The sequence below is a fragment of the Acinetobacter sp. AS167 genome, from assembly GCF_037152175.1.
In the GTDB taxonomy this organism is placed as follows: domain Bacteria; phylum Pseudomonadota; class Gammaproteobacteria; order Pseudomonadales; family Moraxellaceae; genus Acinetobacter.
The window spans coordinates 1-57,671 of the sequence record NZ_JBBCMP010000014.1; the positions used below are offsets into that span (position 1 = coordinate 1).

The 57,671-nt window shown below is 38.3% G+C and carries 52 protein-coding genes (1 of these 52 running past the window's edge); 36 read left to right on the forward strand and 16 right to left on the reverse strand.

Annotation, left to right across the window (positions count from 1 at the left end; all coding sequences use genetic code 11):
* Window positions 1–238 precede the first annotated feature (238 nt).
* A complete protein-coding gene (locus WFN33_RS17460; protein ID WP_336954292.1) occupies window positions 239–742 on the forward strand; it encodes a DUF2004 domain-containing protein in 504 nt (167 codons plus the stop codon).
* Between the two features lie 152 nt (window positions 743–894).
* Here the strand turns inward: WFN33_RS17460 and WFN33_RS17465 are convergent, their stop codons facing one another.
* Window positions 895–4,251: a DEAD/DEAH box helicase gene (locus tag WFN33_RS17465; protein ID WP_336954294.1), complete on the reverse strand. Its 3,357-nt coding sequence runs from the start codon at window positions 4,249–4,251 to the stop codon at window positions 895–897.
* A gap of 194 nt (window positions 4,252–4,445) precedes the next feature.
* Between WFN33_RS17465 and WFN33_RS17470 the strand changes: the two genes are divergently transcribed.
* From WFN33_RS17470 to WFN33_RS17480, 3 genes are all read left to right on the forward strand, one after another.
* Window positions 4,446–5,609, forward strand: a complete 1,164-nt coding sequence (locus WFN33_RS17470) for an acyl-CoA dehydrogenase family protein (protein ID WP_336954295.1) — start codon at window positions 4,446–4,448, stop codon at window positions 5,607–5,609.
* Window positions 5,610–5,681: 72 nt separating this feature from the next.
* The gene (locus WFN33_RS17475; protein ID WP_336954296.1) at window positions 5,682–6,851 is read left to right on the forward strand and encodes an acyl-CoA dehydrogenase family protein; all 1,170 of its coding nucleotides are present in this window, start codon (window positions 5,682–5,684) and stop codon (window positions 6,849–6,851) included.
* A 103-nt stretch (window positions 6,852–6,954) separates the two neighbouring features.
* On the forward strand, window positions 6,955–7,164 hold the full coding sequence (locus tag WFN33_RS17480) for an antitoxin (RefSeq protein WP_336954297.1): 210 nt from the start codon (window positions 6,955–6,957) through the stop codon (window positions 7,162–7,164).
* 76 nt (window positions 7,165–7,240) lie between these two features.
* Here the strand turns inward: WFN33_RS17480 and WFN33_RS17485 are convergent, their stop codons facing one another.
* The 3 genes from WFN33_RS17485 to WFN33_RS17495 all read right to left on the reverse strand — a co-directional run bounded on the left by WFN33_RS17485 (window position 7,241) and on the right by WFN33_RS17495 (window position 8,819).
* Entirely contained in the window at window positions 7,241–7,561 is a 321-nt protein-coding gene (locus WFN33_RS17485) for a hypothetical protein (RefSeq protein WP_336954298.1), read from the reverse strand.
* Between the two features lie 167 nt (window positions 7,562–7,728).
* Entirely contained in the window at window positions 7,729–8,223 is a 495-nt protein-coding gene (locus tag WFN33_RS17490) for a GNAT family N-acetyltransferase (protein WP_336954299.1), read from the reverse strand.
* Entirely contained in the window at window positions 8,220–8,819 is a 600-nt protein-coding gene (locus tag WFN33_RS17495; RefSeq protein ID WP_336954300.1) for a TetR/AcrR family transcriptional regulator, read from the reverse strand. Before WFN33_RS17495 ends, WFN33_RS17490 begins: the two co-directional genes overlap by 4 nt.
* 166 nt (window positions 8,820–8,985) lie before the next feature.
* Here WFN33_RS17495 and WFN33_RS17500 point away from each other — a divergent pair, with 166 nt between their 5' ends.
* The 7 genes from WFN33_RS17500 to WFN33_RS17530 all read left to right on the forward strand — a co-directional run bounded on the left by WFN33_RS17500 (window position 8,986) and on the right by WFN33_RS17530 (window position 18,362).
* Window positions 8,986–10,776, forward strand: coding sequence for an acyclic terpene utilization AtuA family protein (locus WFN33_RS17500; RefSeq protein WP_336954301.1), 1,791 nt, complete (start codon window positions 8,986–8,988; stop codon window positions 10,774–10,776).
* A gap of 96 nt (window positions 10,777–10,872) precedes the next feature.
* Window positions 10,873–11,784, forward strand: a complete 912-nt coding sequence (locus WFN33_RS17505; protein ID WP_336954302.1) for an SDR family oxidoreductase — start codon at window positions 10,873–10,875, stop codon at window positions 11,782–11,784.
* Entirely contained in the window at window positions 11,781–13,394 is a 1,614-nt protein-coding gene (locus WFN33_RS17510) for an acyl-CoA carboxylase subunit beta (RefSeq protein ID WP_336954303.1), read from the forward strand. Before WFN33_RS17505 ends, WFN33_RS17510 begins: the two co-directional genes overlap by 4 nt.
* Before the next feature lie 105 nt (window positions 13,395–13,499).
* Window positions 13,500–14,657, forward strand: coding sequence for an acyl-CoA dehydrogenase family protein (locus WFN33_RS17515; RefSeq protein WP_336954305.1), 1,158 nt, complete (start codon window positions 13,500–13,502; stop codon window positions 14,655–14,657).
* Window positions 14,658–14,671: 14 nt separating this feature from the next.
* Window positions 14,672–15,505, forward strand: a complete 834-nt coding sequence (locus tag WFN33_RS17520) for an enoyl-CoA hydratase/isomerase family protein (RefSeq protein WP_336954307.1) — start codon at window positions 14,672–14,674, stop codon at window positions 15,503–15,505.
* Window positions 15,506–15,599: 94 nt separating this feature from the next.
* Window positions 15,600–17,540, forward strand: coding sequence for an acetyl/propionyl/methylcrotonyl-CoA carboxylase subunit alpha (locus WFN33_RS17525; protein WP_336954308.1), 1,941 nt, complete (start codon window positions 15,600–15,602; stop codon window positions 17,538–17,540).
* Between the two features lie 156 nt (window positions 17,541–17,696).
* Complete coding sequence (locus WFN33_RS17530) at window positions 17,697–18,362, forward strand: RluA family pseudouridine synthase (RefSeq protein WP_336954310.1); 666 nt, start codon at window positions 17,697–17,699, stop codon at window positions 18,360–18,362.
* Between the two features lie 58 nt (window positions 18,363–18,420).
* On the opposite strand, the gene WFN33_RS17535 is transcribed toward WFN33_RS17530, so the two are convergent.
* Together WFN33_RS17535 and trhA are read right to left on the reverse strand one after the other, a co-directional pair.
* Entirely contained in the window at window positions 18,421–19,731 is a 1,311-nt protein-coding gene (locus tag WFN33_RS17535) for an MFS transporter (RefSeq protein WP_004817867.1), read from the reverse strand.
* Between the two features lie 137 nt (window positions 19,732–19,868).
* Window positions 19,869–20,513 carry a PAQR family membrane homeostasis protein TrhA gene (gene trhA, locus WFN33_RS17540; protein ID WP_336954311.1) on the reverse strand — a complete coding sequence of 215 codons (645 nt, stop codon included), beginning with the start codon at window positions 20,511–20,513 and terminating at the stop codon, window positions 19,869–19,871.
* A 101-nt stretch (window positions 20,514–20,614) separates the two neighbouring features.
* On the opposite strand from trhA, the gene WFN33_RS17545 reads away from it, so the two are divergent.
* Complete coding sequence (locus tag WFN33_RS17545; protein ID WP_336954312.1) at window positions 20,615–21,865, forward strand: class I SAM-dependent methyltransferase; 1,251 nt, start codon at window positions 20,615–20,617, stop codon at window positions 21,863–21,865.
* A 65-nt stretch (window positions 21,866–21,930) separates the two neighbouring features.
* On the opposite strand, the gene WFN33_RS17550 is transcribed toward WFN33_RS17545, so the two are convergent.
* Window positions 21,931–22,617, reverse strand: coding sequence for a hypothetical protein (locus WFN33_RS17550; RefSeq protein ID WP_336954314.1), 687 nt, complete (start codon window positions 22,615–22,617; stop codon window positions 21,931–21,933).
* 114 nt (window positions 22,618–22,731) lie between these two features.
* Between WFN33_RS17550 and WFN33_RS17555 the strand changes: the two genes are divergently transcribed.
* The 5 genes from WFN33_RS17555 (at window position 22,732) to WFN33_RS17575 (ending at window position 25,929) form a co-directional block, all read left to right on the forward strand.
* Window positions 22,732–23,163 (forward strand): GNAT family N-acetyltransferase, encoded by a 432-nt coding sequence (locus WFN33_RS17555; RefSeq protein ID WP_336954315.1) that lies wholly within the window; start codon window positions 22,732–22,734, stop codon window positions 23,161–23,163.
* Window positions 23,164–23,226: 63 nt separating this feature from the next.
* Window positions 23,227–24,135, forward strand: a complete 909-nt coding sequence (locus WFN33_RS17560; protein ID WP_336954317.1) for a pyridoxal-phosphate dependent enzyme — start codon at window positions 23,227–23,229, stop codon at window positions 24,133–24,135.
* Between the two features lie 76 nt (window positions 24,136–24,211).
* Window positions 24,212–24,871, forward strand: coding sequence for an HAD family hydrolase (locus WFN33_RS17565; RefSeq protein ID WP_336954318.1), 660 nt, complete (start codon window positions 24,212–24,214; stop codon window positions 24,869–24,871).
* Window positions 24,868–25,551 (forward strand): hypothetical protein, encoded by a 684-nt coding sequence (locus WFN33_RS17570; RefSeq protein WP_336954319.1) that lies wholly within the window; start codon window positions 24,868–24,870, stop codon window positions 25,549–25,551. The genes WFN33_RS17565 and WFN33_RS17570 overlap by 4 nt, the downstream gene beginning before the upstream one ends.
* A complete protein-coding gene (locus WFN33_RS17575; protein WP_336954320.1) occupies window positions 25,552–25,929 on the forward strand; it encodes a hypothetical protein in 378 nt (125 codons plus the stop codon). It abuts the gene before it with no gap.
* Between the two features lie 19 nt (window positions 25,930–25,948).
* Here the strand turns inward: WFN33_RS17575 and WFN33_RS17580 are convergent, their stop codons facing one another.
* Both WFN33_RS17580 and WFN33_RS17585 read right to left on the reverse strand, forming a co-directional pair.
* The gene (locus WFN33_RS17580) at window positions 25,949–26,812 is read right to left on the reverse strand and encodes a patatin-like phospholipase family protein (RefSeq protein WP_336954396.1); all 864 of its coding nucleotides are present in this window, start codon (window positions 26,810–26,812) and stop codon (window positions 25,949–25,951) included.
* A gap of 7 nt (window positions 26,813–26,819) precedes the next feature.
* A complete protein-coding gene (locus WFN33_RS17585; RefSeq protein ID WP_336954321.1) occupies window positions 26,820–27,086 on the reverse strand; it encodes a hypothetical protein in 267 nt (88 codons plus the stop codon).
* Window positions 27,087–27,512: 426 nt separating this feature from the next.
* Between WFN33_RS17585 and WFN33_RS17590 the strand changes: the two genes are divergently transcribed.
* From WFN33_RS17590 to WFN33_RS17625, 8 genes are all read left to right on the forward strand, one after another.
* Entirely contained in the window at window positions 27,513–30,149 is a 2,637-nt protein-coding gene (locus tag WFN33_RS17590) for a type VI secretion system Vgr family protein (protein WP_336954322.1), read from the forward strand.
* 1 nt (window position 30,150) lies between these two features.
* The gene (locus WFN33_RS17595; RefSeq protein ID WP_336954323.1) at window positions 30,151–30,699 is read left to right on the forward strand and encodes a DUF4123 domain-containing protein; all 549 of its coding nucleotides are present in this window, start codon (window positions 30,151–30,153) and stop codon (window positions 30,697–30,699) included.
* The gene (locus tag WFN33_RS17600) at window positions 30,699–31,304 is read left to right on the forward strand and encodes a hypothetical protein (RefSeq protein ID WP_336954324.1); all 606 of its coding nucleotides are present in this window, start codon (window positions 30,699–30,701) and stop codon (window positions 31,302–31,304) included. Before WFN33_RS17595 ends, WFN33_RS17600 begins: the two co-directional genes overlap by 1 nt.
* A 1-nt stretch (window position 31,305) precedes the next feature.
* Window positions 31,306–32,748, forward strand: a complete 1,443-nt coding sequence (locus tag WFN33_RS17605; RefSeq protein ID WP_336954325.1) for a hypothetical protein — start codon at window positions 31,306–31,308, stop codon at window positions 32,746–32,748.
* A gap of 7 nt (window positions 32,749–32,755) precedes the next feature.
* Window positions 32,756–33,439 carry a hypothetical protein gene (locus WFN33_RS17610; protein ID WP_335954537.1) on the forward strand — a complete coding sequence of 228 codons (684 nt, stop codon included), beginning with the start codon at window positions 32,756–32,758 and terminating at the stop codon, window positions 33,437–33,439.
* Window positions 33,440–33,505: 66 nt separating this feature from the next.
* The gene (locus tag WFN33_RS17615) at window positions 33,506–34,213 is read left to right on the forward strand and encodes a hypothetical protein (RefSeq protein WP_336954326.1); all 708 of its coding nucleotides are present in this window, start codon (window positions 33,506–33,508) and stop codon (window positions 34,211–34,213) included.
* Window positions 34,191–34,898, forward strand: a complete 708-nt coding sequence (locus WFN33_RS17620) for a hypothetical protein (protein WP_336954327.1) — start codon at window positions 34,191–34,193, stop codon at window positions 34,896–34,898. Before WFN33_RS17615 ends, WFN33_RS17620 begins: the two co-directional genes overlap by 23 nt.
* A gap of 283 nt (window positions 34,899–35,181) precedes the next feature.
* On the forward strand, window positions 35,182–35,541 hold the full coding sequence (locus WFN33_RS17625; RefSeq protein WP_004817824.1) for an SseB family protein: 360 nt from the start codon (window positions 35,182–35,184) through the stop codon (window positions 35,539–35,541).
* On the opposite strand, the gene WFN33_RS17630 is transcribed toward WFN33_RS17625, so the two are convergent.
* Together WFN33_RS17630 and WFN33_RS17635 are read right to left on the reverse strand one after the other, a co-directional pair.
* The gene (locus tag WFN33_RS17630) at window positions 35,538–36,473 is read right to left on the reverse strand and encodes a tRNA dihydrouridine synthase (RefSeq protein WP_336954328.1); all 936 of its coding nucleotides are present in this window, start codon (window positions 36,471–36,473) and stop codon (window positions 35,538–35,540) included. The two genes, WFN33_RS17625 and WFN33_RS17630, sit on opposite strands and share 4 nt — an antisense overlap.
* A gap of 612 nt (window positions 36,474–37,085) precedes the next feature.
* Window positions 37,086–37,895: a cytochrome C assembly family protein gene (locus tag WFN33_RS17635; RefSeq protein WP_336954330.1), complete on the reverse strand. Its 810-nt coding sequence runs from the start codon at window positions 37,893–37,895 to the stop codon at window positions 37,086–37,088.
* 145 nt (window positions 37,896–38,040) lie between these two features.
* Here WFN33_RS17635 and ffh point away from each other — a divergent pair, with 145 nt between their 5' ends.
* On the forward strand, window positions 38,041–39,447 hold the full coding sequence (gene ffh, locus WFN33_RS17640) for a signal recognition particle protein (RefSeq protein WP_004817818.1): 1,407 nt from the start codon (window positions 38,041–38,043) through the stop codon (window positions 39,445–39,447).
* Window positions 39,448–39,583: 136 nt separating this feature from the next.
* Complete coding sequence (locus tag WFN33_RS17645; RefSeq protein WP_336954332.1) at window positions 39,584–40,177, forward strand: RBBP9/YdeN family alpha/beta hydrolase; 594 nt, start codon at window positions 39,584–39,586, stop codon at window positions 40,175–40,177.
* A 23-nt stretch (window positions 40,178–40,200) separates the two neighbouring features.
* On the opposite strand, the gene WFN33_RS17650 is transcribed toward WFN33_RS17645, so the two are convergent.
* From WFN33_RS17650 to WFN33_RS17660, 3 genes are all read right to left on the reverse strand, one after another.
* Window positions 40,201–40,872, reverse strand: a complete 672-nt coding sequence (locus tag WFN33_RS17650) for a toxin-antitoxin system YwqK family antitoxin (protein ID WP_336954333.1) — start codon at window positions 40,870–40,872, stop codon at window positions 40,201–40,203.
* Between the two features lie 82 nt (window positions 40,873–40,954).
* Complete coding sequence (locus tag WFN33_RS17655; protein ID WP_004724053.1) at window positions 40,955–41,686, reverse strand: type III pantothenate kinase; 732 nt, start codon at window positions 41,684–41,686, stop codon at window positions 40,955–40,957.
* 614 nt (window positions 41,687–42,300) lie between these two features.
* Window positions 42,301–43,056: a biotin--[acetyl-CoA-carboxylase] ligase gene (locus tag WFN33_RS17660; protein ID WP_336954334.1), complete on the reverse strand. Its 756-nt coding sequence runs from the start codon at window positions 43,054–43,056 to the stop codon at window positions 42,301–42,303.
* Between the two features lie 30 nt (window positions 43,057–43,086).
* Between WFN33_RS17660 and WFN33_RS17665 the strand changes: the two genes are divergently transcribed.
* From WFN33_RS17665 to WFN33_RS17690, 6 genes are all read left to right on the forward strand, one after another.
* Window positions 43,087–43,890 carry a sulfite exporter TauE/SafE family protein gene (locus WFN33_RS17665; RefSeq protein WP_336954335.1) on the forward strand — a complete coding sequence of 268 codons (804 nt, stop codon included), beginning with the start codon at window positions 43,087–43,089 and terminating at the stop codon, window positions 43,888–43,890.
* A gap of 160 nt (window positions 43,891–44,050) precedes the next feature.
* Window positions 44,051–44,746, forward strand: a complete 696-nt coding sequence (locus WFN33_RS17670) for a GntR family transcriptional regulator (RefSeq protein WP_004724049.1) — start codon at window positions 44,051–44,053, stop codon at window positions 44,744–44,746.
* 13 nt (window positions 44,747–44,759) lie between these two features.
* On the forward strand, window positions 44,760–48,212 hold the full coding sequence (gene smc, locus WFN33_RS17675) for a chromosome segregation protein SMC (protein WP_336954337.1): 3,453 nt from the start codon (window positions 44,760–44,762) through the stop codon (window positions 48,210–48,212).
* Window position 48,213: 1 nt separating this feature from the next.
* Entirely contained in the window at window positions 48,214–49,230 is a 1,017-nt protein-coding gene (locus WFN33_RS17680) for a cell division protein ZipA C-terminal FtsZ-binding domain-containing protein (RefSeq protein WP_336954338.1), read from the forward strand.
* A 79-nt stretch (window positions 49,231–49,309) separates the two neighbouring features.
* Window positions 49,310–51,340: an NAD-dependent DNA ligase LigA gene (gene ligA, locus WFN33_RS17685; RefSeq protein WP_336954340.1), complete on the forward strand. Its 2,031-nt coding sequence runs from the start codon at window positions 49,310–49,312 to the stop codon at window positions 51,338–51,340.
* 320 nt (window positions 51,341–51,660) lie between these two features.
* Complete coding sequence (locus tag WFN33_RS17690) at window positions 51,661–53,808, forward strand: TonB-dependent receptor (RefSeq protein WP_336954341.1); 2,148 nt, start codon at window positions 51,661–51,663, stop codon at window positions 53,806–53,808.
* A gap of 89 nt (window positions 53,809–53,897) precedes the next feature.
* On the opposite strand, the gene WFN33_RS17695 is transcribed toward WFN33_RS17690, so the two are convergent.
* Window positions 53,898–54,962: an SDR family oxidoreductase gene (locus tag WFN33_RS17695; RefSeq protein ID WP_336954343.1), complete on the reverse strand. Its 1,065-nt coding sequence runs from the start codon at window positions 54,960–54,962 to the stop codon at window positions 53,898–53,900.
* 388 nt (window positions 54,963–55,350) lie between these two features.
* Between WFN33_RS17695 and ftn the strand changes: the two genes are divergently transcribed.
* Window positions 55,351–55,815 carry a heteropolymeric bacterioferritin subunit Ftn gene (gene ftn / locus WFN33_RS17700; protein ID WP_336954344.1) on the forward strand — a complete coding sequence of 155 codons (465 nt, stop codon included), beginning with the start codon at window positions 55,351–55,353 and terminating at the stop codon, window positions 55,813–55,815.
* A gap of 90 nt (window positions 55,816–55,905) precedes the next feature.
* On the opposite strand, the gene WFN33_RS17705 is transcribed toward ftn, so the two are convergent.
* Complete coding sequence (locus WFN33_RS17705; protein ID WP_336954345.1) at window positions 55,906–56,478, reverse strand: peroxiredoxin; 573 nt, start codon at window positions 56,476–56,478, stop codon at window positions 55,906–55,908.
* 135 nt (window positions 56,479–56,613) lie between these two features.
* Here WFN33_RS17705 and WFN33_RS17710 point away from each other — a divergent pair, with 135 nt between their 5' ends.
* Both WFN33_RS17710 and WFN33_RS17715 read left to right on the forward strand, forming a co-directional pair.
* Window positions 56,614–56,937, forward strand: a complete 324-nt coding sequence (locus tag WFN33_RS17710) for a DUF6176 family protein (RefSeq protein ID WP_336954346.1) — start codon at window positions 56,614–56,616, stop codon at window positions 56,935–56,937.
* 73 nt (window positions 56,938–57,010) lie between these two features.
* On the forward strand, window positions 57,011–57,671 hold the 5' portion of the coding sequence (locus WFN33_RS17715; RefSeq protein WP_336954347.1) for a hydrolase. It continues 59 nt past the right edge of the window; the window shows 661 of its 720 coding nt (coding positions 1–661); it begins with the start codon at window positions 57,011–57,013; its stop codon lies off the right edge, out of view.

The window sequence follows — 57,671 nt, forward strand, 5'->3', positions numbered from 1 at the left end:
AACCTCTTAGCGCTGATGGTAGTGTGGGGTTACCCATGTGAGAGTAAGTCATCGCCAGCTTTTAAATCTAAAACACCCCGGTCTCTAACGAGAACGGGGTGTTTTTTTATGCGTATTATTTTTAAGTGTTTTATTATTTTTAAAGACATAAATATAAAATCTAGACCAAGAATTTTTTATCATTAAATGATAAATTAATTGCTTTACCTAACATGAAAAAAATATAGGAATATAAAAAATGTCAGAATACACCTTGCCGCATTTTGGAACACTGAAATTAGAATCCCTAGAAGAATATTATCAAGTGGATATTGAGCTTAATGGCAAAGCCGTTCAAGTTGATTTAAATTTTGAAGCGAACACTTTGGACGTAGAAACTTTTCAACGAATTAAGTCTTTTATTGAAAATATAGAAAAATTTGATCAAAAAAACCAAGATTATATTCAGCAAGATCTTGAAAATGAAAAGGAAGGGACTGTTAAAGAATATGTGGATTTTCATATTGAAGAATTAGGCGATGATTTCTTAGAAAAAATTGGGATTGCTAATCCAATAGACAAAGCACAGCAGTTTTTAACCAAATTATATTTAACAAGAGTTGGGCTTTATCCAGATGGAAAGTATGATACATCGTATTTTGCTGTCTTTGATTACACTACAAATAGAGAGTTAACTGATCAGTTAATCGTCGTTAAAACAGATCATTACGGTAATTTGGATCATTTAAGTTGGGAAAGCTAACGATGCAGTGAAGTGAAGCAACGGTATTCAACAGTCTATAGATTTTAAAACAATGTAGGTATAAAAAAGAAAACCCCATCACGATGACGGGGGCTTCATATTGATGCGTTAGATCTAGATTTTGTTAAATTTCACACCTTATCTTTAAAGTTTCAATCCAGCAAACTCATGACATCATCTTCAGATAATTTCACTTCATTTTCATGATCGATACTCAGAATAGATTTAGCAAGATCAGCTTTATTTTTCTGTAAGGCTAAAATCTTTTCTTCAATACTTTGGTTAGTAATTAACTTATAAACGAATACAGGTTTATCTTGACCAATGCGCCATGCACGATCAGATGCTTGATCTTCAGCCGCAGGGTTCCACCAAGGATCATAATGAATCACTGTATCAGCAGCAGTGAGATTAAGCCCGACACCGCCTGCCTTTAAACTGATGAGGAAAACAGGAATATCGCCTGCTTGGAATGCGGTGATGACTTCATCACGCTTCTTGGTTTGTCCAGTAAGTTTTACATTTCGGATATTTAAGGTTTTTAAATGCTCTTCAATGAGTTGTAGCATCGTGGTGAATTGAGAGAAGATTAAAATCTTACGTCCTTCCTCAACCATATCTTGAACCATTTCTAATAAATGATCTAATTTTGCTGATTCAACATTTTGATTTTTGATTTGATCCAGTTGTAAAAGGCTTGGATGGCAGCAAACTTGTCGAAGTTTAAGTAATGCACTTAAAATTTGAATCTGACTACGATGGAAGCCTTTAGCTGCAATCAACTCACGAATATTCTTTTGCATTGTTGCACGAACAGCTTCGTAGAGCTTAGATTGCTGTTCATTCATATCAATATTGACTTCAATCGTGGTTTTTTCAGGAAGCTCTTTCGCCACCTCTGTTTTTAAACGACGCAACATAAACGGTTTAATACGAGAAATGAGTTTAGTTTTAACCTGAAGATCTGCATATTTCTCGATAGGATTGCGATATTTTTTATTAAACAATTCCTGACTATATAAAAAACCAGGCATTAAGAAATGGAACAATGACCATAACTCACCCAAATGGTTTTCCATTGGCGTACCAGTTAAGCATAGACGATGTTTTGCTTTGATTTGTCGTACAACTTGAGAGGCTTTGGCACGTGGATTTTTAATGTTTTGTGCTTCATCCAAAATCAATAAATGATATTGATAAGGCAGTAAAAACTCTTCATCACGGCCCAAAAGTGGGTAGGTACTGAGCACAATATCTACATTTTTAATCTCTTGAAAATGCTCAACTCGATCATGCCCTTGTAAGACCAAAACTTTTAATTCAGGAGTGAACTTCTCAGCTTCTTTACGCCAGTTATGCATTAAAGATGTTGGTGCAATAATCAAGGCAGGTCGTTGATTTAATCTGCCTGCTTGCTTTTCTAATAGAATATGTGCAAGTGTTTGTGCGGTTTTACCGAGTCCCATATCATCTGCAAGGATACCACCATGTTCAGTTTCACGTAAAAACTGTAGCCATGCTAAACCTTGTTGTTGATATGGGCGTAGTTCGCCTTGGAAACCTTGTGGTGTACAGATTTGATCTTGATAACTATTTTGAAGCTTTTCAGCAAATATTTTCAGGCGTTCGTTGGTGCGCCAAGGCATGCCCAAATGATGCTGTAAGTCTAAGAATTGAGCGGCATCGTATTGATCTAATGTTGCAGATTCAGGATGTCGTAAAATTTCTTTTAAATAGATCAGGATGGGCTTAATTTCTTGATTTCTAAGTGCCAGTTGTGTTTGAGCTTCTCTTAAATGAACAATTAAGAAGCTGTCACTGTCCATTTTTTCAATATAGTCATCTTCTAAAAGATGTGGATTATGCTGTATCGCATAGCCAAGAAGATCAATCAGGTTATAGGTGTTGCCATTCATATCCTGAATCGTCGCACCGACATTAAACCAGTCTTGTTTTTTTTCAGATTCATTTAATGAGAGTTGCAGGTTTTGTGTTGCACTTAAATTGAACTGACTATCTAGGGTATGTTCAACTTTCCAGCCAAGACCTTCGATTTTATTTTCAGGAACCAGTTGCTCAACCCAAGCCATGGGATCTGCATACACAATTGAGTTTTCAGTGATGTCATCAAAAGCAGGGCGTTTGCTCTTTGGTAGCTTGCTAATCCGTTGCATGGATTTAACTGAATGAATTAATTCATCAATATGTTTCTTTTCAGCAACTAAGTCGCGTTGTTGGCGAACTGCTTTTTCATCAATATTGATAATGAAGCTGTCATCAGGGAAACCCGCTTTAATTCGTCCAGCTGAGTATTCAAATTCAATTTCAGCAATTGCATAATGATGCATATGACCAAGACGATCATATTGCGGATGTGTTCCAAAACGTAAAATAGGTGTGGGTTTGCCTTTTAATATTTCTATACTTTGTGTAAATGGCGCTTGAGGTAAATCTTCAAAAAATGCATAGGGTTGAATCACTTGCTCAAATTCAGCCATTAATTCCACAGGCATTTGTGGCATATTCAGCAATTCTTCGATCATTTCACTAGAATATAACGACTCAAGTACACCGACTTGGTTTTTAAGGGTATCGAGATAACTTAATGGATGAGAATGAATAATATAAATTTGTTCAGCATGGTCAGGTGAAATTTCTAGATGATTTTCATCAAAAAATTGTGCCTTGAGTTTTTCTGTTTGCTGTTCTGTACGCGTTTGCCAGTTGAATTCAATTTTATAAGATTGATCAGACCATGTTAAAGGTAATCTTTGTACATCTAGTGCAAAACAAGCGCTACTTTGAATAGCCGTTCTTAGATGTTCTTGATAGATTCCTGAAATATCCCATGACGCTGGATAAAAATGAACATCGCTAAAATTTAGCTTAGCGAAAAAGTACAAATGACTAAAGATTTTCTTTTCTTCTTTACTCACTTTAAGACGTTCATTTAATACATTGTCATAGCTGGTGTAGAGTGCAGTATCTCTAATTTTTCCATCTTTGTTACGCCGAACTTTAAAAACACTCAGTTGTAATTTGGCGGTGTTATTTTTTGGTTGGAAAATATAAATAAGTTGGTGCTGTACTGGCGTTTCAGTACGTTGAACTTGTGCCAATTGTTGTTTAAATTGAGCGAGCCAAGCTTTTGCCGTGGTGTGGGTAGAGCTATTTGTTGTGGTTTGAGCTTGGTCTAATGGGTTTAGTTTTTGACGAGCAGCTGGGTTGGAAAGTTGTTGATCATAAAAATAACGTGCAAGTGCAGCCGAATGCTTACAATCGTAACCAACAGGGCAACTACAGTCAGTATCCACAATTTTATTTGTTAAAGGATTATAGATAACAGCCGTTTCATAATAATCCGTTCCCTGAATTTGAGCTTCGATGACTAAATTATCCCGATCAGGGTAGACCTCTAAGGATTTTAGATCAATTTTTTTGACATAACTCAAGCTTCTTTGAATGGTTGCAGGGTTAAAACGTGATAAAAATTGATTCAATGTCGCCATTATTTATAGAGCTAAAAATTAAAAGGAAATTACTAACAGTGTAACGGATTTTTGAGCATGAATCTGAAATTAATATAGGAGTTTTGATCAAAAATGACATGTTTTTAAATACAAATTGATCGTTTCTGCAACTTTAAATTAAATAAAATCTGTCAGTATAAGTTTTTCAAAATAATGCTGGGAAGCAAATCAAGATGAAGCATAATCCAATTTACTATACAGATCAGCATTTTGCATTTGCAGATTCCATTCGAAAGTTTGTTCAAAAAGAATTAATGCCACATATTAATCAATGGGAAGAGGCAGAAACCTTTCCAAAAGAACTTTATAAAAAAGCCGCAGATATTGGCTTATTGGGGATAGGTTTTGACGAAAACTATGGGGGAATTCCAGAAACCGATGCTTTTCATGTGTTGTTGTCTTCGATTGAGTTAGCCAAAACAGGTTCAGGTGGTCTATGTGCTTCCTTATTGTCACATTCGATTGGCGCGCCTCCAATCAACCATTTTGCTTCAGATGAGATTAAACAAACTGTACTGACTCAAATCTTGGCAGGCGAAAAAGTTTCAGCGTTGGCGATTACTGAACCTACGGGTGGTTCTGATGTGGCAGCACTTAAAACCAAAGCTGTACGGGATGGTCAAGACTATATTGTTAGTGGCGAAAAAACCTTTATTACATCGGGCATTCGTGCGGATTATTATACCGTTGCGGTACGTACAGATCCTGATGCTAAAGGCCCGAATGGTATCTCGATGTTATTGATTGATGCACATAGTGACGGCATAAGCAAATCAAAACTCGATAAAATGGGATGGTGGGCTTCGGATACGGCTCATCTCCATTTTGATCAGGTTCGTGTTCCTGCAAGCAATTTGTTGGGTGCAGAAAATATGGGTTTCCTTGTGATTATGAATAACTTCAATATGGAGCGTTTTTTCCTTGCTGCCAGTAGTTATGGTTTTGCATTAACCTGTTATGAAGAAGCATTGGAATGGGCACGAGAACGAAAAACCTTTGGTAAACGTTTAGTTGATCATCAAGTGGTTCGGCATAAATTAGTTGATATGGCGACTCGCTTAACCACAACACTTGCTTTGTTGGAGGATACTGCTTATCGCTTAGGGAAGCCTGAAATGCAGGGCAATGAGTTAATTGCACAAATCTGTATGCTTAAAAATGTGGCCACTCAAACTATGCAGTTTTGTGCAGATGCAGCTGTACAAACTTTAGGGGGGATGGGCTTTATGCGAGGTACCAAGTCTGAACGGATTTACCGTGATGTTAAAGTCAATATGATTGGTGGTGGGGCAGAAGAAATTATGAAAGACCTCGCGAGTCGTCAATTGGGCTATTAGAATATCGAGAATGGATTAAACTAGAACTGTACACAATAAATTGCAATAAAAATAAGCAGGAAACAACAAGATATGGATCATTTAAATAACCCGATTTACTACACCGCTGAGCATCGTGTATTTGCAGACAGTGTGAAGAAATTTGTTGAAAAAGAGATTTCTCCTTTTGTGAATGAATGGGATGAGGCTGAAACTTTTCCTCGTGCGCTTTATCAAAAGGCTGCTGCAATTGGTCTATTGGGCTTAGGCTTTGATGATGAGCATGGGGGAATCTCAGATGCAGATGCATTTCATGTGTTCTTAGCAGCAGTTGAAACAGCCAAAGCTGGCTCTGGTGGTGTACATATTTCTTTGATGATTCATACCATAGGTACACCTCCCATTCATCATTTTGCCCAGCCACATATTCGTGACAAGGTGATGCCACAAATTATTTCAGGTGAAAAAATTTCTGCACTTGCGATTACCGAACCAAGCGGCGGTTCTGATGTTGCTGCACTACAAACCAAAGCAATCCGCGAAGGTGATTTTTATTTGGTGAGTGGTGAAAAAACCTTTATTACTTCAGGTATGCGCGCAGATTATTATACGGTTGCAGTGAGAACCGATTCTGAAAATAAAGGTGCAAATGGTATTTCGATGTTATTGGTTGATGCACACAGTTCTGGCATTACTAAATCACCTTTAAAAAAAATGGGCTGGTGGGCATCGGATACTGCTCATTTGCATTTTGACCAAGTCAAAGTTCCTGTCGAAAATCTTCTTGGTGAAGAGAATGCTGGGTTTAAGGTCATTATGAAAAACTTCAATATGGAACGCTTTTGGTTGGCTTCTATGGCCTATGGTTATGCCTTGGTCTGTTATCAAGAGGCTTTAGAATGGTCTAAAGCGCGTAAGACTTTTGGAAAACGCTTAGTTGATCATCAAGTAGTACGTCATAAGTTAGTTGATATGGCGACGCGTTTAACCTCAACACGCGCATTATTGGAAGATACTGCTTATCGTATGGGGCAAGTTGAACTACAGGGCAGTGATTTAATTGCCCAAATTTGTATGTCAAAAAATGTCGCAACCCAAACTATGCAGTTCTGTGCAGATGCTGCAGTGCAAACCTTGGGGGGGATGGGCTTTATGCGAGGGACTAAATCTGAGCGTATTTATCGTGAAGTCAAAGTAAATATGATTGGTGGTGGTGCTGAGGAAATCATGAAAGATTTGATTAGTAAGCAGTTGGGGTTTTAATGAGGCATTTTTAAGTGATAAAAGCTTACAATGCTGCTTTCTGTAAAAAATAACCATAGGTGCGCTATAGACCTATTGATTATTATCAACTTAAGGAGTTCTTATGAAAGTAACAAAGACTTTTCAATCAGGACAGAGTCAGGCCGTTCTTTTACCTACGGCATTTCATTTTAAAGGCAAAGCAGTTGTGGTTAAACACTTTGGTAATGGTGTTTTGCTATTACCTTTAAATAATCCTTGGAAAATTATGCAAGAGGCTGTGTTTGAGTTTGAAGATAGTTTTTTGCTTGAGCGGGAAGATCAAGGTACTTAAAGTTGAGAAAAATTGTTGTAACTTCTCAAAAGTTTTCACTTTTAGAACAACTCAATGCCTAAATCTAATGCTGCTCTTATTGTGTGATTTTTAGATGATTCCGAAGTTTAATTTTACGTAGATATGGCGTTATTCTCCAACAAAGATTGTAAGCTGAATTTCCACATGCCCAATAACAAATGGTCGTTGCATGAATGTCTAGATTGTCTTGTAAAATTTGAAGAATCGTCATCCATTGTCGATCTGAGCCTAGTATTTTCGATGATTCCTCAAACGATTGTAAAAGTGTTTCCATAAGTGCAAATTTTTCGTCATCGTTAAGTTCATTTGAAAGATAAGCATGCATAAATTCATCAATACGACTGGGATCTGCAACTTCGTATTGCCAATCTTGCATATAAGGATCAGTGGGTAAATTGAAACGTTGAGCTAATGCGTTAATTGCCGAAGCTATAATGTACCGTTGAGGGTATATTTTATAAATTATTTCTGTCTGTTTTATCATGCAAGCAAATGTTAAGTTATTTTGGTTCTATAGAACTTAGAACAAGTGAAGCTAAGAAATCAACCTTCGGCCCAATCCTCATTAATTATCGCCCAACGTTGATGATCCATCCATTGCTGACCACCAATCCGCAAATATTGTCGAGAAAAGCCTTCCTGAATAAAGCCAGCACCCGCAACAAGGCGAATGGAAGCAGTATTCTCAGGTTGTATATTTGCCTCTAAACGATGCAAATTTAAAACATGGAATGCTTCATTCAACAATAAATTGATGCCTAAACGCATGTAGCCATGTCCTTGAAAAGGCTCAAAAACCTCATAACCTAAATAAGCAGAATGAAAATAACCGCGAATGATATTGGAAATGTTAAAGGTACCTATAATTTGATGGGTTTCAGTCAGACAAAGGAAATATCTGCCTTCTTGTTGTAGGTAATGTTGAAAATCATTAGGAGGATATGTCCAAGGATGATGAAGTATTTGGCTTTTTTTATAGGCCTTTTCGATTTCTTCAAGATCTGAAATGTTGGGCTTGCGAAGATAAACTGTGCTCATTTCAAAGCCATTTCCAAAACGATTTCAGTCAGTTCATCTAAGCTCATTTTACCATTGGGATTATACCAAGTGACGGTCCAAGCAATCGCACCGCCCAGCAAACGGCGCCAAATAAAAGCATCATGCTGAACTTTACCGAGGTCACGTAATTTTTCAATCACAGCGAACCAGATGTCCTCATAATCATTTCGCAGTTTAAGGAGTTCTTCTTGCCGTTGTTTTGACAATGCAAACCATTCATAAACCAAAACAGCCATGGCTGAACCCGTATCTCCCGTAATCGAAATTAACTCAGCTTTGATTAAGTGTTTTAACTGTTGTTCAGCATCATCCGATTTTTGGATCGCATCAAGCATACGGGCATGATTGTAAATAATGGTTTCATGCATGACATGGGCAAGAATATCATCCTTGCTTTTAAAATGATGAAACAAACTACCTGATTGAATTCCAATAAAATTTGCTAACTCACGAACTGTGGTTTTGGCATAACCTTGCTTATGAAATAAATAGGCAGCACCAAGTAATAAACGACCTTTAGGGCTGTCATCAAAACATGCGATTGGTTGGATATCATCGATTGAGTGAGCAATCATCGGATCATTTTTTCCATAAAGTTAAGCAAATTATTCATTGTTAGAAACGCGTTTTAACACATTTGCCAATTCAGGATAACATTTTGCTCTTTACAAACCAAGCGCTTGCTTGGTAGATTGGAGTATAAATTTTATTCAGAACAATGAAAACAAGATAGGTGTGAAAATGGAAGATCAGCGTATTGTAAAAATTGGATGTGCTTCAGGTTTCTGGGGGGACACCAATACTGCAGCATTTCAGTTGGTACATTTATCTGACATCAATTATTTGGTTTTTGATTACCTTTCAGAAATTACCATGTCTATCATGGCAAAAGCGATGATGACCAATCCAGAACATGGTTATGCTTTGGATTTTGTCAGTCGGGTGATGACACCGCTGCTTAAAAAAATCAGTGATAAAAAAATAAAAGTGATTAGCAATGCTGGTGGTGTAAATCCATTGGCATGTCGTGATGCCTTACAGAAAGTGCTTGCAGCACAAGGATTGGATTTAAAAATTGCAGTGGTATTAGGGGATGACCTATTGCCACAACAAGCCGAATTAAAAACACAAAATATTAAAGAAATGTTTAGTGGCGAAGATTTACCCAGCCAATTGGCCAGTTGTAACGCATATCTAGGAGCTGTTCCAATTCGAGACGCACTTGATCAAGGTGCAGATATTGTCATCACTGGGCGAGTGGTGGATTCAGCTGTGGTGCTTGCACCTTTGTTGCATGAATATCAATGGTCCTTAGAGGATTATGACAAGCTATCCCAAGGTTCTTTAGCAGGGCATATCATTGAGTGTGGTGCACAATGTACCGGTGGCAATTTCACGGATTGGCGCTTAGTACAAGGCTTTGACAATATGGGGTTTCCAATTGTTGAGGTGAAAGCAGATGCATCATTTATTGTAACTAAACCCAAAGGAACCGGTGGACTGGTTTCGGTTGCAACTGTTGCTGAACAAGTTGTCTATGAAATTGGCAATCCGCAAGCGTATTTACTGCCCGATGTCACTGCAGATTTTAGCCAAGTGAAATTAGAACAAGTGGGTGAGGATCGAGTTTTAGTGACTGGTGCAAAAGGTAGAGCACCGACACAACAATATAAAGTCAGTGCAACCTATCCCGATGGTTATCGTGTTTTGGTGAGCTTCCTGATTGCAGGACGCGAAGCCCCTGAAAAAGCCCAAGTCATTGCAGATGCGATATTAAATAAGTGTGAGCGTGTTTTAGCATTACGTTCAGTTCCGCCATTCTCAGAAAAATCAGTTGAAATATTGGGTATTGAAAGTACCTATGGCGCAAATGCGCAGCAGATTAATAGTCGAGAAGTAGTTGTCAAAATCGCTGTAAAGCACATGTTTAAAGAAGCATGTATGTTCTTTGCTTCTGAAATTGCCCAAGCATCTACCGGAATGGCACCTGCATTGGCTGGAATTGTTGGGGGGCGTCCCAAAGCTTCCCCTGTGATTAAGTTGTTCTCATTTTTAGTGGATAAATCAAAACTAAGTGTTGCGATTGATATCAATGGTCAGCGTCAAAATATACAGATTCCATCAGGTTGCTCAGATCAATCTTTTGATGCTGTTGCAGTGGGTGAGGTTGCTCAATTTACGGGGCAGGAGATTGAAGTTCCTTTAGTTGAAATTGCCCATGCTCGGAGCGGTGATAAAGGCAATCACAGTAATATTGGAGTGATCGCACGTCAGCCTGAATATCTACCCTGGATTCGCGCCAATTTGACTGAAGAAAAGGTCAAAGAATATATGCAGCATGTTTTAGACCCTGAAAAGTCTAAAGTGATTCGTTATGAAATCACGGGATTTAATGCCTTAAATTTTATGCTGGAAAACGCATTAGGTGGTGGAGGAATTGCCAGTTTACGTATTGATCCACAAGGTAAAGCTTTTGCACAGCAGCTTTTAGATATGTCAGTCAAAATTCCAGCGAGTTTAAAGTCCCTCTAATCCTTCTTTAAGAAAGTAGGGGGAATTCGTCGCTTTTTAAAAGGGAGCTTGGAGTGGTATTTAAGCAAGTTAAACGACAACAATTTGGATATAAAAATGCATTATCACTCAATATTTAGATCGGATGCTTTTCAGGGCCACGTCATCATTGTGACCGGTGGTGGTTCGGGTATAGGACGCTGTACTGCTCATGAACTGGCTGCTTTAGGGGCTCAAGTGGTGATTACAGGGCGGAAAATTGAAAAGCTGGAAAATGTCAGCAAAGAAATCATCGAAGATGGTGGCAAAGTTCATTTTATCGTTTGTGATAATCGCGAAGAACAAAACGTGAAAGAGATGATTGCTGAAGTGATTGAAAAATTTGGCAGACTCGATGGCCTTGTCAATAATGCTGGCGGTCAGTTTCCCTCAAATTTAGAAGGGATTTCTGCCAATGGTTTTGATGCAGTGGTGCGGAACAACCTGCATTCGACCTTCTATTTAATGAAAGAAGCCTATAACCAATGGATGGCAAAACATGGTGGCAGTATTGTCAATATGGCAGCTGATATGTGGGGTGGCATGCCGGGGATGGGACACTCTGGTGCAGCCCGTGCTGGGGTAGATAATTTAACCAAAACAGCAGCGGTGGAGTGGGGACGTTCTGGCGTACGTGTTAATTGTGTTGCACCTGGCTGGGTTGTTTCTTCAGGAATGGATAATTATACCGGTGATTTTGCCAAATTTATTATCCCAAGTTTGGCGGGAAATGTGCCATTGAAACGGATGGGCACGGAATCTGAAATTTCTTCTGCCATTTGTTATTTACTTTCAGAAGCCGCAGGTTTTATTTCTGGCATGACGATTCGTATTGATGGTGCTGCATCCTTAGGTACTCGAATGTACCCATTGGCAGATGCTTCAAATAGTGAGTCGTTTAATGGCTTCCATCGTGCCTTTATTCCAGATGTATTAAAACAACAATTGAGTGATCAAACCAATAACCAACAGACAGGAGAAAACTCATGACTGTTCTCCAATCCGAAATTACAGTTGGTAGTGAGCAATTTGAACAGAACAAGCAGGCATTACTTGCTCAAATTGCCGAAGTGCGTGCAGTACAAAATAAGAATATTGAAAAATCTTATGCAGCCAAACCTAAGTTTGACAAGAAAGGTAAAATTTTACCGCATGAACGTATCCGTTTAGCTCTTGATCCTGATTCACCATTTGTAGAACTGTGTGGCTTGGTGGGTTATGCCATGCATGATGATAAAGATGGGTCAGATGCAGGTGGTGGGATTATTTCAGGGATCGGTTTTGTCAGCGGTGTTCGTTGTCTGATTTCAGCAAGTAACAGTGCAATCAAAGGCGGAACAATGTCACCGATGGGGGTACAAAAAACCTTACGTTTGCAGGCGATTGCTTTTGAACAAAAATTACCGATGTTGACTCTCACTGAAAGTGGGGGTGCCAACTTAAATTACGCAGCTGAAGTATTTACTTATGGTGGAATGACCTTTGCCAATCAGGCACGACTGTCTGCCGCAGGTTTACCCCAAGTCTCTGTGGTACATGGCAATGCAACAGCGGGTGGAGCGTATCAACCGGGTCTATCTGATTATGTGATTGCAGTTCGTAAGCAAACTGAGATGTTACTCGCAGGGCCACCTTTACTTTTGGCGGCAACCGGAGAAGTGGCAACAGCAGAGGAACTCGGTGGTGCAGAGATGCATGCACAGGTTGCTGGAACAGCCGAATTCTTAGCCGAGAATGATGCTGATGGGATTCGTATTGCCCGTGAGGTTTTTGAGCATCTTAACTGGAAAGAGCAAACTCAAAAGTTAAACTTAAGCTATAAAGAGCCACGTTATCCTGCCGAGGAGCTGTTAGGGATCATTCCTGCAAGTCCGAAGCAGCCTTTTGACATGAAAGATGTGATTGCACGAATTGTTGATGACTCTGAATTCTTTGAAGTAAAACAAGAATATGATGCATTGACCGTGTGTGGCTGGGCAAAAATTGGTGGATTACATATCGGAATTATCACCAACAACGGACCGATTACCCCACAAGGCGCCACCAAAGCTACACAGTTCATTCACCTCTGTGAACAGACCAAACGCCCATTACTTTTTTTACATAACACCACAGGCTTTATGGTCGGAACTGATGCTGAACAGAACGGCATTATTAAGCATGGTTCGAAATTGATTCAGGCCGTTGCCAATACCACTGTGCCGAAAATTTCTATCGTTGTAGCGGGTTCCTATGGTGCGGGTAATTACGCCATGTGTGGACGTCCATTATCACCGCAATTTATTTTTGCATGGCCAAACTCGCATGTGGCGGTAATGGGTTCAGCTCAGGCAGGCAAGGTATTACGTATCGTGGCAGAAGGAAAGCAAAAAGCTTCAGGGATGGAACCTAACCAGCAGATGCTGGATTTCTTAGAGCAAAGTACAGCAGCAAAATTAGAACAGCAGTCAACCGCCTTATTTAATACGGCCATGTTGCATGATGATGGAATTATCGACCCGCGTGATACACGCAAAGTCCTGATCTTCTTATTAGAAACAATTTATGAAGCAGAACATCGCAAACTAAATCCAATACGATTTGGTGTATCGAGGCTTTAAAAGTACTCACCCTTGCGAAACTCATTATTCCTCATCTTTTAAAAGTGAGGTGTTCTCCGCTTTATTAAAGCGAGTGAGAGAAGATTAAATTTAAGGAAAAAAACAATGAAATTTACCACAGAGCATGAAGCACTACGCCGTACTACACGTCAGTTTGTTGAGACTGAACTCAATCCTTATATTCCGACATGGGAAGCTGAAGGGCGATTTCCTATTCATGATGTGTTTAAAAAACTGTCGGATTTAGGTTTGCTGGGGATTTGTAAGCCTGAAGAAAATGGCGGATTAGGCTTAGATTATTCTTATAACCTTGTGGTTGCAGAAGAGTTAGGACGGGCCGCCTGTGGTGGAGTACCTTTGGCGATTGGTGTGCAAACGGATATGGCAACACCAGCTTTGGCCCGCTTTGGTAGTCAAGAATTACGAGATGAATTTTTAACACCTGCAATTGCGGGTGAATATGTTGCTTCGATTGCTGTATCGGAAGTACATGCAGGATCAGATGTCGCAGCCATCAAAACAACCGCAAAAAAACAGGGTGATGATTATGTGATTAATGGCAGCAAAATGTGGATTACCAATTCACTTCAAGCTGACTTTTTTTGCTTATTGGCCAATACCTCTGATGATAAACCGCATGTCAATAAGTCTATGATTATTGTTCCGGCAAAATCCGCTGGCATCTCTTTCTCTGAACCACTTAATAAATTGGGAATGCGTTCAACCACGACAGCAGAAGTCTATTTTGACAATGTTCGTGTACCACAACGCTACTTGGTGGGTACAGAAGGTATGGGCTTTATGATGCAAATGATGCAGTTCCAAGAAGAACGAATGTGGGCGGCTGCCAATGCAATTGGTGGTTTGGAAAATGTGATTCAACAAACCATTCAATATACCAAAGAACGAAGCACCTTTGGACAACCGTTGATTAATAACCAATATGTACATTTCCGTTTTGCTGAGTTGATGACCGAAGTGGAAGCTTTACGTGCCTTAACCTATCGTGCTTGTGAAATTCACATTGACGGTGGAAATGCAACAGAAATTGCCTCTATGGCAAAACTTAAAGCAGGTCGTTTAACTAGAGAAGTTGCAGACAGTTGCTTACAGTTTTGGGGTGGAAATGGTTTTATGTGGGATAACCCCGCTTCTCAGCTGTATCGTGATGGTCGTTTAGGTTCGATTGGGGGTGGTGCAGATGAAATTATGCTTGGAATTATTTGTAAGTTGATGGACATTCTTCCATCTAAGCGTAAATAACAAGGAGAATAAATATGGCACTTTCGCAATCTCTGACAACACAACAGTTTGATCGCAGCATTGAGCTTGAGCAAGAAGGCAGTATTTTAACCTTATGGCTCAACCGACCTGAGAGTCGCAATGCAATGAGTTTGAATATGGTCAAAGCGATTCAACAAGTGTTTAAAACGATCCAAGATGATATCTCCATTCGTGCAGTCATTTTACGTGGCAAAGATGGACATTTCTGTGCAGGTGGTGACATTAAAGATATGGCTCAACTGCGTGGTGAGGCCATCAATATTGGTTCTAATCAGCCTTATGTTGATTTCAATCGTCAATTTGGACATATGCTGGAGCAAGTGGATCAAGTACCACAAACTGTTGTCGCGGTTTTAGAAGGTGCGGTGTTGGGTGGTGGTTTTGGCTTGGCATGTGTTTCAGATATTGCAATTAGTCTTGCCGATGCCAAATTTGGTTTACCTGAAACAGGATTAGGGGTTATTCCCGCCCAGATTGCCCCATTTGTGGTAAAGCGAATTGGCTTAACTCAAGCGCGTCGTTTGGCTTTACTTGGTGCACGTTTTGAGGGGCATACCGCATTGAAGGTTGGTGTTGTACATGAAGTGGTTGAGAATGAAAAAGCACTGGAAGTTTTATTGATCGAAACCATTCAGCAGATTAAACGTACTGCCCCACAAGCATCTCGTGTAACTAAAGCTCTATTGCACCGTACTTTAAATGAAGCTTTGACGCCTTTATTGGATGATGCCGCACAGCAATTTGCCAATGCTGTGGGGGGGGAAGAAGGTATAGAAGGCACAATGGCCTTTATCCAAAAGCGTCATCCAAATTGGTTTGATGCATAAGTGTGATACTGCTGATCAGTGATCTTGATTGGGATCGGTGTGATTCAACCAAGATAATCAAGTGAATATAAAACTAAAAATAGGGAAAACGAGAATGGCATTTTCAAAAATATTGGTGGCGAATCGTGGTGAAATTGCTGTTCGCGTGATGAAAACAGCAAAAGCAATGGGCTATCAGACCGTGGCTGTCTATTCAGATGCAGATCGTCATGCGCGTCATGTACAGCTTGCAGATGAGGCTGTATATATTGGTGCTTCAAAAGTTTCAGCGTCTTATTTATCTATTCAGAATATTATCGATGCATGTAAAAAAACGGGAGCTGATGCTGTTCATCCCGGTTATGGCTTCCTTTCTGAAAATACCGATTTTGCAGCAGCTTGTAAGAAAAATGGAATTACCTTTATTGGCCCCCCTGCACCAGCAATTGAATTGATGGGCAGTAAACGACTGTCAAAAATTGCCATGATTCAGGCGGGTGTACCATGTGTGCCGGGCTATGAAGGTGATCAGCAAGATATAGAGTATTTAGAACAACAAGCCAATAAAATTGGTTATCCACTGATGGTCAAAGCTTCAGCAGGTGGTGGTGGGCGCGGTATGCGTCTGGTACAGCAATCTGCTGATATTGTTGAAGCCTTAAAAACAGCGCGTTCTGAAGCAGAAAATGCCTTTGGTTCAGGTGAGCTGATTCTTGAAAAAGCTGTGATTGCTCCACGCCATGTTGAGATACAGGTGTTTGGCGATACCCATGGCAATTATGTGTATTTATTTGAGCGTGATTGTTCGATTCAGCGTCGTCATCAAAAAGTGGTTGAGGAAGCCCCGTGTCCAGTGATGACTGAAAGCTTACGCCAACAAATGGGTGAGGCTGCTGTTGCAGCAGCGAAATCATGTGATTATGTCGGTGCAGGAACGGTGGAGTTTTTATTGGATCAATCAGGTGAGTTTTATTTCCTCGAAATGAATACACGTTTGCAAGTCGAGCATCCAGTAACGGAACTGATCACAGGGTTAGATTTGGTGGAATGGCAACTGCGTGTGGCCAATGGTGAAACCTTGCCCTTACAACAGTCTGAATTGACCTTGTCAGGACATGCAATAGAAGTTCGCTTATATGCAGAAGACCCCCGCCAAGATTTCTTGCCACAGACTGGTCAAATACAGCGCTGGCAAGCTGCTGATTTACCCAATGTTCGAATTGATCATGGTTTGTTGCAACAGGATGAAATTAGTCCGTTTTACGACCCAATGGTGGCAAAAGTCATTGCATATGGTCAAACCCGTCAGGATGCCATTCGGCTCTTGGCGCGTGCTGTAGATGATTGTGTATTGTTGGGGGTGAATAGTAATAAGCAGTTTTTAGTGAATTTATTAAGACACCCTATTATTGTTAAAGGAGACACCAATACTGCCTTTATTCAAGAACATTTCCAAACAGATGGCAGCTTACATAAACAAGCTTTGGGCTTAGAACACCTAGCTATTGCTGCGGCACTGTTGACCAATGCTTCCAGTCAAAGCAGTTGGAATACCGGAATTGCGTTATCTTTACCTTTAAAACTCAAGCATGATGATCAGTTATTACAGCTTTTGGTGAAACGTGATCAAAACCAAGTGAGCGTTGAAATTTGTGGGCAGACACTTGGGATCAGCATTGTCGAACAGCAAGCAGAAAAATTCATTTATGAGGTGGATGGTGTACGCCGTTCGATTGACTATGTCTTAGATGGAAATCAGCTGTATTTAGATGCGGTAAATGGCAATATCAGCATTGAAAATACCACCTATGCAGCACCTGAAACTTCCGATGTCGCAGGCGATGGTAACATTCGTGCACCAATGGATGGTGCGATTATCAATATCTTGGTAAATGCGGGTGATACGGTGACTAAAGGTCAAACTTTGTTGATTTTAGAAGCGATGAAGATTCAGCAACAGATTAAGTCTGATGTTGATGGGGTCGTTAATGAGATTATTGGGCAAGTTGGACAACAGGTAAAGAAACGTCAGTTGGTATTGAATATTCAGGCTTGATTGATCAGATCAAGTGCATTGTATAGTGACTTAAAAACTTCAATATTCTCGTGTATTGGAGTTTTTTGATTGCGGAAAATAATAAAGCATATACTTGCTTGACAGCTTTTTAGTCTATTGCTATTTTTCGGCAATTCTTCTCAATATACGATCCACATGCCGATTGATGATGGCTTTGTTTATCAGCCTCCTTTAGATCCACTTGACATTATTTTTGAAGATAATGACTTTGTTGCCATCAATAAACCCGCAGGGTTACTTTCAGTTCCGGGGCGTTTGCCTGAACATCATGACAGCGCTTATTTTCGAGTATTGGCAATATATCCAAATGCCAAAATTACCCATCGTTTGGATATGGCAACCTCGGGCATTCTGTTGTTCGCCAAACATCGTGATGCGGAAGTTGCAGCAAGTAAAATGTTTCAAGCGAGAACTGTTAAAAAAAATTATATTGCTTTGGTGCAAGGGCAAATCAATAGCAATGGTCGTGTGGATGTGCCTTTGATTACCGATTGGGAAAATCGTCCACGCCAGATCGTGCATTTTGAGTTAGGCAAACCCGCTCAAACTTTATTTGAATCTGTAAGCTATGATGCTGAAAAGGATGTAAGTCGAGTACTACTTACACCGATTACAGGACGTTCTCATCAATTACGGGTGCATATGCAACATATTGGGCATCCGATTATGCGCGATAAGCTTTACCATCCTACACCGTTTAACACCGATTTAGCGCGTATGGCATTACATGCAAGCTATTTGTCTTTTATGCAGCCTTTTAATAATCTACTGGTTGAGATTGTATCTGAGCCTGAGTTTTAGCATTTCGCTAAATCAAAAAAGCCTGCAAAATTGCAGGCTTTGATCATTGATAGGGTGATTAAACTTGGTTGTTAACATCATCATGTTTTGTTTCACGAATGGCCAAGAATGCTAACAGTGAAAGAATGGATGCTGCTGTCAAGTAGTAACCCACCGCTTGTAAGCCATATTTGGTTGCAAGTTCAGTTGCGATCAGAGGTGCAAAAGATGCGCCTAAAATACCTGCCAAGTTAAAGGTTAATGCAGAGCCTGTATAACGTACAGAAATTGGGAAAATCTCAGACAAGACTGTACCAATTGGACCGTATGTCATTCCCATCAATGCTAAACCTACACATAAGAACAAGAATACAATCACGGTACTGCCAGACTCAAGCATGCTAGCAAATACTAAACCAAAAAGTGCAGAGGCAATACATACCCCAATAGAGGTTGCTTTACGCCCAAACTTCTCAGCAAATACAGCAGAAAGCGGAATAAACGCAGCAAAACACAGTGTTGCGACCAGTTGCATCTCTAAGAATTCTGCACGTGAGTAACCCAGTTGTTTGGTTCCCCAGTTGAGTGCAAATACTGTTGTGAGATAGAACACCACGAATGTACACACAGCAGCAATTGTGCCGAGGAAGAGCATTTTATAATGTTTGGTCACAACTTCTTTAAATGGAACATTAACTTCTTTTTGTTTGTCTAATACTTTTTGGAACGCTGGGGTTTCATGCAATTTTAAGCGAATATATAAACCCACAATCACCAATGCAGCACTTGCAAGGAATGGAATACGCCAGCCCCATTGCATAAAGTCTGCTTCAGACATCAATGCGCCAAGACCAAGGAATGAACCCGTTGCCAAGATAAAACCGATCGGTGCGCCCAGTTGTGGGAACATCCCATACCAAGCACGTTTGCCTTCAGGTGCATTTTCGGTTGCAAGCAGGACTGCGCCAGACCATTCACCACCAAGACCTAAGCCTTGACCTAAACGACAAAGTGCAAGTAATAGCGGTGCAACGATACCAATCTGTGCATAGGTTGGAAGTAGACCAATACACACTGTTGAAACACCCATGGTCAATAAAGCCGCGACGAGGGTTGCTTTACGACCAATACGATCACCTAAGTGACCAAAGATTGCTGCGCCAATAGGGCGGGCAATAAATGCGATGGCAAATGTTGCGAGTGATTGAATTGTTGCCGTCATCGGATCTGTACTTGCAGGGAAGAACAAATGCGGAAAAATGAGGACTGCAGCAGTTGCATAGATATAAAAATCGAAGAATTCGATTGTTGTACCCACAAGACTTGCGAAAAGCACACGAGTCTTTGAATTTGTTTGAATTTCTGGAGTAGCAGTAGATAATGACGCCATGGTGAACCTTACACTTTTAAAAGTAAAACGAGTCTTTAAAGCGTAATCTTTTTAAAAAAGGCGTAATTTCTTAAAAAAACAACGAGATCAACCCAAATTCACTCCATCAGGGTCACTGAATTTTGAGTGTCTATGAATTAAATGACGTAAAGATAGATTGCAAGGAAATGTGATCCTGCACCGACCAAAACAAATATATGCCAAATAGCATGAGTGTATCTTACTCTTTTTAAGGCATAAAACAATGCGCCTATTGTATATGCTAAACCACCAATGACCAATAATTTTAATGCTTCTGGTTTTAAATACTGTTGCATATCATCCATTACAAGCACGGCAAGCCAACCCATGACCAAATAAGCAATCAGTGAAATTTTTTCAAAACGATGAATGAATATTAACTTGAATAGTGTTCCAATGGCCGCGATGACCCAAAGTGCAATCAATAAATAATGTGCTTTTGCAGTTGGGATGGCAATTGCTAAAAAGGGGGTATAGGTTCCTGCAATTAAATAATAAATCGCGGTATGATCCAGCTTTTTATACCATTGGCGTTTTTTTTCATCGACAGAAAAATGATAAATCGCTGAACTGGAAAACAGTAGAATCATACTTAGACCATAGACAAGCAATCCAAAAAATTGCCATCCATGTAGATAGTTGCCTTTAATCAGCATCAAAAAAGTCGCTATCGCAGCCAAAATCGCACCAAATGCATGACTCAATGCATTAATACGTTCTTCTTGTGGTGCATAGATGTGAATCAATTTATCTGTCGACATTGGACCTTATTATCCTAAAAATACAACTGTATAGTAATGGAGTTTTACCTTTAAAGTAAGACGTCTTAAAATAGGTAACTTAATTAATACGAGTTTTGATTATGTCCAATGTGGCAAGCTTATCTGTTCAGGAACAACAATTTTTTGATAGCGTACAGCAAGCTATTGATAATCAAAGCTTAGATCGTTTGATTTTAAGTCAGTATAAAGGAGAATTGGTTGATTTAGAGAAAATGACCTTTCGCGTCATTCAGCTACAGAATGAAACGGTTCTAAGCTGTCTATATCGATATAAAACCAATGATATTACTAAAAACTATCCACTTACCCATGCGTTAACCACTATTCAGGGGCTGGCTGAGGATTGTAAACAAGCCAATTTATTTACCGATGAGGCTGAAACGCAGCTGAAGAAAAATAAAAAGAAAGCCTTGCTGACCGTCAGTAAAAATAAGCTGGATAAAACCACTAAAAACCAACAACAAGGGCATGATCGTACAAAACATCGTTTTGTCGACCAAGAAAGCTATTTTCTCCAACCGCTCGGCATTACCGATGCCAATGCACAAATTATTCCAAGCATGGCACGTAAGTGGAAGCAGATTAACAAATTTGTTGAAATCTTTTCAGGTGCTTTAGTGCATATTCAACAGTCAGAGACTTTAGTGCATGATGGAAAAACCAAAGAGCAGGCTTTAAAAATTGTCGATTTTGGTTCAGGAAAAGGCTATTTAACGTTTGCTTTATATGATTATTTGGCAAAACAACATCAAACCCCATTTGTAACGGGTGTTGAGCTGAATGACAAAATGGTGAAATTTTGCCAAGAGGTTGCGCAAAAGTCCGATTTTAATCAATTGGATTTTTTCCAAGGTGATGTGAGAACGTATCATCCATCCCATTTGGATATTATGATCGCCTTACATGCGTGTGATGTTGCAACAGATTTTGCGATACATACAGGTATCCGTTTAAACGCTCAAATGATTATGTGTGCACCATGTTGCCATAAAGAATTACGCCCACAATTGAACAGTCCGCAAGTGCTACAACCAATGTTGCAATTCGGTATTCATGCAGGACAACAAGCTGAAATGCTGACAGATACCATGCGAGCTCTGTTGCTGAAAGCATATGGTTATGAAACCAAAGTCTTTGAATTTGTGGCATTAGAACATACCAGTAAAAACAAAATGATTTTGGCAACCAAGCGTAAAGATTTCACTGCACCTGATCAAACAGTCTTAGATCAAATTCGTGCTTTAAAAGAGATGTATGGGATTCAAAAACAATCCTTAGAATTATTATTGAATGATCAGTGGGACCAGCAAGACATTGGCGCTAAGTGCTAGCGCGTTGTGAGGAGAGAACGCAGGTTTAACTGCTTTCTCTCTTGGTACCATTTAGATAAATTATTTTATTGCTGATTCATTTCATCAAGCTCAGCTTCGCTTGAGCCCGTGGTTTTTTGAGAGATCGTATCTGGAAAATATTGCGGATCATCCATTTCTGGAATCAATTGTTCACCCATTTTATGAATCAAGATACTGGTTTTTAATGTTTCTGTTGGGGCTTTAATCAGTAGTTCTGTCAAAAAGTCTGTTGCTTTAGCTGCAAATTGCGCATCACTTTCTTTGTTACCACGTTCAGGCATTTGAACATTGTCTAAATTAAGCACAGGGACTTTGCAGGTTAACGGTACTTGAAAACTTTGACTATTTTCAATAATTTTACCATCCTGTTTACAGCTCTGATATGCAGCACTTTGAGCTTTCATTTGGCGTTCAAATGCTGGCGCAACAATTTTAAAATCGTTGGCATTAAATTGTTCTTTAAGTATTTCCTTCATCTTTTCAGATGCAGTGGCTTGTTTTTCGCCACTTTCATCGCGGTTTTTTTTAGCTTCAGCTTCTGAGATACCTGCAATTGCGGCACTCATTTTTAAATTAAGCTGATCTTGATTTGGGTCTTGAGAAAATAATCCAATCATGCTTTTTGTGATAATATTCACACGATCTAGCTCGGATGTTTTTGCATAAATACTTTGAGTCGTCAGTAAAATTGCGCTATAAATAAATACTTTAAATTTATGATTTAGAAACATAATTATTCTACAAGTTTAGTTAAGTTGGTGGAAGTGAGCGTATTGTCACTGTGCATTACATTAGCATAATTGCAAGAATGAAGGATCAATTTCTCAACCATTAGGATTTAAATAATGAGCCAATTTGTCATTCAATCTGGGCCGTGGAGCCAGCTTCAACATGATGCGAAATTGATTCGAAGCATGGTTTTTATCGAAGAACAAAACATCAGTGAAGCAGATGAATGGGATGAGCAGGATGCCATTTCATTGCATTTTGTTGTATATGCGCAAGATCAAGCCATTGCTACAGCGCGGTTATTGGAAAATAACAGTATTGGTCGAGTTGCTGTGTTGCAACAATATCGAGGTGAGGGGATTGGTAAACTGCTCATGCAACAGATTATTCAAGTTGCAAAACAGCAAAATAGAGCATTTCTTCAATTATCTGCTCAAGTCTATGCAATACGCTTTTATGAAAACTTAGGCTTTCAGGTACAAGGTGAAGAATATTTAGATTGTGAGATTCCACATATCGATATGGGATTAAGTTTAAAAAATGAATGAATTGTAATAAACCAACATTGAAATAAGCCAAGATTGAAATAAACCAAGAGAATCGATTTGCCCATGCTCAGTATAAAAACCCCGTTAATACAATCTTTAGTTTTAAGCCAACTGAATCAATGTCAGGTGTGGTTAAAAATGGAAGCCTTACAACCGTCGGCATCATTTAAACAACGAAGTATTAGCCATGCCTGTCAGAAATATTTTGAACAAGGTGCCCAGCGTTTTATCAGTTCATCGGGTGGCAATGCAGGCTTAGCTGTTGCTTATACAGGTCGACAACTGGGTGTTCCAGTGACCGTCGTTGTTCCTGAAACCACAGCACAACGTGCGAGAGAATTAATTGCCCAGCAAGGGGCAGAGGTTATTGTACATGGCGCTTCATGGACTGAAGCCAATGCTTTAGCGCAGTCCTTATTAACACAGCATGATGTATTTATTCATCCTTTTGATCATCCACTGTTATGGGAAGGTATTATCCCGATGATTGATGAAGTCATTGCAGAAGGGGTTACTCCAGATGCAGTGGTCTTATCTGTGGGTGGCGGAAGTTTACTTTCAGGTGTTGCAGCAGGATTAAAGAAACATGGTTTAGCCCATATTCCAATTTATGCGGTTGAAACCCAAGGTACAGCATCCTTACATGCTTCGATTGTCGCTAAGCAACATGTTGAATTGGATCAAGTGAGTGGTATAGCAACAACACTTGCAGCAAAAAAAGTTTGTCAAAATGCATTTGAAGTGGGCCAAGAACTTGAAGTTCGTAGTTTGGTAGTTTCAGATCAAGACACTGTAGATGCTTGTTTAAAATTTGTGGATGATCATCGTATTTTGGTTGAGCCGGCATGTGGTGCAACGTTATCAGTGCTTTATGATCAGACGATTCAATTTAAACCCGCTGATCAGGTCTTGGTGATTGTATGTGGTGGCGCAGGGATTACCCTAGAAACACTACAAGCATTCAATGGATAGATCGGATTGAATAGATAATCAATGATTATAATCTATTGATCCTTTAGCAAGTCTTTTCGATTTAGAGGATGGTGAGATGATTCAAGTTATACTTTTTGATTTAGATCAAACCTTACTTGATCGCACCTCCTCCCTAAAGGCTTTTTTAAATTGGCAGGTAAATTTCTTCGAGCTGGTTGAGATACAACAGAAACCACAATTTATTCGGCGCTTTATGGAGCTGGATAACAATGGTTCTGTATGGAAAGATCAGGTGTATGCTCAACTTATTCAAGAGTTTCAAATATCTAACTATTCGACACAAGCGCTATTAGAGAATTATATTCTAGACTTTAATAAATTTTGTCGAAGCTTTAGCAATGTTGATCTGGTTATTTATAGCTTATTTAAGGCAAATTTTTCTCTTGGATTAATTTCTAATGGAAAGACACCTTTTCAGGAAGATAATTTCAAAGCCTTAGGTTTAAGTGAGTATTTTTCGAGTGTGATTGTGTCAGAAGCTGTTGGACTGCGAAAGCCTCATCCAGAAATTTTCCAATTGGCATGTCAGCAGCTCGGTGTTATTCCTCAGCACTGCATTTTTGTTGGCGATCATGAGATAGCAGACATTCGCGGTGCAAAAGCGTTGGGTATGAAAACGATCTTATTTGATCCTCAACAAAAAGAAACATCGACACAGGCCGATCATCGTGTAAAGTCTTTTCAAGACATACTTAGTATTTTAAAAATAAAATGAAAAGATTATATAAGCACGGCATGGTAAAGTTTCAGGTTTTATTTTTATTTGGAGTTGTATCTCAATTCAGTGTATTTGCACAAGCCGAAACAGATAAACAACAACCGTTAGCCTATGAGTTGCAGGTAGAAACAAAGCCAAAAACTTATGATCCAGCGACACAGTCACGGATTCGGGTCTATCGAAAGGGTGCGACAAAAACTTTAATTCAACATTCATTTGATTGTGCAGGAAGAAAAGCTGGGATACGGGATTACTTAAGTGGAAATGGTGCATTATCTGCGCTAAAAGCGTATGCCAGAATCACCTTTAATATCGAAGAAGGGATGCCTCGTAGTGCGATTCAGAAAGAAGCTGAAAGCAATGCTATGCGAACTTACCAACTGATCTCTTATAAAGAGTTTATTTTAAATGCAGACCAACCTGTGAATTTATATGGTTTTGTATTTGGAGCGACTGATTCATCTCGGACAAAAGCACAAGTTTTTGATCAATGTGTGGATGCTGTTGCTTCGTTCAGACCACAGGCTGGACACGATTATGAAATTTTAGGTAAATATCAAAATAACCAATGCCAATTTCAAGTATTTGATCTCAAAACCAATGATCAAATCCCTATTTCTGACAAACTTTATACTTGCCCTGAAAAGTCATGGAAGTTTTGGAAAAAGGATCAGTAAATGAAAAGTGCAATACTCGGTATTTTTTTGATGATGGGTCTTATTGTGCCCAATTTGACCTGGGCATCTTATCTCAATAAATGTCTCTTAACGGTTAAAGTCTTAGAAGAAACCTCAACCATGACGATGGCAATCAATGGGCCACAAGGTGAGTTTGAAAAAAGTAAATTGACGATGTATATCAAAATATTAAAAGCTGAAAAGAATGGAAGAGCTGACAGTGGATGTCAATCACTGGTCAATCAACGCATGCGGATTACGATTGAACAGCCACCTTTGATCAGTTTAGTCAAAGGGCAAGTTGTACAAGTAGAAAGCATCACTCAGGATGCTTTTCCACAAGAAAGATATGTCACGCAATACAAGCTAAAAAACTAATTTGTGGGGAACTTCGCTTTTAGCCTTTGTGTGTGTTGCTCCAGTCTTCTATAGCTTTTTGTCCGCTTTCTAAGCCAACTTCATAGGTATATTGCAATTTGCGTTTATCTTTACATAAACGGCCTGCTAACTTTTTATTGTCAGGTGGGCAGATTTCCAAAATTCTTTGTTGAGTATTTTGGCGGATAAAATCGACTGTTTGGTTATAACGAGTACAACGGTTTTTCAGACTATCTGCAAAGCCAGTATGTTGATTAAGCAAATATTTTGCAAAGAATTGATCTGCTTTACTGCTCGCTTTAAAGTAATTTTGTGTACGCGTACGAATCACCAAGAGATTTTGAATATTTGCTTGTTGCGCTGCCCATTGAACAGGGAGGGCATCTGCGACACCACCATCAAAATAAGGCTCTCCAAAGATTTCTACAGCCTGTCGTGTTAGATAGGGAATAGAACTAGAAGCACGTAAGCCATCAATAATATTGTCTTTCCCAGCACGTAAATATTCAGGATAACCTGTACGAGCATGAGTCAACACCATATAAAAGTCAGGATTTTGACTAAATAAGGCCTGTCGATCTAGAGGATTCTCTTTCTCGACAATATTCCACATCCACTGCATATCCAGTAAATCCCCACCTTTAAAAAAGCGAGCATAACGAATAAATTCAGGTCGAAGCGAGTGGTCTAAATAGAGTTCGATATTGCGACCTTGTTGTCGAGCAAGGTAATTGGCGAGATTTGTTGAACCAGAAGACACTCCAACAAAAAGATCAAAAGGGTTAAAATTTTGTTGTAGGAAAGCGTCAAGTACACCGCAGGTAAAAGCCCCACGCATACCGCCACCCTCTACGACAAGCGCATTACGTGAATCATTGATCATAGATTGTTTAGTTCGCATGTTCTGGCTGAGCTGAGGTGTGTGGCATGTTTTTCATTTCATCATTCGACATTTGCTGTGTGTCATGTGAAGGTGCTGTATCGCTATTCTCAGTCTGAGGCTTCGCTATCTGCTTATTTTGCTGACTCGGCATATAATCTGGTTCATTGGTTACAGCCATATAGAAGAATACAAGGAATAGACAGCTAAAGATTGTTGCGAAAATCACGGCTTTAGATTTCCACAACGGTTTTCTGGGAGACTTAACATCGTTCATAGGAAAATTCCTAAAAGAATGAAATGTGTAGCTATTTTATAACATAAAGCAGTAGTAAAGTTGGCATTGCTATAAAAGACATAAATTAAATGAGGCCTATGTATATAAACACAACATGGATTGATCAGCATATGAATACATATCAGACATAACAAGCAGGCTGAGATTAAAATTGAAATCAAGCATATAAACAAGATTATTTTGAACTTGATTTTAGGTGTTTGTGGAAATAAATAATGTTGATTTATTAGAAATATGTGAATATTTAAACTGCAATTTTAGTAAGATTATTTATTTAATTTTTCAACAATTAATCAAAAAATCTATTTGAATTTAAGTATTTTTAGTAAAGAAATTGTTTTTTTAAATAGAAAAATTTTAGAATTAATTTATAATAGAGGCAATTAAAATGAATAAATTATTAAAATGAACAGCTTAGTAAATAGCATTTATAAAATATTGGATCAGCTTGGACTAAACGCACAAAAACGAGCCTTGCATATCCAATTTAGCAATCCTGATTTGACTGCTCAAGTCTTCTTACAACGCATCGATGGACAACATGGTCTGAACCAAGGCGTGTCTATTGAACTGATTTGCCTTGCCACTTCGGCTGTGATTCCGCTTAAACAATTCATTGGTAGCCAAGTGGCCATCGATCAAGTCACAGATCATGGACAACTGTTTCGTAGCACAGGGGTGATTACCGAAGCAGCACAAGGGCAAAGTGATGGTGCACTGACGCTATATAAACTCAAACTCGAAGATGCCACTTCACTGTGGCATAAACGTCGTAACAGCCGAGTGTTTATGAATAAGTCGGTTGTTCAAGTCATAGAAGCGCTGTTTAAAGAATGGCAAGACAAAAGCCCACTCTTTGCCTCCAGTCTAAGCCTCGATAAAAGTGGTCTTAAAAAAGACTACGATATCCGACCATTCATTATGCAGAGCAATGAAAGTGACTATGCATTTTTAACCCGCTTGATGCGCAGTGAGGGGATCAACTGGCTGATTGATGAGGCGCAATTGATTGTGCCTAGTTCTGCGACTCAAATTCAACCACAAAAACTGCGTTTGGTGGATGATAATAACGAATACAAAGCGCTAGAACGAAGAAAAATTCGTTTCCAACGTAGCAGTGCCACAGAACAACAAGACAGCATCACCAGCTTTATTGGACAACGCAGCTTACAACCCACTGCTGTCCATGTACAACGCTGGCAAGCAGATGTGTTAGAGCAAGAAGAGGGTGCAGGCAGTGTTCAAAGTAAACATCAACATAGCCAAAACCAAAACAATGCCAGTCTTGGTTTAGAACAAGCTTGGCATATCAGTCCAGCATGGATTCAAGACCTGAATGGTGAAGATCAAGCAACCGCTTCAAATAACAATCAGATTGAAAAGATTAACCAAAACCTGAGCCATTATTATGATGCTCAATCCAAACAATTTATAGCCAACTCTACTGTACGTGATGCGCAAGTGGGGTATTGGTTTGAGTTAAACGAACACCCAGAAATAGACCAACACAATGGCTCAGACAAAGAATTTCTGATCACGTCAAAGACATTCTATAACCAGAACAATTTACCCAAAGATCTGAATGAACAAATCAATCGCTTGCTCCAACAAAGCAATTGGGTCAATTCAAATGTAGACTCAAACAACCCAGAACGCCAAGCCAATCAATTGGTACTACAACGCCGTAATATCACCACTGTTCCTGAATACCACCCACTACAACACCGTCCAAGTACCCATCCACAACGTGCCAAAGTGGTTGGGCCAAGTGGAGAAGAAATTCATGTGGATGAATGGGGACGTATTAAAGTTCGCTTCCTATTTACCCGAAATGAAGACCACAGTCATGATGGTGGTGCAGGGAGCAATGACAACGACACCGATTCCGCTTGGGTGGATGTACTGACCCCGTGGGCAGGTGAAGGCTATGGTGCGAGATTCTTACCGAGGATCGGCGAGATTGTCGTGATAGATTTCTTTGATGGCAATATTGACCGACCATTTGTGGTGGGGCGTATTCATGAAGCACAACGAAATCCAACGAAATTTGATGACAAAGGCCAATTGCCTGATACTAAAAAACTAGCAGGGATCAAAAGTCGAGAAGTTAAAGGCAGTGGCTATGGCCAGCTTAGATTTGACGATACCACAGACCAAATTAGCAGCCAGCTACAAAGCAGTCACGGTACGAGTCAACTCAATCTCGGTAATCTGAGCCATCCTAAAGAAACTGATACCAGTGAAGGACGAGGCGAAGGCTTTGAACTAAGAACAGACCAATGGGGAGCGTTACGAGCTGGGCAAGGCCTACTACTGAGTACCTATGCTCAAGATTCAGCTTCAGGCAATCACCTTGATGCAACTGCGGCGAAAAGTCAGTTAGAAAGCAGCCTAAATAATTCCAAGGCCCTAAGTGAAGTTGCCAAGAATCAGCAAACTGATCCACTAGATGTATTGGAAAATCTCAAGCAATTTCTTGATCAAATCGAAAAAGGTGAAAAAGACAAAGCGGATGCATTTAAACAAGCTTTGATTATTTTAGCTGCACCGAATTCAATCGCATTGGCAAGTAATGAAGACTTACATCTTTCTGCGGATAAACAAATCAGTTATACCGCAGGTGACAGTATCAACCTGAGTACGCAAAAGAATTTAGTTGCACATGCACAATCAAAGATCAGTCTTTTTGCGGCACAAGAAGGTGCAAGACTTTTTGCTGGGAAAGGTAAGGTTGAGATCCAAGCACAAGGCGATGGTGCGGATTTGATTGCACGTAAAGGTATTCAAATTATTTCGACTGAAGAGATGATTGAGCTCAAGAGTCTCAAAGAAATTATTATCACATCTGGTGGCTCTCAATTAAAAATTAATGGTTCAGGTGTATTTGTGACCACGGCTGCTAAGTTCGAAGTGAAGGCAGGGCAACATAGTTTTATTGGTGGAGCAAAAGTCGATTATTCACTTCCATCATTCTATGAAAATATCTGTAAGCCTTGTTTGTTGGATGCAGCAAAGTTTGGAATGGCATTTGTTGATAAATAAAATGAAAAGAAAAATTGTTCCATTTAAAAATATAAAAAGTTGTATCGAAGATGATCGATATGATTTGAACATGTATTTAATCTTGGATGCGGCGCAAGTTTCAGATCAAACTTTGCACTTTATCAATACATGGCGAAATGACGCAAGGTTAGAGTTTTATTCATTATTTTCAGGTACAACGGAGGGCAATGCACCTTTTGAAGTTGCCCCTGTACTTGTCTTAATCAATGATTTAGAGGCGCTCGAAGAAGATGGATTTAGCTTTATTCATCAAACATGGAAAGACGAACAGGCTTTAAATCTGGTATTCAGTTCATTGGATTTGGCTCAGTTTGTTAAAAAAATGAAACGCTATCTCACAGTAGAATTTCCTGATGGTACACAAAAATTATTTAGATGGTTTGATCCAAGAATTGTTAAAAAAATTCATAAAATACTGACAGATCAACAAGAAGATGAGTTTTTTGAGGGTATTACAAAATGGATTATTTCAATTCGAAATTATCAGGATGTAGATTCTAATCAATTAATGGTATTGGAGAATGCATAATGTTCATACTCAGCCAAGAAAAATTATATGAATTAGATGTTGAGCAAAATAAAGAATTTTTATATGACCTTGTCTATGAAATTATAAAAGAAAACCCAGCCCTTAAACTGAATGGGCAATTTGATCAGCTATTAGAACCTGTCCAAAGCCTGATCAATCTATATGTTGAAAAAGGCATCAATCAAATTTATACACTCAAATATATGGTGAAGAGCCATGTTTATTTGGGAATAGATTATGCAAATGATCCGCAATATCTTTGGCTCCAAAATGAAATGCAGCATAACAATATTGCGGAGCAAGTATCTTATGTAGATGCTTTTTATACACTTTTGGAAAGCTATAAAAGTGTAGTTTTAGGACATGATTTTAAATTTGTTTTAAAAGCAATTGAGCAGTTAAATAAGAGTCTTAGCTATTCTAATCTTCAAGAAAATCTTTCAATTATTTATCCAGAAAAAATAGAGTTTTTAAAACAAAAAGATTTATTGGGTTCACTTCAAGAAAATTATTCCAATGATATCCAATCATATAAAGAGTATGTATTGGGAAAAGAATTTCATCATAACGTTTTTATAAAAAATTTGATTAATTTGGAGATTTAAGATGGGTGTTGGTGGTGCAAGTCCTACAGCGGGTGCTTCATGTGCAACGTGTTTAAGGAAGTTTACAGTTCATTTTCGGAGACCCTATAATTTTCAAAAAAGAACAAAAGAATATAAGGGAGAGTTTGGATTTGATTGGTTAAGAGATGAGTACATATTCCCTGTTTTTGAAATAAATAGAAAAATGCAGCCTGCGTTAATTAATAAAAATTACATTAGTGGTTTAAAGAAAGTATATATAGATGGTACACGGAAAATAACCCCTTGGGGTATAGAGTACATCCCATCTCATTTAGCAATTTTTGCAACTAAGGTAAAAGATAAAAATGCAAGTTCTAAAATTAATGTAGATGGTGCACTATTATCTATTGAACTTCACCAAGTTGTCGGGGATGATGAAGTACCTCTACAAGATGATGGTACAAAAATAATATTTGAAACTAATGAAAAATGTATAAAAATTTCTACATCAACTGGTAATGAAAAAAGTAATCGTCTGGAGTTACCAATTTCTTTTTTCATAAAAAATAGGAAAAAAACAGATTTGGTAGATCAGTCTAGGTGGAGTTACAGTACTAAAAATGCAATTAGAATATCTTGTGAAGGAGCAACAACTAAAGGTGCTCTAATTAGTGTAAAAGCAATAAAAGGGAATAATATTTTTGAAGTTGGGCAAATGAGCGTTTTTGCAAATGATAAAGTTCCAATAGCTAAAATATGCTTTATTGATGTTAGTTTTAATCAAAATAAAGTTCAACGGCCTACAGGTACAGGATTGGAATATAGTTTAAAATATGAATCTTTTAATCAAGCACTTATACGACCTAAAATAGTAAGAGATACAATTTTTAATATAAAGGACATGTTAGATAAAAATAAAACATGGGACTTGGAAGGATTTTATAATAAATATTATGTAAATCAAACGAAAAACAGTTTAGGTAATAGTATAATTAACAATACTTTAGATGATGAATTTAAGCACGATTTAATCTTTTTATTTCAGAAATATGCAAAAGTTAATGGTTTAATAAATTCTGATTCTAATGATGTTACATATGTTTTTTTTACAAATACACAATGTTCATATACCAAAAATGGTCAAATTTTTAATAGAAAAGGTAGTGCTATTTTTGCACCTGAAGCAGGATCTAATAGGAAAAAAGTATGGGGGAACTCAGTTGTTATTTATCATCATGGAGCAACTGAATTGGAGACTGTAGTTCATGAAATAGTTCATAGCTTTGGATTATCCCATGTATTCCAAAATGGGAAAGATATACCATATTGTTTTCATAAAGGTTTTACCGATAATTTTATGGATTATGAGGATACTGATGAAGATCCACCTAAAAAATCGCTTTATAAAGGTAATCAAATAGCTTTATTTAGGCATCAATGGTTACTTATGCGTAACGATAGAAGCTTAGATTACAATGGATAAAGATATTATGAAATTTTTGATTTTATTAGTAGTAATTTTAAGTCTGTCTGCTTGCTCATTTGACTCAAATAAGGATAATTGTAGTTTAAAAAATAGTGAAAATATAAAAAATGAAAATGGCTATGATGTTCGAGTAGCTAGAGATATATCATCATTTGTTGAAAATAATAAAATTTATTTAAATTATGATCAAAATGAAATTGTTAAAAGATATTTTGAGTTAAATAGTCATTATTTAGTATTGAAAGTTCTAGATAGTCTTTCTCCTGAAGTAGGTTTTAGTGATGGTACTGTTAATAATAATGTGAAGAGGAATTTTGATTACATTTCTCGTCTTTCAGCTAATAGTAATTTAAAGGGTAATCATATGTTTTTTAGTAGTGATAACTATGTTCCTTATAGTGAGCAATTAGAAGAAGAAATTGTATCTATGGTTAAAGATCAGATTTATGTGGTAAGTGGTGATAAAGTGGGTGGGGTAGATTTGAATAGTAAAGTTAGTACTTTTATAAAAAAACTAAAATGTAGTAATTCAAATGAACCTGAAGTAGAAGAATGGAATGTAAATGATATGCACATTGTTTTGGAAGCTGATGGAAAACAAATTAAAAATAGGAAATATAATAGTTTGAATTTTTTTATTTATTTTACAAAGAAAACGGATAAAAAATATGAGACATCAATATATTAGTGTTTTATATCTATGATATTGAAAATCATATAAAAATTTTATACCTTTGATAAGGCTTAATAAGTTATGAGGAAAATTTTAACTATTTTTATATATTCTTTTTTTCTATTTGCATGTGCTCCTAATGAGCCATTAGATCATCTATGCCAGATAAATAACAAAACTAAGAAAAGCGATACTCGAAGTGACGTAAAGGAAATATCGAGAGATATTAATTTATTTGTTGTTAATCATGATTTGTATTTGGACTATAATTTTAAAAAAATATATAGCAAATATAAGGAAATGAATTCAAATTATTTGAAGTTAAAAGTTATAGATCGATTATCTGCTACTCAAGGTTTTGATAATGGAATAGTTCACAATGAAAATTTTGAAGATAATTATCATCATATGTCTACATTAGAAGTACGAACTACAGGACAAGGTCCAAATACAAATTATTATGCTAGTGATAATTTCGTTCCATTTGATGAAAATATCCATAAAAATATCGATCAATCAATTTCTGATCAAATTTTTTTAATAAATTCAGTAGCTTTAGATAAAAGCAGTCTTGATAACTTCATAGAAAATTTTTTAACTAAAGGGCGATGTCAAGGTGGGGATCAGTACAGAAAGGTTATTTCTGAAAAGAATTTTAATGGTGTACATATTATCTTGGAATCTGAACCTGAATGGTTTGTAAGCAAAGGTCAAGTCAATAGTTTTGCTTATACTGTATACTATACAAAAATGACAGATAAAAATTATGAAAAATCATTATATTATTAAATTTAAAACTGTATTCCTGATATGTTTTTCTTTGACATCCTATAGTTTTGGAGCGAATGTAGAAAATCGAATTTTTAATTTTGAAGATAAAGAAATATCAGCGTTATCTTCTGAAATAAATTACTCAAGATTTGCACCAGTAAACCAGCTTAATTTAAAAGCAATGTCTGTAGATTTAGGCGAAATAATAAAGAACCTTGAAAAAATAGGTTATATCAATAGGGATACAGTCTCGCATAGTAAACGCTATGAAGTGCTATCCTATGGTTTGACGACCAAGAAAATTTATTTTTTTAATAATAGCAGTCAAACATCTGATCTCTTTTCTGAGATTTATGCAACGAACTCTAAATTTAATCAACTCAAAAGCATTCGTCTAGGGTTAAGTGTTGAATACAATGGGAAAAGATTTAAAAAAATGAATACAGATCCGATTGTTCCCACAAGTTTTATTTCTGCTCTGAATGTGATTGATGAGAGGAAATCAAAAGAGGTGTATGTTTCACTCATGAAGCAACATATTTTAAATATAAAAAATAATGTGAATGAGTATTGTGAATTTTTAGTGACGACGAGAGTAAATGTTAAGGATTATTGGTTAGAATTAAATACTGAACTCACAAAGAATAATACTTATTTCAATATTTACCAAAGTAAAGGAATTCCTCAAAAATGCAATTTGTGAAATTCTTTGTTTGTATTTTTTGCTTAGTCCCTTTTCCGGCATCCTGTGGTGATTATAGAAAAACTAATAGTGATGGTGATTTCGTATCCCCTCAGCAGTAGATGCTTTATGAATATAGTTTCCTAAACGAGATTAAAGCTTTTATAATAATTTAAATTCAATAACTTAAATCTTGATAATTTGAAATTCGAGGCTTAAGGATATCCAATTGAGCACTCAGATCAATTCCATATCTACCGTGAATAAGCTATATTAATGGCACCAAAAATAGACAATCAACAACATGCAAAATTTACAACAACTCTTTATCAACACCCAAGAAAACTACGAATTGATCCCTGATTTTATCGATCTGCTTTTAGCATCGGATATTTATTGTTTGGGAACACAAGATCAGCATAAAAAAATTCAATTCCGTATTCTAGAAACACCCGAAGGTGATCAAGCAATACCATTCTTCATAGAGCTAGAAACCATTCAAAATGATATTGGAGTCGATGCTGAATATATCACTTTAAATACACGGCAGTTTTTTGAAATGACTCAGGGGGCAACATTGGTATTGAATCCAACTTCTGAATTATCAAAAGAATTTCAACCTGAAGAAATTAAAGCAATTTTAGAGATTGATGAAGCAATTTAAAAATGTGCAGGATTCAATTTCTCCAGCACTTCATCAATTTTTTTCAACCGTTTGATTTCATCCCATAAGGCTTTGGCTTCGGGGTAATGCTTAGACATCATCCCAATCCATTGTTTATAACGGCCGACCATGTTCAGCTCTTTTTTATATGGACCATTTAAAAAACGAATTTGTAAATTTAATAGTTCAGACCAAGTGATAAGTGGTTCATCTGTATTTTTACGAATACATTGTGTGAGATCTGGTGTAGTCACAGCACCACGACCAATCATCAAATCTTGGCAACCTGATTCAAGTTGGCATTGCTTCGCATCAGCATTGGTCCAGATTTCACCATTGGCAATCACATTGATCTTGAGTGCTTCACGAATCGGCTGTAGCTGATCCCAAAATGCTGGAGGGGTGTACCCATCAGCTTTGGTCCGAGCATGGACAGTGACCCAAGCTGCGCCAGCATCTTCAATGGCATGCGCATTTTCAAGGGTAAAATTTCGGTCCATATAACCTAAACGCATTTTTGCAGATACAGGAATATGTTTGGGTACTGCATCACGTACAGCCTTGACCAACTCATGTACAACCTCAGGCTCATCGAGAAGTACTGAACCACCTCTATGACGGTTTACTGTTTTAGCAGGACAACCAAAATTCATATCGATTGCAGGAGCACCTAATTCAGCAGCGCGTACCGCATTGGCTGCGAGCATTACAGGATTATTTCCTAAAAACTGAACATGTACTGGTGTGCCAGCAGCTGTTTTGCCTTGATTGTTTAGTTCTGGACAATAGCTATGGTAAACATGGTCAGGTAAGACCGAATCCGTTACACGGATAAACTCAGTCACGCACCAGTCAAAGCTACCGACATGTGTGAGAACGTCACGCATGATAGGGTCGGTTAAGCCTTCCATTGGGGCGAGTATAAGTTTCACGATTGTTACCTGATGAGATGAAAACAGCGTTATACGCATTTTTGTAGGAGATGTCTACTGATGCAAATATATTCTAGATCAGTGCTAAATGGAGTGTTATTGAAAAGTTGATCCATAAATTTTCATTATCGAAACCTCTATATAAAGTCGAGTTTTTTGCTGTGTATACATGTTTTTAGAACCTAAATGTGATTCACAATCCTTCTCATTGGCTAAACTATGAAATCCTTTGCCTTATTTAACGATCACCCTTTGAGGGTAGAAACACAAGATCTCGGTTTCAATGTTTTGCCCAATGTAAAATTTGTTCGTTAATTCATCCAATCACTTAAATATTTAGAGATCGATTGATTCCAAAAATTTAAAAACTTAACATTTTCAATGGGAATAATTTCGTCTAAAACGTCAGAAAAACTTCTTTCAGCTAAGAGAAAATGCGCTTGTTCTATGTTTAAATTTGTATTGGATGCTGAGTTAAGCTGTCACCAGAATTGATCTAAGGCAGTAATATTCCAGATCTAACTCATATAAAACAATTTCTTCTGCTTCTGTATTAATATACTTATAGTAAGAATACAAAATACTGCCCATTTTTGTTCAGTGCTGCGTTTATCAACGATGCAAAATCATTTCCAAAACAAATTTAGAACCAATAAAGCCAACTGCCAATAAAAAGAATCCAATCATGGTAAAGCGAATGGCTTTCTGACCACGCCAGCCAAACTTATAGTGACCAATTAACAACGCACCGTAAACAAACCAAGACACAATACTAAACACAGTCTTATGTGCTAGGTGCTGTGCAAAGAAGTCATCAATGGTAAAGAAACCAAAAGATAAAGCGACAGTTAATAAAACAAAACCAGTAATGAGCATATCAAAAAGTAAGGATTCCATGGCTTGATATGATGGTAAGAAGTTGACCCAAATACGTTTTTTTTGTTTCTTTTTGAGTTCGCGGTTTTGAAACCAAATCAAAACGGCTTGTATGGTTGCCATGAGTAAAACGGCATAAGCAGATAAAGACAGAATGATATGGATGTCTAAACCGATAGAATGCTGTTCAATAAATTGATCTGGTTTACTAAAACAAAATCCTAAAATCAGACCAAAGGCTGCAACCGGAATGCCAATCAAATTTAGTGAAATAACAGGACGATAGGTACTATAAAGCATACTTAGAACCAACATTAACGCCGAGGTAAAAGACATCAAGTTAAAGACGTCGTAATTAATCCCTAGTGGTGTAAGTATGTCGTTATGCAGTACACTTGCATGTAATATCAGCCCTAAACCTGACATGATGCCAATAAACCATGGGTTTGCGGAACGTTTAGCCATTAAGTGCATGAACAAATACCAAAATGAAGAGGTATAGGCAATTAATGCTAAAATCGTATAAACCAAGGGGAGGCTAATCATGTCAAACCTTTTTCAGGATGATGAATATTCATGTTATAAGATATAAATTCCATGTGAACTACAGTATCCTATAGCATCTTGAGCATAAATTTTCTATTTTAAGAAAGATTTTTTTTGCTACTAGCTATTTTAAGCGGATTTTGCAATGTTTGATACCTTAACAGAACGACTCACGCAGAGTCTCAGAAATGTTACTGGCTCTGGGCAGCTAACCGAAGATAATATTAAAGATACCTTACGTGAAGTGCGTATGGCACTTCTTGAAGCCGATGTTGCTTTGCCTGTAACTCGTGAGTTTATTGCGAAAGTTAAGGAAGAAGCATTGGGTCAAGAAGTCATGACTCAGCTTTCACCAGGTCAAGCTTTCGTTAAAATTGTGTATGACGAACTCACCAAAATGATGGGTGAGGCAAACGAAAGTCTAGACTTAGCTGCAAAACCTCCTGTTGTGATTCTTCTCGCAGGTTTACAAGGTGCCGGTAAAACCACGACAGCTGCAAAACTTGGACGTTTCTTAAAAGAGCGTCAAAAGAAAAAAGTGGCGATGGTTTCTGCCGATGTTTACCGTCCAGCTGCGATCAAGCAACTGCAAACAGTTGCTGCTGAAGTGGGTGTTGATTTTATTGAATCGGATGCTTCTGAAGATCCGATTAAAATTGCACAACGTGCAATTGGTCAAGCCAAAATTAACTTTAATGATGTTTTGATTGTCGATACGGCAGGTCGTTTGCATGTTGATGATGACATGATGGACGAAATCAAAGCATTACACGCCGCAATTGGCCCAACCGAAACCCTATTTGTTGTTGATGCAATGACAGGTCAGGATGCGGCAAATACTGCCAAAGCCTTTAATGATGCATTACCATTAACGGGTGTTATCCTCACCAAAACCGATGGTGATGCACGTGGTGGTGCGGCGCTTTCGGTACGTGCAATTACTGGTAAGCCAATTAAATTTTTAGGTATGGGTGAAAAACTCGATGCCTTAGAGCCATTCCATCCTGAGCGTGTTGCACAACGTATCTTAGGTATGGGTGACGTACTTTCTTTAGTCGAAGAAGTTGAACGTAAAATCGACAAAGAAAAAGCCGAAAAAATGGCGAAAAAATTGCAAAAGGGTGGGAGCTTCAACTTTGAAGACATGCTGATGCAATTTGAACAAATGAATAAAATGGGCGGTATGATGGGCTTCTTGGATAAGTTGCCTGGCATGAGCAATTCAGGCATTCAAGATGCGATTGCGCAAGCAAATCCTGAAAAGCAAGTGAAAAAGATGGAAGCGATTATTCAATCGATGACCATCAAAGAACGTCGTAATCCAGACTTAATGAATCCGAGCCGTAAAAAGCGTATCGCAGCAGGCTGTGGTATGGATGTAGTTGAAGTCAATAAACTGATCAAACAACATGCGCAAATGGCGAAAATGATGAAGAAATTTGCCAATCCATCGGGTATGGCAAAAATGATGCGCTCATTGGGCGGGATGCAAAAACAGTTTGGCGGTGGTGGCGGTATGGGACCATTGTTTGGTAATAATGATAAAAAATAAGCCTCATTTATTTTATAAAAAGCGCCTTCGGGCGCTTTTTTGTTAAATAAAAATAACATACTTTTATTGGTTGTTTAGATATTCTAAGCACATTATTTGAATATGATTTAAACAATAATTGATAAGTAGTCTATTTATGAAAAAAGTATTTATCGTACACGGTTATAAAGACTCCCCTGAACAACATTGGTATCCTTGGTTGAAGCAGCAAGTATTGGCTATAGGGCATACATGTGAAATTATTCATCTAGAACATGCAGAACAACCTCGCTATGAGGTGTGGAAGCATAATATTACTCAGCAAATTAAGTCACTCAATGAAGATACCATCATTGTGGCACATGGCTTAGGTGGTATTGCCACTCTGGATTTCCTTTCAAGTGAAATATTGGGCCGAAAATTAGGTGCTTTGTTTTTAGTAGCAGGATTTAGTAAAAATTTATCCGTTGTACCTGAACTTAATTCATTTTTACAACAAGCCGAGGTTGACGATGCATTGTTAAGAATGAATATTCTCAATCGTTTTGTCTTTTTCTCCAACAATGATCCTTTTGTTCCAGCACCGATCAGTATTCAACAGGGTTATTCTCTGAATTCACAAATGATTGAAGTGAAAGATGCTGGGCATTTTATGGCAGCTGAGGGATATACTCGCTTAAACGTACTTTGGGAAAAGTTAGCGGTTTTATTACAACCTGAATCTCAATCTCGCACTCAAGTCGTATACTAGATTTATCTCGATTTGCTTTTGTTTTATTGATTTAGTTTTTGATAAAGCTCGTCAAGAATCTCCTGAGCGCGTTGCTCATTTTGAATCAAATTGCCTTGTTGATCCCAAACTTTACTGTCTAGAATCGAATAATCTTCACTTGGGCTTAATTTTAGTTCTGCTGCAGGTTTGCCATCTTCATACCATACCTTTTGAACGATGGGCTGAGCATCAAGATATTCTTCCTGTAGCCCAAGTTGACCATTTGAATAGTACGTTTCAGTTTTTCCAACTAATCTCTGGTCTTGGCTGGTCGATTTAAAGCTGACTTTTCCATTTTCAAAATAGCCCACAACTTCACCATCGACATATTTACTATCAAAGCTATTTAAGCCTTGAGGGGCTTTAATCCAAAAGGGATCAGATTGTTTTTTACGACTATTTTGATAGAAGTCCTGAACTAAGAAACGGCCATCTTTATCACGACCTAATAATTTTCTGAAATATCCATTTTCTACGGGTGTGAGTGAATAACCCTGATCCATGATTAAACCGCAGTCACAGGCTTCTTCACCTGCATCTGGAGCAAAGTAAGCAATAACGGGTTCAGTTGTTGCCATGGTTGTTGAAGATGAGTGCGTAGTTTGTAAACTGGTACACCCCACCATTGTGAAGCTCATTAAACAGGCACTAAGCAGTAAGGGTATCGTTTTCATAATGATTGCTCTTTTATCGTGTTTATGGTTGTATTTATTAAAAATGGAAGATTGCTGATCTTCCATTAAATTGTATTTGGGTTTAAGCGGTTTGTCGATCTATATAGAACTGTAAGCCTTTAAGTAATAAATCTGATTCAATTCTTGGTTGATATTTCTCAAGAAATTGTGCAAATAGATTGGCATCACCGCCTGTTAAAATAAGCTTGCGTGGTTGTTGCTCAAGCACTTTTTCAATGGTGCTTAACAGCCCTAAGAAAATGCCATGATGTACTGCATCTATGGTATTCCGACCAGGACTCAGCTCTGAAAAAGCCGCATCTGGAATTTTAATACCTTTGGTTTTTTGAATTAAAGAATCGCGTTGTAAATAGAGGTTAGGCAGAATATAACCGCCTAAATGTTGTAAGCCTTGGGTTAAATCAATTGTTAAAGCTGTACCACAGCTAATCACACACAAGTCATCATCAGCTTTCGCCACGGCCAAAACTTGTAACCAACGATCGATTCCAAGTTGTTCTATATGGTCATAGCCACAACGTAATCCTGCATATTCAGCATGCACTTTGGCAAAAGTCACCGGAATATCGAGTAATTTTAAAATCTGGACAATGCGTTCGTTGTTCTTTTTATCTTGGACTGAGGAGATTCCAATTTTGTCTAAGCCTAAACCACGAAAATGTTGAATTAAACCCAGTAGCAGATCCGCAGGGGATTGGAGATGTAATTCTGCTGCCTGTTGGATAATTTGATTATTTTCAGTAATCCAATATTTTAGACGGGTATTTCCTATATCTAACCAAAGTGCTTTCATGATTTTGCCTAATTGAAACTGAACACAATCTGCATAATTATTTTATTTGAAAATATTGAACGACTTAGAGAGCCTCTCAATCTGATCAATCAAATAGGGCAAATAACCTGCGGTTCATTTTGCTGAACGTTGTTCCGTACTGTTAGTAACTGTTTGCTATGATCTTTGGATCAATACGATTACTGCGCAATATATAGCGAAATGTATAGCGAAAAAAGCCCTGTTTTAAATAGGGTCTGTTGATAATTCGTCTATGTTTGCGACTACGTGTGTTTTTTAGGCGATACTAGGCGCGAAATACGAAATTTAGTTATTCTAAATCAGTAGTTCGTAACAACGTAGCGGCAAAAAACACGCTAGTCCCCCGCTGCGCCTTGCGCTGCAAACAAAGCAGTGCTTTGTTCTTGCTCAGGGTTGTGGCTAAAATTATCTCAGCCTTCGTTATGAAACTCGAAAATAGTTTCGCTATTCTCTCCGTTTCATGCCTTGCCTGCTCAATTTTAACCTACAACGCAAGCCATTTATGAAATGTCAACAGCCCCTAATTGCCGATCACTTTTTCACGATACATCTGATCAATCCATCTCATTTTAGAAAACAGATCACCTCGTTATTTATGCTTCAGCTAAGCGTAAACGCCCCTGATAGACATTGACTAAACCTTGAGCCGTCAATAAATTCAGTGCACCATCATCAGAAATCCCTTTGAAAATACCTTCAATTGAATTTTGAATTTGTTCAAAATAAACCTGCTGATCCATAAAGGCAGCATAGTGATTAAATCGTGCTGAGAGGTTATAGCAACCATGATCAAACCATTGTCCGGCTTGTTGAATTGCCAAATACATTTCTGCAATGATTTGGATTCGATTTGGAAATTGTAGGCCTAATTGCATTAGCGAGGTAGCTTGTTGAGTCACATTTTCTTTAGGGATCGGAAATAAGTTGATCCCGATTCCAACAATGGCTTGATGTGGTGAAATGGGCTCAACCAAAATTCCGCCCCATTTTCCTTGAGGGCTATATAGGTCATTGGGCCATTTAATTTGTAATTCTGGTAAATTCTTAAGTGTTGGCATTTGTAAGATATTTAAAGCAATTTCCAATGCTAAACGCCCATCTAAGGGTGTTCGTGTTTCAAGCAATGTGCTTAAATAAATATTACCAATTGGCGAAACCCATTCCCGTTGGTGCTGACCTCGTCCTTGAGTCTGAGTTTCACTACAGACCAAAACTGTCTTGACGCCGCTGAGCGCAATTTCACGCACATCATCATTGGTCGATGCTGTAGTCTGCTTTAAAAGCAGCACTTCAGGGAGCTCATTTGCTTGTGTAAGAAGTTGTCTAAGATGACGAGTCTCTAAATCCATGTTGAATCTGAGAAGAGTGAAGGAACATTTATGGAGTTAATCATATATTTAGGTATTGGTGCAATCGCAGGATTTGCTGCTGGGCTATTTGGTGTTGGCGGTGGCTTAATTATTGTACCAATTCTCTATGTGGTCTTTACCAAAATGGGCTATGATCCTTCGGTCATTATGCACATGGCATTGGGAACTTCACTTGCAACTATTATTGTAACTTCAATTAGTTCTGTAACAGCGCATCATAAAAAAGGTGCAGTACTTTGGAGTGTTTTTAAAAACTTAGCTCCAGGTTTGGTGATTGGCTCATTTATTGGTGCTGGCATTGCAGATATTTTATCAGGTCAGCATTTACAATTGATTATTGGGGCATTTGCAATTTGGGTGGCATTTAAAATGTTTAAAGGGGCCAATGTCAAAGTCGATGAATCTAAACAATTGCCGACTGCACCTATGCAAATGCTGGCTGGTGGGGGAATCGGGGTCGCATCGGCAATTTTTGGTATTGGTGGCGGAAGTTTAACTGTTCCATATCTCAACAAAAATGGTGTGGTGATGCAAAAAGCCGTTGCAACATCAGCAGCTTGTGGGTTACCGATTGCAATCGCAGGGGCATTAGGCTTCATGTTCTTCGGCGCGCAAGAACCAATTGAAATTAAAAATTCAATTGGTTATGTCCATATCTATGCCTTTATTGGGATCAGTGTGATGAGTTTTATCACCGCCAAATTCGGCGCAAAGGTTGCGCATGCGCTTTCTCCAGCCATGTTGAAAAAATGTTTTGCATGTTTACTTACAGTTGTTGGTCTTTATTTTATTTATCAAGGAATTACTAAGTAGATTCCGATCAAAGGTACTTTTTCTAAACACTAAATTGACTTAAAATGCATTAAAATTGTCGGACAATGTCATGGTTTCAATTGAATTAAATCAGGTAAAACTAAAATAATGACAATTGACATTGTCTGAGAAAGAATAATAAACCCAAGATAGGAATTATATGCATTCGGAAGAAGTGGATAGCCTTTCAGAACAAATTGCCAAACATATTAGTGAACAAATTATTAGTGGCGAGTTGGTTGAAGGAGAAAGAATACAAGAACTACGTATTGCCAAAGAACTGGATGTCAGTCGTGGCTCAGTACGAGAAGCCCTTTTGCTTTTAGAAAGAACCCACTTGATTGAAATTTATCCTCGCCGTGGTGCTATTGTCTCAGAAATGTCAGCTCAACAAGTACGCGCATTATTTGATACCAGTGCACTGTTATTAGGTCAAATCGTGCAACGTATGAGTGAAACATGGCGTAATCATGAGGCTGAAGCGATCCAGCAGATGATGAATCATTTGGTTGAGCAAGTGAAGCAAGGCAATACTGAAAAGTTTTATGATGGTATTTTTCAATTTTTATCGGGGCAACAAGACATGGTGGGGAATCCCTACCTGATGAAATTTTATAAAGAGTTGTTACCCTCACTCCGAAGAAGTTATTTTTTAACCTTAAATACTTCAAGACGCGAGCTTCAAGAAGCTTTAGAATTGCTTAAGTTGGTGATTGACGCAATTTTAATCCGAAAATCACAACAAGCTACTTTATTTATGGAAGATTTTTGTCGACACTTACGTAATCTGGTGTTGGAATCTCTGACACGGATGAAACAAATCGAACTCGCTTGGGCGCGGAGATCGCGTCGGTAATTACTAGGACATTATGCGTTTAAGCAGCTTAAAACTTTCAGGCTTCAAATCTTTTGCCGATAGTACAACACTACAATTCAAAGATAACCGTACAGCGGTGGTTGGTCCTAATGGTTGTGGTAAATCCAATGTGATTGATGCTATCCGTTGGGTGATGGGGGAATCCAGTGCACGCCAGCTCCGTGGTGGCAGTATGCAGGATGTTATTTTTACAGGAACGGCAAAACGTAAACCTGTAGGTATGGCAAGTGTAGAACTGCGCTTTGAAAACACCTATGGCAAATTAGGTGGAGCCTATAACGCGTATACTGAACTTGCTGTTCGCCGTCAAGTGAATCGTGATGGAAAATCTGAATACTTTCTCAATGGGACGAAGTGCCGACGTCGTGATATTACCGACATTTTCTTGGGTACAGGCTTAGGTCCTCGTTCCTACGCAATCATCGAACAGGGAATGATTAACCGTTTGGTTGATGCCAAACCTGAAGAAATGCGTATTTTTCTTGAAGAGGCTGCTGGGGTTTCTCGTTATCAGGCTCGTCGTCGTGAAACACTACAACACTTAGAACATACCACGCAGAACTTAGACCGTCTCGAAGATATTGCTTCAGAACTCAAATCACAGCTTAAAACCTTAAAACGTCAGTCTGAAACTGCGGTTCAATATAAGACTTTAGAAACTGAAATTCGTACATTAAAGATAGAAATTCTATCTTTTCAGTGTGATCGTAGTTCCCGTTTACAAGAACAATATACGGTTGAAATGAACGAATTGGGGGAGCACTTTAAATTGGTGCGCTCTGATATGAGTACCTTGGAACATGATCTGACTTCAACCAATGAGTTGTTCCAACGTCTGATTCAACAGTCCACGCCTTTGCAAAATGAGTGGCAACAAGCTGAGAAAAAACTCTCTGAGTTGAAAATGACTTTGGAACAGAAACAAAGTTTATTTCAACAAAACTCAGAAGCTTTGGGAAGTTTTGAACAGCAAAAAGCTCAAACCAAAGAAAAAATTCAGTTGATGGAATTGCAATTGGAAACCTTGCACAGTCAATTGGAGCAGCAGACTGAACATTTACAACATGCTGAGGCTGATACACAACAACGTAGCCAAGCATTTACCGATTTAAAAGCGCAGCAATTGCAAGCACAACAACAATATGAACAGGTCAAAGTTCAAGTTGAAAAGCAACAGCAGCAAAAAGCACAAATGCAGGCGCAAATTGAACAACTTGCAAAAAATGTTGCACGTATTGAGCAGCAGAAAGACACCTTAAAAACCCAAGCAGTTCAGGTTCAAAGTCAATTTAAAACTGAAGATGTTCAACAACTTGAGCAAGAAAAATTAGCAATACAAGCTGCGATTGTTGAATTAGAACAAAAAATTAATCAAGCAAAGCAGCAGTTTGAACAGCTATACGAGCGCATTAATCAGCAAAAAGCTCAGATTTCAGCTTTAAAATCTGATGTACAAGTGTTGCAATCTGAACAGAAAAACCTCACCCAATTAATGGCGAAGAGTGCTGTAAATAGTAAGGCTGATACTGTGCAATTGATGCAGGTATTAACGCTGAATGAACATGGCAAAGCACATGCACAGCTGGTTGAAAAATTTTTAGCCAAATGGTTGTCAGCCCATATTGTTGATCAAAATGCTGATTTTGCTGAAAGTATGGCACGCCAGCTTAAAGCATCAGGCTCGCAAGATAAAATTCAAATGAATGGAGTGGCGTGTCTAGCAGATTGGATTGAATCTCCACAGTATTCACTGTGGAGTCAAGTTGCTGTAATTGAAAACCTTGCTCAAGCTTTAACGGAAAAAGCACAGTTAAAAGTAGGGCAAAGCATATTGACGCTGGATGGTTATCATGTCGGTCAAGATTGGGTGATTGGTTTGTTCTTTGATGAGTCGAGTCAGGCTGCACAGGGTGCACTCAGTCATCGTATTCGCCTTGAAGAAATTGAAACACAACTTACGCAGCTACAACCACAGTTGATTGAAGCTGAAACTATATTGCCGAGTTTAAATCAGCAATTGCAGGATCTGCAAAAACAGATTCAAATAGAGCAAGATACGCTAAAACATCAGCAAAAACAGCTACAACTGTTTGATGTGCAAATTGCTAAGCAGCAAAGTGCTTCACAAGCATTTGAGTTGCAGAAAGTTCAGCTCAATAGTCAATTGCAACAGCTAGATGAGCAACTTGAAGAAGATGCAATGCAGAAAGATGATCTTGAAATCGATATGCACTCGGTCATCCTCAAGCTTGAACAAAATCTTCCTGAGTTTAAAACCTTGCAATTCAAATTGGACGAGCTCAATGAGCACGTTGAAGAACAACAACAGCAATTACAGCTTAAACAACAAGATTCCGAAACCACACGTCGTCTAGCTGAACAAAATAAACAGCAAATTGAATTATTAGACAAAGACCTATCTTTCTCTAAAACGCAATATCAACAAATTATTGCGCAAATGGAGCAAGCCAAGAAGTTTGTAGATCCAATTCAATTGGAATTACCAAGTCTAGAATCGCAATATGCTGAGCAGGCACAACAAACTGAAAAACTGCAAAGAACTTGGAGTGAGTGGCAAGTTGAATTGAATAATATTCAATCTAAACAGCAACAACTTACAGAAATGCGCCATTTGCATCAGCAAAATGATGAGCAATTGCGTACAAAACTGGAAGAGCGACGTTTAGCTTGGCAAGCGGCAAAATCAGATTTCCAGCATTATTCAGATCAACTCAAAGAGATGAATGCTGAAGTTAAGCAAGGTGTATTGATTGATTTACCTGCACATCAAGAAAAATTTGAGAAAGCACAGCGTCAGTTTGAGAAATTAGGCGCGGTCAATTTAGCAGCTTCAGAAGAATATGAAGAAGTTTCTAAGCGTTTTGAAGATCTAACCCATCAAATGCAAGATTTGGAAAATACTGTTGGGCAATTGAAAGATGCCATGAAGACCATTGACCAAGAAACCAAAAAATTATTTATGGGGACTTTTGATCAGGTTAATGCTGAATTAAAAGTACTATTTCCAAAAGTCTTCAATGGTGGTGAAGCCAGTTTAAGCCTTGAGGATGATTGGCAGTCTGGCGTAAAGCTGATGGCACGCCCACCGGGTAAGAAAAATAGTTCATTGGCTTTGTTATCTGGTGGTGAAAAAGCATTAACGGCATTGGCTTTGGTATTTGCTATTTTCCGTTTGAATCCTGCACCTTTCTGTGTTTTGGATGAAGTTGATGCGCCTTTAGACGATGCTAACGTTGGTCGTTTTTGTAATTTAGTAAAAGAGCTTTCTGATCAAGTCCAATTCATTTACATTACACATAATAAAGTTGCAATGACGATGGCAACCGATTTGCTGGGTGTGACGATGCCTGAACCAGGCACATCAAAGCTCGTCACTGTGAATTTGGAAGAGGCAAGAGAATACGGTTTAGCCGCGGAGTCATAGTATGGAAGTCACCACAATTATTGGAATTGTTGTTGCAGTAATCATCATTCTGGTGGGTTTAAGGATGGTGCTACGAAAGCCCAATGATGCCGCACCTTCTTTAGAGTCTGAATTGCATATCAATGAAGATTGTAAGCAACCCGTGATTCCTCGTCATGTACGAGATCAATTGCGAACAGATCGTGAGTCTCAAGAGCAAGTGCGTGTTGAACCGAATTTAACTGCTTTAGACTCGGTCGAAGTTGTAGATGAAAAACAGCAAAAGATTGAGGATGCAGCAGCGGAGTCGAATGTTGTTCAGTCAACTGAGCTTGAGCATGCAGCAATTACACAACAAACTGAAAAGACGGATACAGTGGCAAGTGCTGAATCCGCAACAGAATCTGAAAAAGCACTTAATGTGCAAACAGAACCGACGACTCAAACTAATGATTCTGCCAAAGTCGTAATCAGTCAGGACAAAGAGGAAGCTTTTCAGTTTAATGCCAATGTTGAAACAGCTGAAATCAAAGAGTTTGATGAGGAAAGCAGTATTTTAGATGTTCATTTAAACGAGCAACAAAAATATGATGATGAAAGCGTATTGTCTACGGCTGAAACCATTATTGCACTGAATGTTTATCCGAATCCACGTAAAGCATTGTCCGGGGATAAAACCTTAAAAATGTTGTTAAAATATGGTTTACGTTTTGGTGAACTCTCTTGCTTCCATCGTTATGAGAATCCAGAGGAAGAAAGCCATTTACTGTTTTCTGTATTACGTGTCACCGACAACGGTCCAGATGGTTTTGATTTAGAAACCTTATCGACTGAACAAGTTCAAGGTTTGGCTTTTTTCTTGGCACTCCCTCATTCAGATGTGCAAAAAGGCTTTGATACCATGGTCAGTATTGCTGGCTTAATTGCTCGTGAAATAGACGGTACGGTCTATGATGAGAACAATCTTGAATTTACCCCACAACTGAAAGAGCATTGGCGCCATAAAGCGATCGATTATCGTTCAGGGCATGACGCTTAGCATAACGTCATATTTACTTTATAATTGGTATTCAGAATTTTGGGCGGAGTATTCCGCCTTTTTATGGTGAAAAAAATTTATGGAAAATAATCCTGTCGTAACGCAAATGCGTCAATTGATTCAACTCATTGCGAAACATAATCATGCTTATTATGTGATGGATCAGCCGAGTATTGAAGACAGTGAATATGATCAGTTATTTCACCAACTCAAAGCCTTAGAGCAACAACACCCAGAATTGGTTCAGGCAGATAGCCCAATCAATAAAGTGGGTGGAAAACCACTGTCTAAATTTGAAACCATTACCCATACTGTACCGATGTTGTCCTTGGGCAATGTATTTAATCAGGACGAATTATTTGCCTTTGCTCGCCGTATCGAAGAACGATTGCCCAATCAAAAGATTCAATATGATGTTGAGCTAAAATTTGACGGATTGGCGATTTCGCTCTGGTATGAAAATGGTGTCTTGACACGTGGTGTAACCCGTGGTGATGGTGAAACAGGCGAAGTAATTACGCAAAATGTAAAAACCATTCGTAATTTACCGAAAGTCTTGTCTTCAGATAAAGTGGCAGTGCCACGCTTGTTGGAAGTTCGTGGTGAAGTATTGATGCCAAAAGCTGGCTTTGAGCGACTCAATGCTGAAAATGAAGCGAAAGGCGAAAAGACCTTTGCCAATCCTCGAAATGCTGCGGCTGGTAGTCTACGTCAACTTGATCCAAGTATTGCAGCATCTCGCCCGTTGGCTTTTTATGCTTATGGTATTGCACAATGTGAACCGCATCATGGCATTGAGTCAATGTCAGCGAGTCTTGAATGGTTGACTAACTTTGGCTTTGCTGTGGGAGAACGTCATTTTATTTGTGAAAGTATTCAAGAAGTGCAAGAAAAATATCAGCAAATCAACCAAGAGCGCTCGAACTTAGCGGTTGAAATTGATGGCATGGTGATCAAAGTTGATGATCTTCAACAACAACAAAAGCTGGGCTTTTTAAGTCGTGAACCGCGTTGGGCAACGGCGTATAAGTTTCCTGCAGTTGCAGCATTAACAACAGTTGAAAATATTGATTGGCAAGTCGGACGTACTGGGACTTTAACCCCTGTAGCACGCTTAAATCCCGTGGCTGTGGGGGGGGTAACCGTTTCTAATGTGACTTTGCACAATATTGGTGAAATTCACCGTTTGGACGTTCGTATTGGCGATACGGTCAGTGTCTATCGTAGTGGTGATGTCATTCCCAAAGTTGAAAAAGTATGGTTAGAATTCCGGCCAAATGACGTGACAGAAGTACATTTACCTGAAAATTGTCCAGTATGTTCTTCTCCAGTGGTCATGCCAGAAGGCGAGGCTTTAGCACGTTGCTCAGGTGGTCTATATTGTTCTGCGCAACGTATTGAAGCCATTCGTCACTTTGTTTCTCGTAAAGCAATGGATATTGAAGGTCTCGGTGATCGCTGGGTAGAGTCATTATTACATATTGATTTATTAAAGGATGTCGCCGATATTTACCATTTACATGAGCATCGTGAACAGTTACTGACCATTGAAAAAATGGGTGAGAAATCTGTCCAAAATTTATTGGATGCTATTGAGAACAGTAAGAAAACCACACTTGCTGCATTTATTTATGCCTTGGGTATTCGTGGTGTAGGTGAAACGACAGCACGTATGCTGGCCAACACTTTCCAAACGCTTGATGCGATTCGTCATGCTGATCTTGAAGCATTGAAGAAAACTCCAGATGTTGGTGATATTACGGCTGAGTGGATTGTTGATTTTTTCCAAGCACCACATAATCTTGAAGTGATTGATCGTTTGCTTGCAGCTGGGATTCATTGGGATGCACCAGTTGCACCCACCCGCCAGCCTTTAAATGGTGAGAGTTGGGTGATTACAGGTACATTGGCTACCATGGGGCGTGATGATGCGACTCAAATGCTACAAGCTCTTGGTGCGCGTGTCAGTGGCAGTGTGTCGAGCAAAACCAAATGTGTGGTTGCGGGTGAAAAAGCAGGTTCTAAGCTTGAAAAAGCAGAGAAACTTGGTGTCGCTGTACTGAATGAACAGGAGTTTTTAGCATTAATGGCTGAGTATGGACAGGCATAGATTCGTTTAAATTATCTCTAAAATTACTGTAAAGATACAGGTGTTGTATCTTTACAGTTTTCAAAAATTAAAATCATCAATTCAAGATTGATGTGATAACAAATCAACAAGTCATCATTTTTCAATAGAACTTTTAGTTCTGTATTTACCGATGTATTTCAGAAGTTTGCTTGATCTATCATTAGCATGCTACATGATAATAATTCTTATTCATTTGAATTTTCCATTAAACTTAACTTTAGATGAAAAATTACAATTCTTAACAATAGTGAAAGTGTATATAATAATCATTATCATCTAAAAAGTGTCTTATTATTTATATGAAAAATTTTTCTCGAACATTTCTAGTCAATTCTATTTCAATCGTGCTTTTTGGTGGGGGACTTACACAAACAATCTGGGCAAATAATGAAATTACTGCTTTGCCTACGATTAAAGTCGCTGCTGAAAAGGAACAAGAAAAACCAACATTTGCCAATGGTGCTTTGCAAAAAAATACAGATTTGGGGTCATTGGGAAATAAGAAAATTATAGACACGCCGTTTAGTATCACGTCTTATTCAGCACAATTGATTGAAAATCAACAAGCAAGCACAGCGGGGGAAGTGTTAAAAAATGATGTCAGTATTCGCACCACAACCAATCAAGGACATTTAAATGAAAACTTTAAAATCCGTGGTTTCGATGTCAATCATGAAGATTTAAATTATAACGGCTTTTATGGCGTTGCACCTTATGGTCGGATGCCTACGGAATTTTTAGAGTCAGTGACTGTGCTTAAGGGTCCAAATGCATTGGTTGCAGGTGTTGCACCTACAGGCAGTGTAGGCGGTATTGTGATGGGGCATTCTAAACGGGCAGATCAAGAACTCACTCGAGTTTCTACATCGTTTCAAGATGAAGGATATTATCAATCAGGCTTTGATGTATCTCGTCGTTTTGGTGAGAACAAAGAGTTTGGTCTGCGTGTGAATGGTGCTTATGCAGATGGTGAACATATCATTGATGGAATGAATGATCGTCAAGCTTTGGGGGCAATTGCTGCGGATTACACCACGGATAAACTAAAGATTAATTTAGATGCTTATGCGGTCAAAGGAAATCGTAAAGGCGGTTCACCTGCAATGGTTGCCATGGGTGGTAAGGGCAGTGTTAATCATGTACTTGCAGCACCTAAAGGGGATTTAAACTACTTTTCAAACTTAGAAGGCAATACCGACAGTCAATTTGTAGGTTTGTCAGGTGAATATAAATTTACCCCTGATATCAAAGCATTTGCAGGCATTGGATATGTAGAAAAATCATATGATGGTCATCTTTTTGGCACACGTATGATTGTCAATAATTTAAATGGAAATGCAACCTCACAATATTATCGAGTAGGATCAAAAGAACATAACACTGCTGCTAATGCAGGCTTTGAAGCAAAATTTGATACAGGGGCGATCAAGCATACTTTGGGATTGCGCACTGATTATTTAACCCGCAAATATTCACAACATAGATCCGCAACTAGTTCAGGGTTTACGACCAATTTATATGAGCCATCAAATACAGGTACAATGCCAACAACTTACCCAGAAATTGTTCCTTATGGTGATAATGAGTATATGAGTTATACCTTAACGGATCAGCTTTCAATGTTGGATGATAAATTACAACTTATTTTAGGTGGACGTTATCAAGATATCGATACTAAGAATCTTGTCAAAAAATCAGCTTATAGTGCAGACAAGCTATCACCAAGTTTGGGGGTTGTCGTCAAACCATTTGGTGAGGATTTATCTTTTTATGCAAGCTATGTCGAGGGTTTAGCTGAGGGGGTAACGGTCTCTGAAATGACCTATCCAACAGCAACAAATAGGGGCGAAACACTTGCACCTTATCAAACCAAGCAATATGAGTTAGGTGTAAAATATCAGTTGGGTTCGTGGTTAAATACTTTGGCACTTTATCAGATTAAAAAGCCTGAGGCTTATCAGGACACCATAAGTAATAAAGTCAAAGATGATGCTGAAACGCGTTCTCGTGGGGTAGAATGGTCATTCTCTGGCAATGTTACAGATACTTTATCTGTGATGGGGAATTTGGCCTATATCGATGCTGAATATGTGAAATCAGCTAAGGTCGCTTTCGAAGGTAATAAAGTATATGGGGTACCCGATTTTACTGCTTCGTTAGGGCTTGATTATGCCATTCCTAATGTTGAAGGGCTTCATATTAATACTCGTGTGAGTTATGTGAGTGAGCAATATTTGAATGAAGAGAATACGTTAGAGCTACCTGACTATACGATTGTTGACTTAGGCGCCCGCTATAAAACCAAACTTGGTGGGGTAAATACCACCTTCCTCGCCAATGTTGATAATGTCGCCAATAAAAAATATTGGGAAGGTGTGTTTAATTCAAACTATGCTTTAGTCGGTGGTGCAAGAACTTATAAAGTCGGTGTAACTTTTGATTTCTAAGCCTTAGCTGATATTGAGCGCTATAAGCCAAAAAGCCTTTTTCATGATTGAAAAAGGCTTTTTTGATTTAACAATCATTTGAGCTGTTATTAAATATATTTCTTTACCACACCGTCATCAAGAAGCTGCTGGAAATGCTCGACTAAACTGATTTCAATATTACGATAACTCATCCCCAATTCTTGTTTGCTTTTATCAGCATTAAAAAAGATAGGGTAGCCCATATTCTTTTCAATAAAATCACGTGAATAGCCAAATACAGGTCCAATGAATTTAAACGCTTTTTTCGGGACTTGGTTGCGTGGAAAAGGAAATTTTTGTCCAAAATTTTGACGTAAAATTTTACCCATTTCCAAGAGGCTGAGTGAACCACCACTAATAACGTAACGTCCAGCTGCATTTTCCTTGAATGCTGCCAAAAGATGTGCATCGGCAACATCACGCACATCTACAATACCATTCCACATCGGTGGGACACCGAGTAAGGTCATGCCGTTGGCAAACTGCTCTAAAACTTCCACACTCCCTGACTGTGTATTTGCGGTCAGTGATGGACCAAGTACCAATGCAGGGTTGACACAGATCAGCGTCCAACGATTTTGTGCTTCCGCCATTTCCCATGCTTTACGCTCTGCCATAACTTTCGAATAAGGGTACGGTTGGTGCGTGGTTGAACTGGTGGTATTCCAGTGAGATTCATCAAACTGATTATGCTGTGTTTTTAAAATATCAATTGCATCGCCATAAGTAGAGGCGATACTTGAGGTCACAATAACGCGTTTGACAGAATCTATTTTATTGACACTATTTAAGACATTTTCCGTGCCTAAAATTGCCGGTTCAATAATATCTTTAACGGCATCTTTATAATTGGTTACAACAAATGGTGAAGCCATATGTAACACAACTTCACAGCCTTGCATGGCTTCATCAAAAGAACCATTTTCTAAAAGGTTAGCTTTAAATAGTTTTAGTGTACCAGAGCTTGCTTGTGCGATTTTCTCTAAATGTGCAAAGCTTTGTTTTTTATTCAGATCACGTACTGTCGCATGCACGGTATAACCTTGCTCAAGTAATTTTTTAATCACCCAACTGGCGATATAGCCTGTTGCACCTGTAACTAGAATGGGTGCTGATGTGTTTCCCTGAGACATTATTTTTTTCCTGCTAATTGTTAATATTCAATATCATAAATATTAAAGTTAAAATTGTCTTGAAATATTAGTATTAAAAAAAGCCAATAAGATAAAGGGATGGGGCTGTCATTGAAAATGAACAGAAAATAGAATAATGAGGATGAATAAGAAGCATTTTTAATGGTTACAAAATAAATCATTTAGAATTTGAAAGAAAAAAATACCAATCAACCATCAGTGCAAGATTGTAAGCAGTTATTTTATATATGGAAAAATGCTTATTCAAATTGCAAATGCGTATGCTTATCATTTTAATTTTATAAAAATCATAAACTTACACATTTTGTCTTTTGCAAATCTTGTGGAATTTGTCCATACTATTGCAAAAGAATGTGGAGTAAGTGAAATGCGTGGCAATCCAGAAGTCATAGACTATCTAAACATGTTGATCGGTGGCGAACTGGCTGCTCGTGATCAGTATCTTATTCATTCACGTATGTATGAAGATTGGGGCTTAAGCAAAATTTATGAACGTATTGATCATGAAATGCAAGAAGAAGCTTCACATGCAGATTCTTTAATTCGCCGCGTACTTTTCCTTGAAGGTACGCCGAACATGAATCGTGACGATATTGTCACCGGTGAAGATGTTGTAACTTGTTTAAAAGCCGATTTGGCATTGGAATATCATGTGCGTGAAAAACTGGCGCAAGGCGTAAAGCTATGTGAAGAAAAAGGCGATTACGTGACCCGTGATATGCTTCGTCAACAAATGAACGATACTGAAGAAGATCATACTTACTGGCTTGAAAAACAATTAGGTTTGATTGAGCTAATTGGTTTACAGAATTATATTCAATCTCAAATGTAAGACACACTAAGCTTCTTGCTTAAGGTGAGACGTTTTAGATTAAAAAAGCCTTTAGACATTCATCTAAAGGCTTTTTTTATACTTCAGTCTTCATTTTTTTGAAAACTTCTGAATATCCGCTAAAACTTGATCAGCATGGGTTTGAGTATTTACACTACTATAGTGATAAACAATTGTTCCTTGTGGATCAATCAAAAAAGTTTCTCGTTTTGCTATTTTGGCGATACCTAAGTTTCGGATAATTCCAAATTGGTCTGCGAGTTGATGATTACTATCGGCAAGAATTGGAAAATTTAGTCCCAGCTTTTCGGAGAATTTTTGATGAGATTTCACATCATCCAAACTTACACCGAGTACCACCGCATTGTTTTTTATAAATTGTGGGTAGAGTGATTTAAACTGATTGGCCTCTTGAGTACAGCCAGGTGAATCATCTTTTGGGTAAAAATATAAAACAACCCATTTACCTTTATATTGACTCAGATCATGCCATTTTGAATTTTGATCTTGTAGTTTAAAACTTGGTGCAGGCTTACCTACCCATTGCTTTTGGTTGGAATCCAGTTTGGAGAGGATAGAGCTTTCCGCATGGCTGGGCGTGTTCAATACGCATAAAGCTGAAACGGAAAGTAAGCTAATACTGAACAGTCGTGATAATTTCATGACAAACACTTTCCTAAATTAATCCTGATTTGATCTTAGCAAATTTTAAGGTTTTGCCGGTATGTAAAATGTTTTGCAATTGTTCACATGCTATTTACGATGAAAGTACATTTAAAATAAATAGGACGTAGAATTATGGACGTTGGTGCAGTATTGATTCAATTAAAAGTGGCCATGATGGACGATGTTATTACATGGCAAAATGAGTTGAATAGGCGTAAGCATGAAGCGATTGAAACACTTCAGGCTGAAGGTGTGCATATTGAATCATGGTTCCATGTGGAACTCGATGGACTAGATTATTTGATTGCTTATACTCGTGCAGATGATATTGCAAAAGCACATGAAATTTCGAAAAAAAGTCAGTTTGCAATCGATCAAGTACATCAGCAATTTAAACGCACTTGGCAAAAAGTCATTCCAGCTAACTTATTGGTCGATTTACAAGATCAGAAATAGTTGTAAGTCTGATTGTCCTTCAATTTTAAGCATGATCTAATAAAACATCTTTACAGTTTTATAGTGATTTAAATTGAATCAATGTATTTTGCTGATCACCGGTTGGGGCGGTGGAACCAACCTACTCCATGCTTTACAACAGGTTCTACAACAGCAAGGCCATGAAGTTGTATTAATCAATATCTTTAATGCATTGGATGAAAGTGTCTTACAACAGCATGTGGAAATAGCCAAAGATTTTGATGTGATTTGTGGGTGGTCTTTAGGGGGGCAATTGGCGACTTTGTTAGTCAAGCAAATTGAACAGCAATATCAACAGCAAAAAGTCTTGATTACACTGGCTTCTAATCCTTGTTTCGTCGCAAATGCTGAATGGCAAACCGCAATGAGCCAAGCAATGTTTCATAACTTTAAACAGTCCTTTGAACATGATGCGATAGCGACATTAAAGAAATTTGGTTTTATGGTTTGCCAGGGTACCGCAACCACACGAGAAGATTTTGTACATTTGCAAAGTTTGGTTCAGCCACAAAATTTAGAGTTACTGAAACAGGGTTTGGCCTGTCTTGAACAATTAAATAATGTGGCTATCTTAAATAACTATGCAGGCAAACAGTATCATATATTTGCTCAACAGGATTTCTTAGTTAGTCACAAAGTCTATGAGAAATTTAAAAATTTCACAGCAAAGTTTTTAGATGTTGAGCTGGTCAATGGTTCACATGGTGTTCCAG

Bases quoted from the DNA above. Each gene is read 5' to 3' on its own strand.
- WFN33_RS17460 (WP_336954292.1), top strand. From the start codon at position 239: ATGTCAGAATACACCTTGCCGCATTTTGGAACACTGAAATTAGAATCC.
- WFN33_RS17465 (WP_336954294.1), bottom strand. From the start codon at position 4,251: ATGGCGACATTGAATCAATTTTTATCACGTTTTAACCCTGCAACCATT.
- WFN33_RS17470 (WP_336954295.1), top strand. From the start codon at position 4,446: ATGAAGCATAATCCAATTTACTATACAGATCAGCATTTTGCATTTGCA.
- WFN33_RS17475 (WP_336954296.1), top strand. From the start codon at position 5,682: ATGGATCATTTAAATAACCCGATTTACTACACCGCTGAGCATCGTGTA.
- WFN33_RS17480 (WP_336954297.1), top strand. From the start codon at position 6,955: ATGAAAGTAACAAAGACTTTTCAATCAGGACAGAGTCAGGCCGTTCTT.
- WFN33_RS17485 (WP_336954298.1), bottom strand. From the start codon at position 7,561: ATGCAAGATTGGCAATACGAAGTTGCAGATCCCAGTCGTATTGATGAA.
- WFN33_RS17490 (WP_336954299.1), bottom strand. From the start codon at position 8,223: ATGAGCACAGTTTATCTTCGCAAGCCCAACATTTCAGATCTTGAAGAA.
- WFN33_RS17495 (WP_336954300.1), bottom strand. From the start codon at position 8,819: ATGATTGCTCACTCAATCGATGATATCCAACCAATCGCATGTTTTGAT.
- WFN33_RS17500 (WP_336954301.1), top strand. From the start codon at position 8,986: ATGGAAGATCAGCGTATTGTAAAAATTGGATGTGCTTCAGGTTTCTGG.
- WFN33_RS17505 (WP_336954302.1), top strand. From the start codon at position 10,873: ATGCATTATCACTCAATATTTAGATCGGATGCTTTTCAGGGCCACGTC.
- WFN33_RS17510 (WP_336954303.1), top strand. From the start codon at position 11,781: ATGACTGTTCTCCAATCCGAAATTACAGTTGGTAGTGAGCAATTTGAA.
- WFN33_RS17515 (WP_336954305.1), top strand. From the start codon at position 13,500: ATGAAATTTACCACAGAGCATGAAGCACTACGCCGTACTACACGTCAG.
- WFN33_RS17520 (WP_336954307.1), top strand. From the start codon at position 14,672: ATGGCACTTTCGCAATCTCTGACAACACAACAGTTTGATCGCAGCATT.
- WFN33_RS17525 (WP_336954308.1), top strand. From the start codon at position 15,600: ATGGCATTTTCAAAAATATTGGTGGCGAATCGTGGTGAAATTGCTGTT.
- WFN33_RS17530 (WP_336954310.1), top strand. From the start codon at position 17,697: ATGCCGATTGATGATGGCTTTGTTTATCAGCCTCCTTTAGATCCACTT.
- WFN33_RS17535 (WP_004817867.1), bottom strand. From the start codon at position 19,731: ATGGCGTCATTATCTACTGCTACTCCAGAAATTCAAACAAATTCAAAG.
- trhA (WP_336954311.1), bottom strand. From the start codon at position 20,513: ATGTCGACAGATAAATTGATTCACATCTATGCACCACAAGAAGAACGT.
- WFN33_RS17545 (WP_336954312.1), top strand. From the start codon at position 20,615: ATGTCCAATGTGGCAAGCTTATCTGTTCAGGAACAACAATTTTTTGAT.
- WFN33_RS17550 (WP_336954314.1), bottom strand. From the start codon at position 22,617: ATGTTTCTAAATCATAAATTTAAAGTATTTATTTATAGCGCAATTTTA.
- WFN33_RS17555 (WP_336954315.1), top strand. From the start codon at position 22,732: ATGAGCCAATTTGTCATTCAATCTGGGCCGTGGAGCCAGCTTCAACAT.
- WFN33_RS17560 (WP_336954317.1), top strand. From the start codon at position 23,227: ATGCTCAGTATAAAAACCCCGTTAATACAATCTTTAGTTTTAAGCCAA.
- WFN33_RS17565 (WP_336954318.1), top strand. From the start codon at position 24,212: ATGATTCAAGTTATACTTTTTGATTTAGATCAAACCTTACTTGATCGC.
- WFN33_RS17570 (WP_336954319.1), top strand. From the start codon at position 24,868: ATGAAAAGATTATATAAGCACGGCATGGTAAAGTTTCAGGTTTTATTT.
- WFN33_RS17575 (WP_336954320.1), top strand. From the start codon at position 25,552: ATGAAAAGTGCAATACTCGGTATTTTTTTGATGATGGGTCTTATTGTG.
- WFN33_RS17580 (WP_336954396.1), bottom strand. From the start codon at position 26,812: ATGATCAATGATTCACGTAATGCGCTTGTCGTAGAGGGTGGCGGTATG.
- WFN33_RS17585 (WP_336954321.1), bottom strand. From the start codon at position 27,086: ATGAACGATGTTAAGTCTCCCAGAAAACCGTTGTGGAAATCTAAAGCC.
- WFN33_RS17590 (WP_336954322.1), top strand. From the start codon at position 27,513: ATGAACAGCTTAGTAAATAGCATTTATAAAATATTGGATCAGCTTGGA.
- WFN33_RS17595 (WP_336954323.1), top strand. From the start codon at position 30,151: ATGAAAAGAAAAATTGTTCCATTTAAAAATATAAAAAGTTGTATCGAA.
- WFN33_RS17600 (WP_336954324.1), top strand. From the start codon at position 30,699: ATGTTCATACTCAGCCAAGAAAAATTATATGAATTAGATGTTGAGCAA.
- WFN33_RS17605 (WP_336954325.1), top strand. From the start codon at position 31,306: ATGGGTGTTGGTGGTGCAAGTCCTACAGCGGGTGCTTCATGTGCAACG.
- WFN33_RS17610 (WP_335954537.1), top strand. From the start codon at position 32,756: ATGAAATTTTTGATTTTATTAGTAGTAATTTTAAGTCTGTCTGCTTGC.
- WFN33_RS17615 (WP_336954326.1), top strand. From the start codon at position 33,506: ATGAGGAAAATTTTAACTATTTTTATATATTCTTTTTTTCTATTTGCA.
- WFN33_RS17620 (WP_336954327.1), top strand. From the start codon at position 34,191: ATGAAAAATCATTATATTATTAAATTTAAAACTGTATTCCTGATATGT.
- WFN33_RS17625 (WP_004817824.1), top strand. From the start codon at position 35,182: ATGCAAAATTTACAACAACTCTTTATCAACACCCAAGAAAACTACGAA.
- WFN33_RS17635 (WP_336954330.1), bottom strand. From the start codon at position 37,895: ATGATTAGCCTCCCCTTGGTTTATACGATTTTAGCATTAATTGCCTAT.
- ffh (WP_004817818.1), top strand. From the start codon at position 38,041: ATGTTTGATACCTTAACAGAACGACTCACGCAGAGTCTCAGAAATGTT.
- WFN33_RS17645 (WP_336954332.1), top strand. From the start codon at position 39,584: ATGAAAAAAGTATTTATCGTACACGGTTATAAAGACTCCCCTGAACAA.
- WFN33_RS17650 (WP_336954333.1), bottom strand. From the start codon at position 40,872: ATGAAAACGATACCCTTACTGCTTAGTGCCTGTTTAATGAGCTTCACA.
- WFN33_RS17655 (WP_004724053.1), bottom strand. From the start codon at position 41,686: ATGAAAGCACTTTGGTTAGATATAGGAAATACCCGTCTAAAATATTGG.
- WFN33_RS17660 (WP_336954334.1), bottom strand. From the start codon at position 43,056: ATGGATTTAGAGACTCGTCATCTTAGACAACTTCTTACACAAGCAAAT.
- WFN33_RS17665 (WP_336954335.1), top strand. From the start codon at position 43,087: ATGGAGTTAATCATATATTTAGGTATTGGTGCAATCGCAGGATTTGCT.
- WFN33_RS17670 (WP_004724049.1), top strand. From the start codon at position 44,051: ATGCATTCGGAAGAAGTGGATAGCCTTTCAGAACAAATTGCCAAACAT.
- smc (WP_336954337.1), top strand. From the start codon at position 44,760: ATGCGTTTAAGCAGCTTAAAACTTTCAGGCTTCAAATCTTTTGCCGAT.
- WFN33_RS17680 (WP_336954338.1), top strand. From the start codon at position 48,214: ATGGAAGTCACCACAATTATTGGAATTGTTGTTGCAGTAATCATCATT.
- ligA (WP_336954340.1), top strand. From the start codon at position 49,310: ATGGAAAATAATCCTGTCGTAACGCAAATGCGTCAATTGATTCAACTC.
- WFN33_RS17690 (WP_336954341.1), top strand. From the start codon at position 51,661: ATGAAAAATTTTTCTCGAACATTTCTAGTCAATTCTATTTCAATCGTG.
- WFN33_RS17695 (WP_336954343.1), bottom strand. From the start codon at position 54,962: ATGTCTCAGGGAAACACATCAGCACCCATTCTAGTTACAGGTGCAACA.
- ftn (WP_336954344.1), top strand. From the start codon at position 55,351: ATGCGTGGCAATCCAGAAGTCATAGACTATCTAAACATGTTGATCGGT.
- WFN33_RS17705 (WP_336954345.1), bottom strand. From the start codon at position 56,478: ATGAAATTATCACGACTGTTCAGTATTAGCTTACTTTCCGTTTCAGCT.
- WFN33_RS17710 (WP_336954346.1), top strand. From the start codon at position 56,614: ATGGACGTTGGTGCAGTATTGATTCAATTAAAAGTGGCCATGATGGAC.